The sequence below is a fragment of the Phyllobacterium chamaecytisi genome (genome assembly GCF_020164455.1).
GTDB classification, from domain to species: Bacteria; Pseudomonadota; Alphaproteobacteria; order Rhizobiales; family Rhizobiaceae; genus Phyllobacterium; species Phyllobacterium chamaecytisi.
This window is the reverse complement of record NZ_JAIQWW010000006.1, coordinates 285,166-326,169: the sequence shown is the minus strand read 5'-3', so window position 1 is coordinate 326,169 and position 41,004 is coordinate 285,166. Positions and strand designations below refer to the sequence as shown.

The 41,004-nt window shown below is 56.3% G+C and carries 34 protein-coding genes and 1 pseudogene (1 of these 35 only partly in view); 22 read left to right on the top strand and 13 right to left on the bottom strand.

Going from position 1 to position 41,004, the window contains the following annotated elements; translation table 11 throughout:
• Positions 1-255, bottom strand: a 255-nt coding sequence (locus LB462_RS12340) for a hypothetical protein (protein WP_224508226.1), incomplete at its 3' end; no start/stop codon positions are given.
• 447 nt (positions 256-702) lie between these two features.
• The gene (locus tag LB462_RS31165) at positions 703-825 is read right to left on the bottom strand and encodes a hypothetical protein (RefSeq protein WP_255626566.1); all 123 of its coding nucleotides are present in this window, start codon (positions 823-825) and stop codon (positions 703-705) included.
• Positions 826-1,063: 238 nt separating this feature from the next.
• Here LB462_RS31165 and LB462_RS12335 point away from each other — a divergent pair, with 238 nt between their 5' ends.
• Together LB462_RS12335 and LB462_RS12330 are read left to right on the top strand one after the other, a co-directional pair.
• Complete coding sequence (locus tag LB462_RS12335; protein ID WP_224508224.1) at positions 1,064-3,121, top strand: ATP-dependent helicase; 2,058 nt, start codon at positions 1,064-1,066, stop codon at positions 3,119-3,121.
• A gap of 46 nt (positions 3,122-3,167) precedes the next feature.
• Positions 3,168-3,599 (top strand): DUF1810 domain-containing protein, encoded by a 432-nt coding sequence (locus tag LB462_RS12330; protein ID WP_224508222.1) that lies wholly within the window; start codon positions 3,168-3,170, stop codon positions 3,597-3,599.
• Between the two features lie 43 nt (positions 3,600-3,642).
• Here the strand turns inward: LB462_RS12330 and LB462_RS31325 are convergent, their stop codons facing one another.
• Positions 3,643-5,190 (bottom strand): calcium-binding protein, encoded by a 1,548-nt coding sequence (locus LB462_RS31325; RefSeq protein ID WP_304610445.1) that lies wholly within the window; start codon positions 5,188-5,190, stop codon positions 3,643-3,645.
• A gap of 488 nt (positions 5,191-5,678) precedes the next feature.
• On the opposite strand from LB462_RS31325, the gene LB462_RS12315 reads away from it, so the two are divergent.
• Genes LB462_RS12315 through LB462_RS12305 form a run of 3 tightly spaced genes read left to right on the top strand, consistent with a single transcriptional unit; the run spans position 5,679 to position 8,780 of the window.
• A complete protein-coding gene (locus LB462_RS12315; protein WP_224508220.1) occupies positions 5,679-6,731 on the top strand; it encodes a type III polyketide synthase in 1,053 nt (350 codons plus the stop codon).
• A complete protein-coding gene (locus LB462_RS12310; protein ID WP_224508219.1) occupies positions 6,728-7,234 on the top strand; it encodes an isoprenylcysteine carboxyl methyltransferase family protein in 507 nt (168 codons plus the stop codon). The genes LB462_RS12315 and LB462_RS12310 overlap by 4 nt, the downstream gene beginning before the upstream one ends.
• Positions 7,218-8,780 carry a DHA2 family efflux MFS transporter permease subunit gene (locus tag LB462_RS12305; RefSeq protein ID WP_370637119.1) on the top strand — a complete coding sequence of 521 codons (1,563 nt, stop codon included), beginning with the start codon at positions 7,218-7,220 and terminating at the stop codon, positions 8,778-8,780. Before LB462_RS12310 ends, LB462_RS12305 begins: the two co-directional genes overlap by 17 nt.
• Positions 8,781-8,836: 56 nt before the next feature.
• Here LB462_RS12305 and LB462_RS12300 read toward each other — a convergent pair whose 3' ends face one another.
• The 4 genes from LB462_RS12300 to LB462_RS12285 are packed head-to-tail and all read right to left on the bottom strand — an operon-like array spanning position 8,837 to position 13,166.
• Positions 8,837-9,664 carry an ABC transporter permease gene (locus LB462_RS12300; RefSeq protein ID WP_224508217.1) on the bottom strand — a complete coding sequence of 276 codons (828 nt, stop codon included), beginning with the start codon at positions 9,662-9,664 and terminating at the stop codon, positions 8,837-8,839.
• Between the two features lie 2 nt (positions 9,665-9,666).
• A complete protein-coding gene (locus LB462_RS12295; protein WP_224508215.1) occupies positions 9,667-10,941 on the bottom strand; it encodes an ABC transporter permease in 1,275 nt (424 codons plus the stop codon).
• A 2-nt stretch (positions 10,942-10,943) separates the two neighbouring features.
• Positions 10,944-11,993 carry an ABC transporter substrate-binding protein gene (locus tag LB462_RS12290; protein WP_224508214.1) on the bottom strand — a complete coding sequence of 350 codons (1,050 nt, stop codon included), beginning with the start codon at positions 11,991-11,993 and terminating at the stop codon, positions 10,944-10,946.
• 36 nt (positions 11,994-12,029) lie between these two features.
• On the bottom strand, positions 12,030-13,166 hold the full coding sequence (locus tag LB462_RS12285; RefSeq protein WP_370637125.1) for an ABC transporter ATP-binding protein: 1,137 nt from the start codon (positions 13,164-13,166) through the stop codon (positions 12,030-12,032).
• Positions 13,167-13,467: 301 nt separating this feature from the next.
• Between LB462_RS12285 and LB462_RS12280 the strand changes: the two genes are divergently transcribed.
• From LB462_RS12280 to LB462_RS12270, 3 genes are all read left to right on the top strand, one after another.
• Positions 13,468-14,856: an aminotransferase-like domain-containing protein gene (locus tag LB462_RS12280; RefSeq protein ID WP_224508210.1), complete on the top strand. Its 1,389-nt coding sequence runs from the start codon at positions 13,468-13,470 to the stop codon at positions 14,854-14,856.
• A 9-nt stretch (positions 14,857-14,865) separates the two neighbouring features.
• Complete coding sequence (locus LB462_RS12275) at positions 14,866-16,113, top strand: NAD(P)/FAD-dependent oxidoreductase (protein WP_224508208.1); 1,248 nt, start codon at positions 14,866-14,868, stop codon at positions 16,111-16,113.
• Positions 16,114-16,209: 96 nt separating this feature from the next.
• Positions 16,210-16,602 carry a hypothetical protein gene (locus LB462_RS12270; protein WP_224508206.1) on the top strand — a complete coding sequence of 131 codons (393 nt, stop codon included), beginning with the start codon at positions 16,210-16,212 and terminating at the stop codon, positions 16,600-16,602.
• Positions 16,603-16,620: 18 nt separating this feature from the next.
• Here the strand turns inward: LB462_RS12270 and LB462_RS12265 are convergent, their stop codons facing one another.
• The 5 genes from LB462_RS12265 to bcsN all read right to left on the bottom strand — a co-directional run bounded on the left by LB462_RS12265 (position 16,621) and on the right by bcsN (position 25,627).
• Entirely contained in the window at positions 16,621-18,951 is a 2,331-nt protein-coding gene (locus tag LB462_RS12265) for a cellulose synthase (RefSeq protein ID WP_224508204.1), read from the bottom strand.
• A complete protein-coding gene (locus tag LB462_RS12260; protein WP_224508203.1) occupies positions 18,948-20,000 on the bottom strand; it encodes a family 8 glycosyl hydrolase in 1,053 nt (350 codons plus the stop codon). Before LB462_RS12260 ends, LB462_RS12265 begins: the two co-directional genes overlap by 4 nt.
• On the bottom strand, positions 19,997-22,333 hold the full coding sequence (locus LB462_RS12255) for a cellulose biosynthesis cyclic di-GMP-binding regulatory protein BcsB (RefSeq protein WP_224508201.1): 2,337 nt from the start codon (positions 22,331-22,333) through the stop codon (positions 19,997-19,999). Before LB462_RS12255 ends, LB462_RS12260 begins: the two co-directional genes overlap by 4 nt.
• Positions 22,333-24,510: a UDP-forming cellulose synthase catalytic subunit gene (bcsA, locus tag LB462_RS12250; RefSeq protein WP_224508199.1), complete on the bottom strand. Its 2,178-nt coding sequence runs from the start codon at positions 24,508-24,510 to the stop codon at positions 22,333-22,335. Before bcsA ends, LB462_RS12255 begins: the two co-directional genes overlap by 1 nt.
• 124 nt (positions 24,511-24,634) lie before the next feature.
• On the bottom strand, positions 24,635-25,627 hold the full coding sequence (bcsN, locus tag LB462_RS12245) for a cellulose biosynthesis protein BcsN (protein WP_224508197.1): 993 nt from the start codon (positions 25,625-25,627) through the stop codon (positions 24,635-24,637).
• Positions 25,628-26,068: 441 nt separating this feature from the next.
• Between bcsN and LB462_RS12240 the strand changes: the two genes are divergently transcribed.
• The 12 genes from LB462_RS12240 (at position 26,069) to dhaK (ending at position 36,411) form a co-directional block, all read left to right on the top strand.
• Positions 26,069-27,394, top strand: a complete 1,326-nt coding sequence (locus tag LB462_RS12240; protein WP_112525743.1) for an ABC transporter substrate-binding protein — start codon at positions 26,069-26,071, stop codon at positions 27,392-27,394.
• Positions 27,395-27,468: 74 nt separating this feature from the next.
• On the top strand, positions 27,469-28,458 hold the full coding sequence (locus LB462_RS12235) for a carbohydrate ABC transporter permease (RefSeq protein ID WP_255626565.1): 990 nt from the start codon (positions 27,469-27,471) through the stop codon (positions 28,456-28,458).
• Entirely contained in the window at positions 28,455-29,408 is a 954-nt protein-coding gene (locus LB462_RS12230; RefSeq protein WP_224508193.1) for a carbohydrate ABC transporter permease, read from the top strand. Before LB462_RS12235 ends, LB462_RS12230 begins: the two co-directional genes overlap by 4 nt.
• Positions 29,405-29,611, top strand: coding sequence for a hypothetical protein (locus LB462_RS12225; RefSeq protein ID WP_224508192.1), 207 nt, complete (start codon positions 29,405-29,407; stop codon positions 29,609-29,611). The genes LB462_RS12230 and LB462_RS12225 overlap by 4 nt, the downstream gene beginning before the upstream one ends.
• Positions 29,612-29,614: 3 nt before the next feature.
• Complete coding sequence (locus tag LB462_RS12220) at positions 29,615-30,712, top strand: ABC transporter ATP-binding protein (protein ID WP_224508190.1); 1,098 nt, start codon at positions 29,615-29,617, stop codon at positions 30,710-30,712.
• Positions 30,705-31,712, top strand: coding sequence for an ABC transporter ATP-binding protein (locus LB462_RS12215; protein ID WP_224508188.1), 1,008 nt, complete (start codon positions 30,705-30,707; stop codon positions 31,710-31,712). Before LB462_RS12220 ends, LB462_RS12215 begins: the two co-directional genes overlap by 8 nt.
• A 64-nt stretch (positions 31,713-31,776) precedes the next feature.
• Positions 31,777-33,456, top strand: a complete 1,680-nt coding sequence (locus LB462_RS12210; protein WP_224508186.1) for a dihydroxyacetone kinase subunit DhaK — start codon at positions 31,777-31,779, stop codon at positions 33,454-33,456.
• The gene (gene dhaL / locus LB462_RS12205) at positions 33,413-34,057 is read left to right on the top strand and encodes a dihydroxyacetone kinase subunit DhaL (protein WP_224508184.1); all 645 of its coding nucleotides are present in this window, start codon (positions 33,413-33,415) and stop codon (positions 34,055-34,057) included. Before LB462_RS12210 ends, dhaL begins: the two co-directional genes overlap by 44 nt.
• On the top strand, positions 34,054-34,455 hold the full coding sequence (gene dhaM, locus LB462_RS12200; RefSeq protein ID WP_224508182.1) for a dihydroxyacetone kinase phosphoryl donor subunit DhaM: 402 nt from the start codon (positions 34,054-34,056) through the stop codon (positions 34,453-34,455). The genes dhaL and dhaM overlap by 4 nt, the downstream gene beginning before the upstream one ends.
• Positions 34,452-34,796 (top strand): HPr family phosphocarrier protein, encoded by a 345-nt coding sequence (locus LB462_RS12195; RefSeq protein WP_224508180.1) that lies wholly within the window; start codon positions 34,452-34,454, stop codon positions 34,794-34,796. The genes dhaM and LB462_RS12195 overlap by 4 nt, the downstream gene beginning before the upstream one ends.
• 64 nt (positions 34,797-34,860) lie before the next feature.
• Positions 34,861-35,271 carry a hypothetical protein gene (locus LB462_RS12190; RefSeq protein WP_224508178.1) on the top strand — a complete coding sequence of 137 codons (411 nt, stop codon included), beginning with the start codon at positions 34,861-34,863 and terminating at the stop codon, positions 35,269-35,271.
• 135 nt (positions 35,272-35,406) lie between these two features.
• Positions 35,407-36,411: a dihydroxyacetone kinase subunit DhaK gene (gene dhaK, locus LB462_RS12185; protein ID WP_224508176.1), complete on the top strand. Its 1,005-nt coding sequence runs from the start codon at positions 35,407-35,409 to the stop codon at positions 36,409-36,411.
• Positions 36,412-36,602: 191 nt separating this feature from the next.
• Here dhaK and LB462_RS12180 read toward each other — a convergent pair.
• Positions 36,603-37,050 (bottom strand): annotated as a pseudogene (locus tag LB462_RS12180) (polysaccharide deacetylase family protein); the annotation flags it as partial.
• A 162-nt stretch (positions 37,051-37,212) separates the two neighbouring features.
• Here LB462_RS12180 and LB462_RS12175 point away from each other — a divergent pair.
• Together LB462_RS12175 and LB462_RS12170 are read left to right on the top strand one after the other, a co-directional pair.
• Positions 37,213-38,994: a B12-binding domain-containing radical SAM protein gene (locus tag LB462_RS12175; protein WP_224508174.1), complete on the top strand. Its 1,782-nt coding sequence runs from the start codon at positions 37,213-37,215 to the stop codon at positions 38,992-38,994.
• A gap of 93 nt (positions 38,995-39,087) precedes the next feature.
• A protein-coding gene (locus LB462_RS12170; protein WP_224508172.1) for a hypothetical protein crosses the window boundary here: on the top strand, positions 39,088-41,004 show its 5' portion. It continues 207 nt past the right edge of the window; 1,917 of the gene's 2,124 nt are visible here — the first part of the coding sequence; its start codon is at positions 39,088-39,090; its stop codon lies beyond the right edge, outside the window.

Sequence of the window (41,004 nt, the reverse complement as noted above, 5' to 3'; positions counted from 1 at the left end):
AATGGCGGCGGCAACAACGGCGGCGACAATAATGGCGGCGACAATAATGGCGGCGGCAACAATGGTCATGGCAACGGCGATCAGGACGCTCCCGGCAATTCGGGCGGCCACAACAACGGCGAGAACGGTGACCATTCCGGACAGGGTAATTCCGGTAGCGGGAACGGCAACCAAGGCGGAAATGGCGGTAACAACGGCGGTGGCAATAGTGGTGGCGGCAACAACGGTGGCGGCGGCAAAGGGGGTAACGGCCAACGATAGGCCAAACTATCAGAATATCTGAGGTTAAGAATTCAAAGCAGGCTTCAAATCTTCGAAGCCTGCTTTGACATGAACGAGCTAAGCTTTCCTCTTGGGATTGGATGTCACCGACTGAACAACCAACCTGCAAAAAGCACCGCGACGGTTACTACGACGAAAAGCACCACGTAGGGTCGCATCGGCGTAAGATACGGATCATACTCGGCTTTCGGCGGGTCTTGGTCGTCTGAATCCATTTCGGATCATATGCACTTTCATGGAAAAAAAGCCCGGCGGGCTGGGGGGGATGGGGCACCGGGCCTGCTGGGGTCAATCAGCCACGCCAGTCTGCACGGATATGGCAGTCGCTTCAATCAATCGCGGTTTGCTACTATTTCTTAGACAGTATCCAAAAGTATTGCGCCGAAGCTCTCGCGCACTCGTTTATTAATACAAGGTATTTTAGACAAAATTCGCGACGAATGCTGCCACTATCACGCCAGCAACAAATATGCCGAGGTACCAGCCGAGGGAATTGTGAACTGCCCAGACATCTTCGTCGTCTTCGTCGAAATCATCGACCATGGTAGCATCCTTTCGGTGGCCAGAACGATGTGGCTCGATCGCAGGGTATTGGAACTCCAAAATGAGCCTTTGCTGAAATGATCAGTAATAGCAGAACGCCTTGGTACGCCGATGGTTTCATCCCGCTGAAAGCCCGCTGTAACCGTGCACTCAAGCATGACCTTCCCAACCAATTTCCCTGATGTTACGTTCACTCTCTGTTCGCGGCTGATTCGCGAGGCTGCCTGTTGGGGACCATATGAGCGCTGCCTATCTGGAAAAACTGAATGCCGAGCAGCGACTGGCGGTGGAATATGGCGTAGGTCAGGTGGCCGGCCCGCTACTGGTGATTGCAGGTGCCGGTTCGGGCAAGACCAATACGCTTGCGCATCGCGTCGCACACCTGATCGTAAACGGAGCTGATCCACGCCGGATTTTGCTGATGACGTTTTCACGCCGGGCCGCCGCCGAGATGTCCCGCCGCGTCGAGCGCATATGCGGTCAGGTGCTGGGTGCGAAGTCCGGTATTATGGTCGACGCTCTGGAATGGGCGGGTACATTCCATGGCATTGGCGCCCGTCTCTTGCGCGAATATGCGGATCAGATCGGCCTCAGCCCGGATTTTACCATTCATGACCGCGAGGATTCTGCCGATCTGATGAATATCGTCCGGCATGAACTGGGCTTTTCCAAAAAGGAAAGCAGGTTTCCGACCAAAGGCACCTGTCTCGCTATTTATTCCCGCACCGTCAATTCGGAACAGCAGCTCGACGAAGTGCTGAAGGCCTCCTTTCCCTGGTGTGCAAGCTGGGATGCTCAACTGCGCCAGCTTTTCGCCGCCTATGTTCAAGCCAAGCAGCATCAGAACATTCTCGATTACGACGATTTATTGCTTTACTGGGCGCAAACCGCCAGTGTCTCAATGCTCGCCGACGATATGGGCGGCCGTTTTGACCATGTTTTGGTGGATGAATACCAGGACACCAACCGCCTGCAATCCTCGATCCTCCTGGCGCTGAAGCCAGGTGGATGGGGCCTCACCGTGGTTGGAGACGACGCACAGTCGATTTACTCGTTTCGCGCCGCGACAGTTCGTAACATCCTGGATTTCCCCAAGGCGTTCGACCCATCCGCGGATATCATAACGCTCGATAGAAACTACCGCTCCACGCAGACCATCCTTGCGGCTGCCAATGGCGTCATCGACCTTGCCTCGGAACGATACACCAAGAACCTCTGGACGGAACGGCAATCGGCTGAACGACCGCAACTTGTCAGTGTTCGCGATGAGACCGATCAGGCGCGTTATATCGTGGAACGCGTGTTGGAAAACCGCGAAACCGGAACCCTTTTGAAACAGCAGGCAGTGCTTTTTCGAACGTCGCATCACAGCGGGCCGCTGGAGGTAGAGCTGACACGCCGCAACATACCCTTCGTCAAATTCGGCGGGCTCAAATTCCTCGATAGCGCTCATATCAAGGATATGCTTGCCGCGTTGCGTTTTGCGCAGAACCCGCGCGACCGCGTGGCGGGTTTTCGGCTGATGCAGCTTTTGCCCGGTGTCGGACCGTCGTCCGCGCAACGTGTGCTGGACCAGATGGCGGAAAAAACCGATCCAATTGCAGCGCTCACCGACATACCCGTCCCGCCGCGCGCCGGCGAGGACTGGATGGGCTTTGTACAAATGCTGCAGCAGATCGGTGCAGGGAAAGCGGCGTGGCCGGCCGAGATCGAGCAGGCACGGCTCTGGTACGAACCGCATTTGGAACGCATCCACGAAGACGCGTCGATGCGGCAAGCTGATCTGTTGCAATTGCAACAGATTGCGGCGGGTTATCCATCGCGGGAGCGATTCCTCACTGAATTGACGCTTGATCCGCCGGACGCGACCAGCGACCAGTCCGGCGTGCCGCTGCTTGACGAGGATTATCTGATTCTCTCGACTATCCACTCGGCCAAGGGCCAAGAGTGGAAATCCGTCTATATGCTCAATGTTGTCGATGGCTGCATGCCCTCCGACCTCGGTGTCGGTTCTACGGCAGAACTCGAAGAGGAACGGCGATTGCTTTACGTCGCCATGACACGGGCCAAGGACAATCTCCACCTTGTTGTGCCGCAGCGATTCTTTACCCACGGCCAGAATGCCCAGGGCGACCGGCATGTTTATGCTTCTCGGACGCGATTCATCCCGGCTACGCTATTGCAATATTTCGAATGCATCGCATGGCCTCTGGCACGGTCTACCGCGGCCGGACAAACGGAGCCGCCAAAGATGCGCGTGGACATCGGAGCGCGTTTGCGAGGCATGTGGCAATAGCGGGCGCGCCGAAAAGCTCGACCAGGAGGTCGCGACACATAGTGTAATGACAGAAGCAACCGAATTTAACCTGGAAAGGTTTGTCCAAGCGCAGGAACCTCTCTTTGAGCGGGTGCTCGAGGAGTTGAGGTCAGGACAAAAACGCAGTCATTGGATGTGGTTCGTCTTTCCACAGCTGAAGAATCTTGGCCACTCCTCCATGGCACAGTTTTACGGCATAGCATCGCTTGAAGAAGCGCGAGCCTATCTGGGTCATCGGCTACTAGGCAACCGGTTGGTGATCTGCACTGAAACAGTGTTGACCCACGCCGATATGCCTCTCAAGCGAATACTGGGATCTCCCGATGATCTGAAGTTCTGTTCGTCGATGACCCTCTTTTCACTGGCATCGAGTGATCCCTTTGTTTTCAAACGTGCTTTGGATCAATTTTGCCTCGGTCGCATGGACAAACGGTCGCTGGCGATTCTAGGGTTTTAGCGGAACGGGGTCCAAGCTTGACTAGGCAAGCGCAGAATTGGCCTTACAGCGTGAAATCATGCGCCAACAATCCAGATTCGAAATGCCCGTCGACCTGCATGATCAGATCGGCGGTACCATCGCCATTGCTATCGGCCTCGACCATCCAATGATCGAGATCGGTGGGCGCATCCTGCTGGACCTGGAATATCCGCAGCTCGCCGGCAGAATTCGAGAATTCACTACCGCCGATAAGATGAAAGGCCTGGTCACCGGATGTAGCGGCATCGGCGTCGATGCCGCTGAGATCGATCCTGTCTCCTTCGGCGGAACTGAAATCAGTGATCGTGTCGCTGCCGATTTGCTCTGCCCGGAACGAGAAACTATCGTCGGCCTTGTTGAAAGTGAACGTATCGGCCCCGCCGCTGCCGGTCAGGGTATCGGAGCCGAGTCCGCCTTCGATGATATTGTCCGAGGCATTGCCGCCGATTGAATCGTCGAAACGGCTGCCGATGAAGTGCTCGATGTCTATGTAGTAGTCTGGGCCAATGTCGGATGGATCATGTGCCTGGGACATGTCCAGCGTGTCGAAGCCTTCGCCGCCCGATATGATGTTGTTGCCGCCATTGCTGACGATGATATCGTCCCCGGCACCGCCCATCAGTGTGTCCCGTTCTGTCCCCCCGATGAGCACGTCGTTGCCTGCGCCGCCCCAGATAAAGTCCTGCCCGGCACCACCATCGATCAGATCGTTGCCGTCGCCGCCAGAGATGAAATCCCCGTCGTCGCCTCCGGCGATGAAATCACCACCGGCACCGCCGCTGATGTGATCTACCCCCGCACCACCATTGATCCTGTCGATGCCGTCGCCGCCATTGATGCGATCTCCGCCGGCGCCTCCGCTGATCGTGTCGTCGCCCGCACCGGCATCGAGGCTGTCAATGCCATCGCCGCCAACGAGATTGTCGTTGCCGGCCGCGCCGCTGATCAGATCGTCGCCCGTGCCGCCGTCGATCCAGTCATCGCCATCACCGCCGAGGAGATGATCATTGCCTTCGCCTCCGCTTATCCGGTCATTGTCCAGCCCGCCTTCAAGCCAGTCATTACCGCTGCCAGCCCGCAGAATGTCGTCCCCGATCCCGCCAAGAAGCCCGTCATCGCCAGTTCCGCCATCGAGTGAGTCCGCGCCCAGGCCGCCGGCAAGGATGTCATTGCCGCCGCCGCCGACCAGGCCATCATCGCTGGCAAGGCCTGCGAGCACGTTGTCGCGCCCGTCACCGGTCAAAAGATCATCGAACTCCGATCCCACCACGCTGGAGAATCCGGCGGCGACCCGGTCTCCCCAGGCATCTCCGCCGGCGGCAATGTCGAGGTACCCGTCAGTGCCCACGGAGGTCAAATCGATCCGCACCGCCTCGGGTGAGGAGGCGTAGCCCACCGTGTCATATATATCGCCGACCAGCGTATCGCCGCCCCCATGGCCTTCGACATACCAGCGAAAGGGACTGTCTATGCGAATTTCCTCTGCCCGGTCGGTACCGATGGCAACGTTATAGATACCATTAATCTCTCCGACCCCAAGCAGATCAAACAAAAACCTGTCAATTGGCATTTGAGTCTCCATCTCTAAAAAGACGATAGTATCGATCAACTTTCCTCAACTTGAACTAACGTAACAGTTTCTACAAATAAAATTTTGTACGAAGGCTATATTATCGCATGATTGAAATTTTACTTCATTTTTGAAGTATTTTTGCAGAAAGTCAAATTCGCCTCGCGCGAGCGACGCTGCTATTCGGCTGACGATAAGAAATCTCGTTGTAGTATGATTTTCGGACGTTTGTTGAGTATATCATAGGACATTCCCACGGCACGGCAGCCGTCTTCACCAAACTGGGTAGGCATCCAATCGGTTTGCAGGTCCCGCCTTCTTCGGCGGCGACCCTTACTACTGCCCGTAATTATCGAGACCAGGCGGTATAATTATTCCCCGAATATTGATACCAGTTCAGGTGTTGTCGAAGAGATGTGTCTTGCAGGATCCTCGTGGTAGCACTTGTGCCACGTCGACAGCAGAGGCAATGTCACCAAGGAGTGTCGATGTCTCAATCCGTGAAACTGATATCAATCGGCACAGCAGTGCCCGCCCACATTATTCAGCAACGTGATGCCGCTGCTGCGGCACATAAGGCTTTTTCGGCCCGATTCCGAGACTTTGACCGTTTGGCGAAAGTCTTCGAGAGTTCAGGCATTCGCACGCGCTATGCTGTCCAGCCACTGGAATGGTATCTGGAACCTTTGGGGTGGCCGGAAAGAAATGCCGCCTATATCGAGGGAGCGTGCAGTTTGTTCGCCTCGGCGGCCAATGCCGCCCTGGAGAAGGCGGGTATCAGGGGAAAAGACGTCGATACGGTTGTGACAGTCTCGTCGACGGGTATCGCCACTCCGAGTCTGGAAGCCCGCGTGGCCCAGCAAATGGGATTTCGCGATGACATCGAACGAGTGCCCGTTTTTGGTCTGGGCTGTGCGGGCGGTGTATCCGGGTTCTCCATTGCCTCTCGACTTGCGAAGTCAAGACCTGGAACCGTCGTCCTGTTAGTCGCTGTTGAACTGTGCACACTGGCGTTCCGGTTGGATCAACTGACAAAAGCCAATATCGTTGCCAGCGCGCTTTTCGGGGACGGTGCGGCGGCATGCGTCCTGAAGGTTGCAGAAGAGGGAATAGCCGGCGTCGAGATGTCCGGCCAGCACACTTGGCCAAACACGCTGGACATAATGGGTTGGAGCGTTGACAGACAGGGTTTCGGCGTCATTTTCGATCGCGATATTCCACCGTTTGCAGAAGAGCGCATCGCCCCGGCTATTTCCGGAATCCTCGGACGCGCGAATCTTGAACTTGCGGATATCGATAGATTTGCCTGTCATCCCGGCGGAGCCAAAGTCGTGACTGCCCTGGAGACTGCGCTTTCCCTTGGTCAAGGCAGCCTGGACCATGAACGTGACGTGCTATCCAAATACGGAAATATGTCGGCCCCTACAGCACTGTTCGTTCTGGACCGCGTCGTCGAGCCGGGTTTGCCATCCCGCACATTGCTGACGGCGATGGGCCCGGGCTTCAGCGTCAGCTGTGTTTCGCTCAAGAGAGCCGCATGATCGCGGCTTCGATGCTCCTCGCTTTCGTCACCGTCGAGCGTCTTGGTGAACTCCTGCTCGCCAGACGTAACACCAAAGCCCTGCTGGCGAAGGGAGCATATGAAGCCGCGCCGGGTCATTATATTTTCATCGTGGCGTTGCACGCTGCCTGGCTTGTCGGCTTGTGGATTTTTGCCTGGGATAGGCCGATTGAACCAGGATGGCTTGCCGTTTTCATATTGCTTCAAGGCCTGCGGTTGTGGGTACTTGGGACGTTGGGCAAGCGCTGGACCACGCGTATCATCGTTTTCCCGGGAAGCCCTCTCGTGAGAACAGGCCCTTACCGTTTCCTTTCGCATCCGAATTATGTCGTCGTGATCGGAGAGATCGCCGTGCTGCCCTTGTGCTTTGGGCTGGTATTGTATGCTGTCGCATTCTCCGCGCTGAATGCCTTTGTTCTGGCGGTAAGGATTCGGGAAGAGAATTCCGCGCTTTCGGAGTTGCGCCATGATGCAAAGTCTTGATGCAGGCGAAGCGCGGTTGCCAAGTCTTTCGACCTGGCTGGGCTTCTTCGCAATGTGCATCGGGATGTTCATGGCCATTCTCGACGTCCAGATCGTCGCCACGTCGCTACCAACAATCCAGGGTGCTTTGGGCATCAACCCAGATCAAATGAGCTGGATTCAGACCGCCTATTTGATCGCCGAAATCGTTGCCATCCCACTGACTGGCTTCCTGACCCGCTTGCTTAGTATGCGTTGGCTTTTTGTATTTGGCACATTGCTGTTTACCGTTGCTTCCGTCGGATGTGCGCAAAGCGATAGTTTCAATGCTCTTGTGTGCTGGCGTGTCCTGCAGGGGTTCTCAGGCGGGACCTTGATCCCGTTGGTTTTCTCTGCGGTTTTCCTGTTGTTTCCGCAGCGGCACCAAAGCATCGCCACAACCGTGGCTGGTGTCGTCGCAGTCATGGCTCCGACGGTTGGACCAATCATCGGGGGCTGGATCACGGAGACATACTCATGGCACTGGCTCTTTTTAATCAATGTCGTCCCTGGCCTGGTCGCGGCGTCATTGGCAGCTTTACTGCTTCCGCGCGCGCCAATGGAACTCAAGTATTTCCGTTCGATTGATTTTCAATCGCTGGCAATGATGGCGATGGGTCTTGCCGCCTTGGAGATCGCATTGAAAGAAGCGCCGCAACGCGGCTGGCTAGGCCCCGTCGTTTTGTCACTTTCGGCTTTCAGTGTGGTTATGCTGGCTGCCTTTACCCGGCGAACATGGACGTCGCTCACGCCGATAGTCGATCTGCATAACTTCAAGGACCGAAATTTCACTATTGGCTGCATTCTGAGTTTTGTTCTGGGCTTCGGTCTGTTCGGATCAGTATATCTCATGCCCGTTTTCCTGGCTTTCGTCAGGGGCCACAACGCGCTGCAAATAGGCGAAATAATGCTTGTGACCGGCATTGCGCAGCTGATGATTGCGCCCTTTGCCGTCATGCTGGAACAACGGGTCGAAGCGAGACTGCTGTCAACCATAGGCTTTCTGTTGTTCGCAATTGGCCTCGGTTGCAGTGCGTTTCAAGTACCGCAAACCGATGCTTCCTCGATGTTCTGGCCTCAAGTCATCCGCGGTCTGGCAATAATGTTTTGTCTGCTCCCGCCGACGCGTCTTGCCCTGGGTAGTCTCCAAGATGACAGGGTTCCGGATGCCAGTGGCTTATTCAATCTGATGCGCAATCTTGGCGGTGCGATAGGTCTGGCGCTGATTGACACGGTCATTTATACGCGATCGACAACGCACGGCATCGCAATTGCCAACGGTTTGCTAGCGGGTGATCAGCGGACGGAAAGATTTATTGGAATGCCTGCCAACGAGGTTGTTGCGCATATGCCGGGTAAATTCGATGCGATTGCTCAGAGCATTTTCAGCCCAATGGTTGCAAGGGCGGCGATGGTGCAATCGATCAATGATGCATGGGCCATGATAGCGCTGATAACTTTGATACCTCTGCTGATCGTCATGTTTGCCTACCAGCTTCCACCGAAGGCCCCACCCGGAAATCATTGATGGCCACGTCGTCGGCTCACGTTTGGTGCTACGTCACGTTCACCTAGACACGGATTTCACGCGAATGTTTTTACCTTCCTGGCACCGCGTCTTGCCAGAAGATTGGCAACCACGAGCAATATGATCGAAAGCAGCATCATGAGCGTTGCGGCGGCGGTGATTGCCGGGCTCAGCCTTTCGCGTAGGCCGATGAACATTTCGAGCGGCATCGTTCGCTGATTGGCGCTGGCAAGAAACTGGGCAACGACGACCTCATCGAAGGACGTCACGAAGGCAAAAGCTGCTCCCGACAGGACGCCGGGCAGGATCAAGGGCAGCATGACCCGATAGAATGCGACGACAGGTTTCGCGCCGGCAATCGATGCGGCCCGCATGAGATTGCGATCAAATCCCGTCAGGCTGGCCCCAACGGTCACGACCACAAAGGGGCTGGCGAGGGCGGTGTGAGCGAGAACGATCCCCAAATAGGTGCTGGCCAAACCAACCCGTGCATAAAAGAGATAGGACCCTACAGCGGTGATGACCACCGGCACGATCAAGGGGGAAATCACCAGCGGCATGATGATGCGCCGCGCCGGGAATCTGTCGCTGGATAGCGCTATCGCCGTCAACGTTCCGAGCGCCGTGGCGAGGGCGGTGGTGCCGAAGGCGATGATCAGACTGTTCCCTATTGCCGTCTGCCAGCGGTCGGTGCCGAGAACCACCTCGTACCAGCGTGTGGAAAGCCCCTCCAGCGGAAACACGAAGAAAGCTCCGCTGTTGAACGAAAGCGGCACAGGGATGAGGATCGGCACCATCAGAAAGGCGATGACGAGGGCGCCCCAGAGCCATAACAATGTAACCCGTATTCGTTCGCCGATCGTGGGATAGGGAGATAACAGCATGATCACACCGGCTTCAAGCGATCGAGACCGAGCATGCGGGCAAACACCGCATAAAGTCCCATGGTGAAAACGAGAAGGATGAAACTTAGTGCCGCAGCCATTTCCCAATTCAGTTCGACATTGACGTAGTTGGCAATGAAATTGCTGATCAGCTGGTCGCCAGCGCCGCCGATAAGAGCTGGCGTAATGTAGTAGCCGAGGCAGAGAATGAACGTCAGCAAACAGCCCGCCATAATTCCCGGCACCACCTGCGGAAGATAGACGCGCAAGAACGATGTTAACGGCCTGCCGCCTAGGGAATAGGCTGCGCGCATCTGCGACGGCTGGATGGTGCGCATGACGCTGTAGATCGGCAGTAGCGTGAACGGTAACTGGATGTGGGTCATGGCAATGATGAGCCCAAGCCGGCTGTACATCAGGTCGAGTCTGGTGCCGGTCACGCCGAGCCAAAGGAGAACATCATTGACCAGTCCGAATTTTTGCAAAAGCACAGTCCACGCTGCGGTCCGCACAAGGATCGACGTCCAGAACGGCAGTAGAACGGCAACAATGAGTATCGCCCCAAGTGTTTTTGGCACGCTGGAAATCAGGTAGGCGAGAGGAAAGCCGAGTATGAGCGTAGCAAGCGTAACCGTTGCCGCCACGAGGAAGGTACGTGCGAAAACGCGCAGGAATATAGCCTGCTCGGGAGGGACGCGTTCGATGCTTCCGTCGGCGTTCCAGCGAAGGTCGACCGCGCTCAAGAGATAGAATGAAGTGAGGGCATGTCTTCCTCTCTCTATCGTTGCCCATGTGCCGGGGCTGGTCCAGAACGGCACCGATTTGATGACGGATACAGCATCAGTCGCCCCTTCCTTGTCGAGCGCGCGGGCGGTCTTGAGAATCTGGCTGCGGGCGCCGGGTAACCGTGCATTCAAACTTTTCGCAAATTCGGAAAGATTTCCATTTTGCTGACTGGCTTTGAGATCGGCGGCGAGTGCTTCAAGGGTTTTGTCATCAGGGATTCTGTTGCCGGTCCAGCTCCGCATCGCAGCGCCGGTAAGCGGTAAAGCATTGGCGATCGTTGGGTCGTAAACGGCCCGCGACAGGAGAATGGCGATCGGAATGCCAAAACTGAGGAGCAATAGGGCCAGGAGCGGCGTGGCAAGCGCGAACGAGCGCAAGCGTTCTCGCGCCTGGGATCTCCGGATCGCCGCCGCGACCGATCTGGTGTCGGCCGCGTTGGGAGCGGTAATGAACTGCCCCTGATCCATGTTTGTGGGCTGGGCCGTGGACATGGCTATTGCGCGAGCCAGGCGTTAAAGCGCTTGACCAGATCCTCGCCATAATCGCCCCAAAACTCGGTATCGGCGACGAGATAGGATTTCATGTGCTCCGGAGCGTTCGGCAATTTGGGCAGCGCATCGGCAGCCACAAACTCGGTTGCGTCGGTACGCACCGGACCATAGGTGATATGACTAGCGAGCTTGGCGTTGTTCTCGGGCTTGCTGATATAGGCGAGATACTTATAGGCAAGCTCCGGATTCTTCGCGCCTTTTGGAATACTGATCATGTCATATTCGAGGATCTGACCGTCCCAGACGATCTTGAACGGCTTTGAATCCGTGTCGATCGCATTCTGGATGCGGCCGTTCCATGCCGTCGTCATGACCACTTCTTTTGAGGCAAGCAATTGTGCCGGTTGCGCGCCGGCATCCCACCAGACGATATCGCTCTTGATCGTATCCAGCTTCTTGAATGCGCGATCAACGCCTTCCGGGGTGCCAAGGACCTCGTAAACCTGATCTGCCGGCACTCCGTCGGCCATGAGCGCCCATTCAAGGTTCTGCGCGGGGAATTTCCGCATTGCGCGCTTGCCGGGGAATTTCGTCGTGTCGAAGATGTCGAGCACCGATGTTGGCGCTTCCTTTAGAACATTCGGATCGTAGGCGAGGATGTCGCCATAGGCATCAAGGCCGACACCGCACTTGAGAGCCGAGCCTTCAATGAATTTGGATTGGTCGGCAATTTTTGAATAATCGAGGGGCTCGAGGATGCCTGCATCACAACCCTGTAGAACCGTAGCAGTCTCGACGGTAACAAGGTCGATCGGCACATTGCCGGTATCGACCATGGCTTTGACCTTGCCGAGATCGCCGAGATATTCCTGTTCGACAATCTTGATGCCGGTTTCCTTGCTGAATGGTTCGAACCAGGCTTTACGCTGCGCGTCCTGCCACGCGCCGCCGCTGGCCATGATGGATAACTCCTCGGCAATGGCGGAATGACTGAAAAGTGCGCAGGCGGCGACTGTCGCCAAGGCAACGGAATGGAAAGAATTGCGTTTCATGGGTCCCTCTCTTGTTCTTAGTTGTGGTCTTTGTACCTATTGCTGTGCCGGAAATGCGCGGCAATCCGTGTGCGACCAGCCGAGCCTAATTCGTTGAGCCTCTGTTGTTATAGTTTCGGGGCCAACCTTCACACCTAGCAGTTGGCCATTGTCGAGCCGTGCCAGGAGCCGCAAATGATCGCCGAGATAGATTCTTCCTTCGACAGTGGCCTCGAAATCGTTTTCCTCATCGGCAGCCGCAGCGATCCTAATGCACTCCGGGCGGATCGCGACTTGGCACGAGGTTCCTTGAGTTCCAATGTCGATGGCAGTCGCGCGGAGGAGTCCGCCACCCCTCAAGGCCACTAGGCAAACATCGCCTGAAACCTGTTCAACAACGCCTTCAAGCGTATTGTTCTCGCCGATAAAACTCGCGACGAAAGGGCTCTCCGGCTTTTTGTACAAATTGTCTGGCGTGCCGATCTGGGCGATGCCGCCGTTGTTGAATACAGCGACGCGATCCGACATGGTCAGCGCTTCGCTCTGATCGTGGGTGACGTAAACGATGGTCACTCCCAACATGGAATGAAGCTGCTTGATCTCAAGCTGCATGTGTTCGCGCAGTTTCTTGTCAAGCGCTCCAAGCGGCTCGTCCATAAGAACAAGGCTTGGTTCGAACACCAGCGCTCGAGCTAGTGCGACGCGCTGCTGCTGCCCACCCGAGAGCTGCCCAGGCCGACGGTCGCCGAACTTCCGCAGCTGGATCATATCCAGCGCCTTATGGACGCGGGTGGTTACGTCAGCTTTCGAAAATTTGCGTACGGAAAGCGGGAACCCGACGTTCTCCTCGACAGTCATGTGCGGAAACAGCGCGTAGTTTTGGAAGACCATGCCAATATTGCGTTCATAGGGCGGGCGACGATCGACAGATTGCCCGTCCAACATGATGCTGCCATTGGTTGGACGCTCGAAACCCGCCAGCATATTCAGCGTGGTCGTTTTGCCGGAGCCTGAAGGCCCGAGCAATGTAAGGAACTCGCCCTTTGCCACATGCATGTTGAGCCGTGTCACTGCAAACGTACGGCCGTCGTAGGACTTCTCGACGTCAACAAATTCGACAAATCGATCGGATTCGGCGTGAGAGACGCCTTTCGCAGCTAACGTTTCGAATTGTCTATTCGTATGCGTGACCATCATTCCGGGTCACCAGCTACAATATGCGGCGTGCCCGGATCGAGTTCCAGCTTCCACGCTGCTTCACGCAACCAAAGTTTTGGGCACATCTGCTCCTCCTCAGGGATCGTTGAACTTATATGATCATACAATCGGCCGTTAGTGGGATAATGAACCATACAATCGGTATGTCAAGTTCTAATTGTGTGGCATTTCCAACAAAAATTATGTTAATTGAAAAGTTATCCCACATAAATTCGATTGTTTGGCCATTTGTCGTGTGGTACAAGCCGGATGTAACGCGCAGAATGGCTCAATATTGATGATGCAAGATTTGCAGCTTTCCGGAGGCGAAGGCCCCGTTTACCGTCGCCTTGCGGACGCAATTGCCGACCGGATCGCGAGCGGTCTGCTCACTGCCGGCGAACGACTGCCGCCCCAACGCGAGATTGCCCAAAGCCTTGGAATCAATGTAACAACCGTAACGCGAGCTTTCTCCACGCTTCAGGAGCGCGGGCTCATTGATGCGCGGCCAGGCAGGGGCATGCTTGTCGCGGATCAGAAGAATGACGCTGGAGCTGGCTTCGTTTCTGCTCCAAGCGAAGAGGCAGGTATCGTCGACCTTTCGATCAACCGCCCCGCTACCAATGCCTATCTAGACGTTTTCACAGCGCTTCTGCCACGACTTGCCAAGAACCGCCACTATGATTCAATTCAGGACTACCATCCTGCCGAGGGGCCGCTCTGGGCACGAACGGCAGTGGCGGATTGGCTGAAGCCGGTTGCGGGTGACGGCGATCCGGGGAGGGTTGTACTGACAATCGGTGCCCAGCATGCCCTCGACTGCGTCCTTAGTGCCGTGACCCAGAAAAGCGACGTCATTCTAGCCGATGAAGTGACATACCAGGGCATCAATGCCCTCTGTCGCTCGCACGGTCTCGACCTGCGGGGCCTCGCGATGGACAAGGGTGGGCTCAGGCCCGACGCCTTCGACGCCGCCTGCGTACAATGGCGACCGAGAGCGGTTTTCTTGGTGCCCAGCCTGCATAATCCGACAACAATCACCCTCTCGGAAACGCGACGCAGAGAAATTGTTGAAATAGCGCGGCGACACAATGTGCTTATCATCGAAGATGATGTCTACCGTCCGCTGCTCAACGAGTCCCCGCCGTCGTTCGCTAGTCTCGAACCGGAACTAACCGTTTATATCGGCGGATTTTCCAAGTGCGTGGCGCCGGGATTGAGGTTTGGCTTTGCTATTGGGCCGCGATTCATGATGGGGCAGGTGGCGGCAGCGCTCCGGATCAACTGCTGGAGCGTTAATCCGATGGCGGCGCTGATCGCAACTATTCTTCTCGAAGAGGGCAGTGCGGTTGAGGTGATCGAGGCGCAGAAAGCGGAGCTCTCACAACGGCAACACATTCTCACCGAAGTGCTTGGAGATTTCGATCTTCAGACCGATGTGACCTCAACCCATGCTTGGTTACACTTGCCCGAACCTTGGCGCGGCGCCAGCTTTGCCCGCACGTGCCTGCAGCGAGGTGTCGGTGTTTTGCCTGGCGATGCTTTCGCAGTCGGACGCGAACCCGTGCAGCACGGCGTACGCATCAATATCGGTGCGGCGCGCTCCCGGGATGACCTCCGGCGTGCCCTGAAGATAATGCGCGAATTGCTGGAAGCAGGACATCTGCAGATTCCGGGCTTCGTCTAGGAGAATCTGGTGAGCGGTCCAAAGAGCGTTGAAATCGCAATCGTTGGCGCTGGCGTCATCGGCCTAACTATCGCACTGCGATTGGCGGCAGAGGGGCGCGAGGTCGTCATAATCGACCCGAACGAGCCTGGTTCGGGCGCGTCGTTCGGAAATGCCGGAACATTTGCAGACTACGCTTGCGTGCCAGTGGGCAATCCGGATGTTCTCAAAAATCTGCCGCGGCTATTGCTAGATGCCGACAGTCCGTTTTCATTGCGTTGGGCTGCACTCTTCCAGATTTCACCTTGGCTGGTGCGATTTGTGCGTCAATCCCTGCCTGCGGCTGCCCGCGCAAATGCTGTTGCTCTGGCAGACTTGCTGGTCGAAGCTCTGCCGGCTTGGGAAGAGATGACGGTGGAAGCCGGAGCCGAAAGACTCATGCGCAGGAACGGCTGTCTCTATGTGCAGCAAAACACGAGCAACCGCTCCCGCGGGTCGTGGGCTCATTCGATTCGGTGCGAGCTCGGGATGCGTCAGGAAACACTCAGCGCGGAGGAAGTGGCTGCGATGGAGCCAACGCTTCCGCGGTTCGAGGGCTCCGGCGTCTTTTTCCCCGACTCCATACATGTCACGGATCCGAGCGCGTTGATGCGTCAGCTTTCTGCAGCAGGAAACGCCAAAGGCGTGGACGTTCATAGATCGCGAGTGGTTAATCTCAAAATCAATGGCGATCGGACGCATCTTAGCGGGCCTGATCTCGATCTGACAGCCAAAACCGTAGTGATCGCGGCTGGCGCTTTTTCCAGGGAACTCGCTTTGCAGGCGGGGGATAGGATTCCGCTCGAAACCGAGCGCGGTTATCATCTCGAATATACAACGGAAAGTCCGCTGCTCCAGCGACCTGTTTGTCCCACCCATCTCGGATTTTACATGACGCCCATGGCCGGGCGGCTTCGGGTAGCCGGCACGGCGGAACTTGGAGGAACCTCGGCTGGCCCCAATCCTTCGCGGTTTGAACTTCTGGACCGCGGAGTCCGCCAGTATTTCCCCGAATTGGATCAGGCTTCAGCGAAGTGGCTGGGTTTCAGACCGTCTCTGCCGGATTCGCGGCCGGTCATTGGATGGAGCCGCAATAGCGATAATGTGGTGTACGCCTTTGGCCATGGCCATCTCGGACTCACCTTGGCCGCCATCACGAGCAGATTAGTCGCCGGGCTCATCAACGGCAACACTGACCCGGTGACGGCGCACTTCACGCCAGAACGATTTGGTAAATGAACGTTACAAAGTATCATCGACAGATGCTTGCCGTGCTGCGGCAACCAAAAGGTTGTAACAGAACTGTTAAGGGGGTTTTTCCAGAACGGCTTCTTCATGCGAATAAAAGTTTGTGCTCTGGGCTTTTACCTGCAGCTCGAGCTAGGAAGGAGAACACCAATCGAGTTAGAGTGGCACGCTTTGTTTTCGGCTAACCTCGCTGAAGGAATGATGATGAACAGACCAATAATGGCTCTTCTTTCTTTGGTCTTGGCGATCAGTTTGCATTCCTCGTTTGCATTTGCCGACAAAGACAATGCATCGCAGCTCGCAACGATCAACAAGATCATAAGAGGGGAGGGAAAGCCTGGTGAAACCGCTACAGCGAAAAACGGGGAAGTTATTTACACCGTTTTAGAAGGTGGCATCGTTGAAATCAGAAATTTGCGCTACAACACCGTACAACGGTTCAGTACAATAAAACCGAACGATAACAACAGGTCAAAATAACAAGGGTTCCGATCTCCCTCAGTACTCCTTGTTCCGTATTGCCCTGACCGTTGCCATACCCCGCAAGCCGTCCTTGCTGCCCGTAGCCGCCACGGCTTCAAACACCCGCTGCGCATCGGATAGGCGATTCAAATTCAGGTAAGCATAACCGCGCAGAACCATAAGGTCGTTGCGCTCCGGTGCTATGCGCGCCCGTTGGTCAAGTGCGAGCAAGGCTTCGTTGTAGCGGCCGGCGGTAAAAGAATCCGTGGCGCGGGATGCCAGCAATGCGGTGTCGAGTTCGATCTGACGGGACTGTTTCTGACGCGCTTTGGACGCCGCGACAGCCGCCTTGTCGGCAAGTCCAGCACGGAGATAAGCGAGGCTCTGACCGTAAGCGGCGTCGCTTTTGGCCGCTTCCGATCGGCTGAGCAAACCTCGTTCGAATGCTGCCACCGCTTCAAGTGGACGATTGATGTCCATCAGGCACCAGCCGCGCATCAACGCGGCGCCGGGCGAGAGCGTTTGCGGATCGATAGTTGTCGTGCAACCCCGAGATGCGCGCTGGCCGGTGTTGACCGTTGGCTGCTGAGGTGGACCTGTACGTCGCGGTTCTGGGGCCGATTGCACCGGTTCGATTTGATTTTGCGAATTTTGCGGCTGGGCCCCGGTCCGAGCGATGGTTTCGGCGACCCGGTCCGCAAGCGTAGGGGCAAGAGTTGTGCTGAGTGGATTGGCTGCGACGACTGAACTGTCTTGGGGAAGCGCTGTCGCCGGAGCTCCCGGGTTAGTCGTTGGTTGCGTCACCGGTTGGCTTTCCGTCGAGGTATCGGTGCCAAAGCGCTCCGGTGACGGAACCAGACCGCGTTGACGCGTGTTGCGCAATTCGCCAAGCCGCTCGATCCGGTCGGACTTGCCTGCCCAGCGCCGCTGGATATCGGCGACTCCCGTTGTATCGCCAAGCTGCTCGCGGGTTAGGACCAGACCATAGGATGATGGCTCGTCGTCGGGTTTCCATAGAAGTGCTGTTGAAAACCAGCCGGACGCCGTCTCGAACTGGTTGAGGAGGTAGGCATACCAGCCGAGCTGCTGTGCCGCATTGGCGTCCTTGGCTTTCATGACCTCCGGAACCATACGTTGCAGTATCGCCGGAGCAATTTCGACAGGCGGATCTTGTGCCAGAAGGTTTGCAACGGCCGCCATATAAACGGCTTTCGCACCGTCTGAACTGTCGCGCCATTCATAGATGGTTGCCTCGGCTTCTGCAGGCCGGGACTGCGCGATCATCGCAAGCGCGAGGCCCTGCGAAGACGAGGCCGCATTTTCACGGTCATGGGAAAGCCTGAACCATTTTTCGGCGGACACCGGGTCGTTGCGACGCAGGTAGTACCAACCAAGGATCAACGGGTCGGAAGGCTCAACAATGTCATTCGCCAGCTTCTCGACACGGTTCATATCGGCTGGCGATACCGCCAGTTTTGGGTCTGAGCCCGCATCGGCGACTGCCTTTCGTGCAAGGTCATTGCGAATGGAATCGAATTCCTTGCTGCCGTCCGTATTTGTCTTTTCTCTTGCAAGTAAGGCGTCGAGATCGGCCCGGCTCAATAGCGGCAGCGCCTTTTGAACTGTCGCCAGCCGCTCTTCGGGCTTGGTGCAGTTGTCGAGAATATAACCATAGGCGTCTTTCGCCCGCGCCACACGGTCAGTCTTGGCAAATGCTTCGGCAACCCGCCAGAGCACATCGACATCGCTGCAAGTCAAAAGACTGTTGTGGGACGAACCGATGCGGATGACGGTATCATACTGCTTGAGGTCTGATGCGTTGATCAATTGCTCGCGTGATTCTGCAAGTTCCACCAGCTGCAACATATCCCCCGGAGGCTTCCAGCCCGGCTCGGAGGTCTGTCGTTCCTGAATGGCTTTGCGCAGTTCCGGGAGTTTGCCAGCTGCGTAAAGCTTCCACATCGCATCGAGCGCCGTGTCTGCCTGCGGCATCACAGAGGTCGGATCGGCCGGCGGCGTCCAGCCAGGGTAAAGTGCGCGCAAACGAGCGATCTCCGCTTCGAGCCTGCGCTTGTCTCCTTGACGGGCGAAATAGCGAAGCGCCGTTTCATCCACCTTGGGCGCAGTCGCTGCACCGGGCGCTGGCGCAGCCGGCTTGGGGGCTTGCGTTTTCGGTGCCCGCCCGGACTGAGCTACGACATAGCTACCGTCGGCTTGCGCGTCTGGCGGCGGATCGCTGCTCTCAAGCATTGCCAAACGGACTGAGCCGTTCGTGGTTGCCAGAGCTGGAACATAGTCCAACTGAACCGCAACGAGTCCGGCGAAGGCGGCGATAATGGGAAGGACTAGCAGCGTCGACTTCTTCATAGGCATTCCGGATGTTGGGCGTAGACAAAGGATAGCGACAACAAATGGAGTGTCGATGGATAATAAAGTGTTGGCTGGAAGGACCTTACGCTTTCGGGAAGCTTCTTCTTGTCGAGTACACAATCGACCAGCGCAGGAATAATTGTGTAACCGGGATCGGTCAGGGTCTCTGTCGCAGCTCCGCTCGGAATATCGACAATCGCGACGTTTGTACCGTCAGGCGACATGCCATGACGCAGCGGTTCGAGCTGTGCGCGATCGGTGACACCGGCACGCATCATATAGAGCGGGATACGCAAGGCGTTGTAGCCGAATTCAGGCGGGAATCCCTTGGCGGGTTTCAAAACCGTTCTTGCGGAGATCCAGTCAGCAGGCAAAGAGCGTGGACCCCCGCGCGCGACATCGATCAATGACAAGCCATCCTTACCAAGCCTGTTCCAGTCGGTCGCTTGGTCGAGGGCTGCAAATTTCGGGAAGGCCTCGAAAATCCAGTAGGAGAGGTTGATAACCGGGCCATCCTCGCGCTCGGTCGCGGAAAAGCCGGTCACACCGGGAAGCAGCAGGAGTTGTTTCTGCGCCTCGATCACGTTGGTTTTGCCAATGGCCCGGATCATGGTTTTCGCAGTTGCCGTCAAATCTTTGCGGTCCCACCCCGATCCTGCAAGAATAAGCGCGTAAGCGATTAGAATGTCGCCGTCGGAGGCGTTGTTGCTGTCTGTCACATGCGGCTTGCTGTTTGGGTCCCATTTCCATACTGCAAGGCCATCGTCGCGGAGCAGAAACTCCGTGCGCGTGAACGACCAGATGAGGTCGAAATCTGCCTTGCTGTTGGCGAGGTACGCAAGGAACAAACCATAGCCCTGGCTTTCACTGTGGCTGATTTTACCATTGGCGTCGTCGATGACGCGGCCGCTCGCGTCGACGAAATGCGACTTGTAGGCCTGCCAGTCATCCGGCTTTATGTGAGCCTTTGCCGATGTTTGCGCCATGGAAGTGTTGCTCCAAACAAGAGCCACGAGAACTGCCAAGGCAAAACTGTACAGCCTCATACGCGCCTCCCCAAATTGGAAAGGAGACGCGACGTGGCGATACCAAGCAAAGTCGAAAAGACGATGAGCAGCAGCGAAAACGAAAGAATATTGCCGGAAAGCCAGTTGGCGATGATCAGGCGCATATTGGAAAAGGATAGGGGCTGTGTCGGCACGAAAGTAAATTCGCCGACAGGTACCTCCTGAATTTCGTCAGTGCCGCCTTTGTAGATGGAGATATGGCCGTCGAGTTTTGACCAGCGATCCTGCTGTGTCATGGCGCGAATACTGTCCAGAAGGCTATCGTCCGTAGGCGCGGTCACCAGGGTCCAGACGCCATCGCCCGCAGGATTAGCCTTCTGCGCGATCAATAGCGAAGCGGCAGGTTCCGGTGCATAGGGCTCGTCGCGGCCAGCATAAAAAGAGAATGAATTCAGCGAGATGTTGAAGGTGCGGTTGAGCCAATCATCGAATGACGAGATCTGTCCGCGCCAGCCACGTCCGGCGAGCCGCTCACGCCACTGATCGAATTCGACCTGTGTGGGACCGGTCTCGGCTGCCGGTTCGACACCTCGTACGTCGCTCCAGACTGTACGGATGTTCTCGGCAATGCCGGTTTGGGTCAGCACGGTCGACTCGATCTGGGGAATTGCGCCCATAAACAGGGCGTTTGAATTGACGGTCGAGTTCGCGGTAGCCCGCGGGTCGACCTCGAGCGGCCTTCCTGCCGCGACGGACATGCGTGCGAGCAGGGTGGCGGCGGCGGAGTAAGTCTTTTCTCCTCCGTTGTTAATAATCACCGGCAGCGGTTTGTCGGAGCGGCCATAGGGAAAGCTCGTGCCACTCAGGCCTGCCAGATTGGGCATAGTGCCGATCCTGGCGAAGTCAGGCATCACGAATTCTGACGTGTCGAACAAGGCGAAACGCGTAGGGGAGGTTGCGCCCGTTCCTGGTGCACACACCGTGTCAGAACGCGTGCTGAGTACGGCTTCCAATGTAATCAGATTGGCGCCGGGACGGAAATGCCGCATGGTGAAACCGATAGGAAAATGCCGGAGAATTTCGCCGCCTCTCGTGGTTATGGGAAGCGTTGCAGCGATATTGTCATTGACGTAGATATTGATCTGGCTGCCCGGGAGAACGTCCTCGGAGTAAGCGGCATCCAGCAGAATTGTCGCTTTGCCATAGTCATTGGCATAAAAGTCCGATGGCACGCCGATTGCAAATTCCGTGCGCAAACGCCGTCCGTTGAAGTTGCGTGTTGCGACACCGAGCTCACTGAACTTCGCCCGGGACGCAGAAGTGAACAAAGGGACATCGGGTGAGCGCCATGTCTGTGTTGAAAGGAACGAGCGGGGCACGCCGATTTCGCGCTTCAACGGATCGACTATGCTGGCGACAGCATTCGTTACGGTCTGCCAATCCGGCCCGCGGACGCGCAGCACAGAACCTCCCGTAGCCGGATCATCTACGAAAGCGGCGAGAGGTGCTCCAGGGGTGTTTGCGAGCAAGGCTTCCGGCAAGCCTTGCAGTTCATCATCGGTGCCAACCAAGATCGTGAGAGAGCCGGGCAATTGCTCTTTCGGCATTGCCGGAGAGATCGTAACAGCCAGATTGGGCATATTGGCAAGGACCGCCAGTGCTTCGGCGAGGTGCAACATTGGCGCTGTCGCCGCCATACGATTGATGGCGGGCACGACGAGATTAAAGGTCGTGCGCCCCGCCGCATCGACGCCGATGGCCCGTACATCATTGATCTTCCTGAATCTGCGGGCACCATCTCCTGTAAATGACAGAAAGGTCTTGGACGGATCAACTTCCGTCCACAATTCATAGGTCGACTGCACAGTGCAGTCCGTACGGTGACGTAGGCTGGTACTCATCTTGAAGACATTGAGACCTGCCTTCAATATTCCTGCCGGGACATCGACAGTCAGCGTCTTCCTGTTTTCCGAAGATTGCACAGGTTCGTTGACGATCCGGGCATTGTTGATTGCCAAGGTCAGTGTCGACCATTCCGGTGCGACGATAAGGCTGTTCTGGTAAGTCAGTGACAACGTTGCCGCAGACGCCGCCTGATCCTCGGTAATGAAGACGGCCCAGGTTTTCTCGCCGGTCTCTCCACTGAAGGACAAGCTGTCTTGCGGGATGATATAGCGGACTGCCGGGGTTTCTACCTTTGGAGCGGGCAATACGGGAACAAGATCGGGCGTTGCAGGCACAGTCGGCTGTTCCGGTAGTGGAGCTGGTTCCTCCGCCGGTTTTTCAGGTGACATGTCGAACGGCGAGACCTGAGCCTGCAAGGGCAGCGTGGCAAGCATGGTCAATAGGCAGGCGGTGAACAGCCGTTTCATCACGTGCGCTCCCATCCCGCCTTGTCCCTTCCGGTGATCTGCCGAGCAAGATAGGAGAAGCCACGGTAGGTCTGGAACATGGCTACGCCGAAGAACCAAATGGTTCCCTTGATAAGGCCTGGATTGCCGCGCCTGTCGAGCTGGAATTTCGTCCATTGCGAAGAGTTTGCAAAGATCAGATCCGCTATCAGCGTATGGTCGGTGGGATCGTCGGGCATGAACAGGCACCCAACCGCAGTCTCGCCAGCCTGCTTTCGGATGTTTCGTACCTGAATGGGAAGATCGCCCATTTCACCAGTCGCCGATGTCTTGAAGCGAACGTCCGACGCCATATCGATGGACAGCTGATCGGTGAGATTTCCCAAAAGCTGGACACGTATGCCATTGACCGAAACGTCATCTATCGTACCAGGGACCCATTTGTCGCCAAGTCGGAATTCGCAGCGCCTCGAAACCTTGACGCGGCGGGACGGCCGTTTATCTCCTCGTTCCGAGACCACGCCGAGAGCGCAACCAGCAAAGATCAGGTTGAGCAGGTTCCAGGCGCCAACAACCAACGTGACATCGGCCTTATATGGCTCCGTATAGATACGGTAGATGGTCACTCCGACACCGACGAGGAGTACGAAAAATATGACGAAGAAAGGTGCGGCCAGCTCCGATAGGCGGCTGCGGTCGATCCGTTCATCCTTCGCAGTCACCTTGAAAGTGGGTTTGCGTGGATTCAGCATCACCGAGATGACAGCGGGCAAAAGATGGATTGTTTGTACGTATTCGTAGAGTTCCGAAATCCAGGGCCAGCGGAATGCGCCATAGAGATAATTCTGCATCATCAGGTTCACGATCATGTAAATGAGCGTATAGGCAAGGAACTCGCCGCCAGATGCGGTGAAGATTTCGAGGCCGAAGAAAAGATAGAACAGGGGAGCAACGAGGAATATGGCGCGGGGAAAAGGGAACAGCCAGAACAACGTGGAGGATAGATAACACAGACGTTGCGGTACGGAGAGACCACCATTGAAAAGGGGAAAACGGAAGCGCAAAATCTGCATCATGCCTTGTGCCCAGCGGCTTCTCTGGCCGATGAAACTCGCGAACGTCGCAGGCTGTAGGCCAGCAATGAGTGGCTTGTCGAGATAAACGCTATTCCAGCCGCGTGAATGCAGTGCGATCGCCGTCTCGCAATCCTCGGTGATGCTGACGCCACTGAAACCGCCGGTCACGTTCAAAGCCTCACGGCGCAAGACCGCAGCTGATCCGCAGAAGAACGCGGCGTTCCATTTATCAAGGCCGCGTTGGATAATGCCATAGAACATTTCATTTTCGGACGGCATCTGTTCGAATGTCCGCAGATTGCGTTCGAGCGGATCGGGATTAAGAAAGAAATGCGGTGTCTGGACAAGAAACAGCTTCTCGTCCTCATTGAAATAGCCAACTGTTTCCAACAGGAAATCGCGTGCAGGCGCGTGGTCGGCGTCGAAGACCGCGATCAGTTCGCCGGTCGAATGGTCCAGACCATTGTTGAGATTGCCGGCTTTCGCATGTGCGTTCTTCTCGCGGGTGAGATAGCGAACGTCAAGCGCTTCGCAGAGAGCTTTGAGGTCGGTGAACCGCTTCTCCGCGCTATGGGCTTCAACGATTTTTTCGGCATTGCGCTTTTGTACGGTCCCACCATCATCAAGAATCCAGACGGTCATCCTGTCGGCAGGATAATCCATGGCCTTAGCCGCCGCCATGGTATTGGCCAGGAGTTCGATGTCCTCGTTATAGGTCGGAATAAAGACGTCGACGCTCGGCAGTTTACCCTTGACTGTTGGCCGGTCGGGCCGGTGCGGCAGAGGCATAGCCACCACGAACAGGCTGAGCGCCAGCATCATCACGCTATACATTTCCGCCAGATACAACAGAAAACCCGGGATGAAGTTTTCCAGCTGGTTGATCGGGGGAAGAGTACTGGTCGTGCGCCAGTAGACATAGCGCATGACGATAGCCGTCCCGAAGGCTAGCGCGATCAACCGCCAGATGCCGCCTGCATTCAGTGTCTTGAGCACCATCATGATGGCCAAGACCGTTGCACCCGCGATCAGCTGCGTCTGCAGGTTCACCGGTAAAGTGACAAGCAGGAGCACGCAGATCGACATGAACATCCATGTCATGATGATGCCTAGTCTACGCATGAATCACCACTTGGATATGATGATTGGCAGTTGAGGCGTTCATATCATTTCCCGATTGCGTGAGGTTGTAATCGCTTTGTGTATGCTTCCCCCTGATGATTGTAACGCTCCAAAAGTTTCTGGTTTACTGCTGGCCGGTTGCCGGAGGCGGTGGAACGTAAATATTGCTATTCGTATTTGCTGGCCGAGTGCCCGCTCTCGGCACTACCGGAGCGGTACCGATCGGCTGGCTGGTATTCATGCCCTGCATGCCGGGCGGAGGCGGAACGAGCGGCCCGATGGGTGCAGGCCTCACTCTCACAGGAACTGCAGGTGCAGCTTGGGTGTCGACCCTGCGCTGGATCTGCTGCCGCGGCTGCGCCCGCAGCGGCTGGGCGGGAGGCGGCATTAGCGCTTCGGCGGATGGTGCCTTCGGACCAGACGGATAGATGTCTTCACCGGATTTGCCGAGATTTTCGGCAGGGCCCGGGGCGTCGCCGTATGGATTCCAGCTGTAGTCATTAAATGCCGCGTTGACGCTGTACCCATACATGAACGCCAGCAATTGCTGTTCGGTCAGGTTTGAATCACACAGCCGCAATCGAACCTGAATGGATCCCCGGCCGGTCAGCCAGCGGCTCTGGCTTTCCCCCGGGCGGATGCGCTGCCATGCGTAAACGCATGTATCGCCTGAACGCGAGCGGCCCGACGCATAGCCAAATGGACCGTAGCGATTTTGCACGTAGTTCGGCGAACGATGCATGACTATTCCGGGAAGGGTGCCGCGCATTTCGCGCGAAATGTCGGTGACGCCCAACTGCGAGTCGCGCAATTTATCGCCTCCAGACAAATTGACCTTGACCGGCCCGAAGAACTGCACGCGTAACACATTCTGGCCGAGCGTCCGGGCGGAGGTGGCGAGCAGAATTTCCTGCTGGACAGCATTGTTATAAGGACGCTCAATGACGCTGACGATCGACGGACCGCCAGGCGGCGGCAGCGCAAAGGCTTGGCTGGTATCGACGGTACGGGTCGATACCAATATCTGCGGCGCGCCACCGGCGGCGCAGCCCGCTAGCAAAGAAATTAAGATCAGCCCTGCCGCCTTCATGTACATCAAAAAAGCGTAGGTCATCATACTGATTCGTTCAAAGGTTGTGGTCCAAATACCTTGGGAAAAGTCAGATTAACCGTTTTATTTCCGCGGATAACGTTGATCTTGGGATGATGGACTGTCAGCCGCATAGGCAACCCATAGAGTTCGCGCATGCTTTCCGTCGCAGTGCTGTCAACACCGTCTTTCATTTGGCGAAGCGGCTTAACAAGGAAGTCCCTATCTCATCCGCCCTTGCGAAAGAGGTCGATAAGCTCTGGTCGCTCTTGGGACAGGCTTCGGAAGTGCAGCCCAATCCAACACCAAGGTGTGCGGTGCAGCAACGATTTATGCTTGAAATGTTCAGTAAAGAGGGTATTACTTAACAAAATTACTCAACACGATGGGGATATCGTGTGAGAACAAGGGAACGAAGGATCTTTTCAAAGAGCGGCGCGGTGTCGCTTGTGTATCTGGGAGGAATGCATGAAAACGATAAAGCAGGCCCTGCTCGGGGCGACCTCGGCGTTTGTGTTGTTCGTTGCAGCGCCGAACCTTGCAAAAGCCGATGAGCTGACCTTGTGTTGGGCGGCCTGGGACCCCGCCAACGCATTGGTTGAGCTCTCGAAAGATTTTACTTCTCAAAGCGGAACGACAATGAAGTTCGAATTCGTGCCTTGGCCGAATTTCGCCGACCGCATCCTCAATGAACTTAACTCCGGCGGCAAGCTGTGCGATCTCCTCATCGGAGATAGCCAATGGCTAGGGGGCTCAGCTGAAAATGGATACTACGTGAAGCTCAATGATTTCTTCGACAAGGAAGGGATCAAGATGAGCGATTTCGCCGATGCAGCGGTCAACGCCTATGCGACATGGCCGAAAGGCACGCCGAACTATTGGGCGTTGCCAGCGATGGGCGATGCCAATGCCTGGTTCTACCGCAAGGACTGGTTTGCCCAGCCTGAAATCCAGGCTGAATTCAAAAAGAAGTACAATCGCGATCTGGCAGCCCCAACGACCTGGGACGAGTTGATACAGGTGGCCGAGTTCTTCAATGGCCGGGAAATCGACGGCAAGAAGGTCTACGGAGCCGCGATCTTCACCGAACGCGCTTCCGAAGGCATCACCATGGGCGCAACGTCGGCGCTTTATCCCTATGGCTTCAAGTATGAAAATACGCCGGGCAAATACGACATGGAGGGCGCGGTCAACTCGCCAGAAGCAGTCGCCGGTCTTGAAGCCTACAAGAAACTCTACAAATGCTGCACGCCGCCCGGATATACCGATGCCTATATGGGCGAAAGCCTCGATGCGTTCAAATCCGGACAAGTTGCGATGGCGATGAACTGGTTCGCCTTCTTTCCGGGTCTCTACAAAGACGAGAAGGTCGGCGGCGACAAGATCGGGTTCTTCGTCAATCCGAAAGAGAAGGTTGCGGCATCGACACTCGGCGGACAGGGAATTTCCGTCGTTGCCAATACTGACAATATGGATGGCGCTCTTGCCTATATCAAATGGTTTGCCCAGCCGGATGTTCAGAAAAAATGGTGGTCGCTTGGCGGATACGCCGTGCACAAGACAGTGCTGAACGATCCGACATTTACGGAGAGTCAGCCATTTGCCGCGGACTTCCTGGTGGCCATGAACCAGGTTCAGGATTTCTGGCAGGAACCGTCCTATGCTATCCTCCTGCAGGCAATGCAGAAACGCCTTCACGATTACGTCGTTGCAGACAAGGGCACGGCGAAAGAGGCGCTTGATGGGCTGGTCAAGGACTGGACCGAGGTCTTCAAGGACGACGGGAAGCTTTAAAGCTCCGGCGCTTCAGATGACCCCGTGCTGAAATGACTGCCCGGATCCGAAAACGTACCGGGCAGTTCTTTCGAATGCGACGCTTTAAAACCCAGGTGAAGTCCGTGACCGATACAAGTTCCACCATTTTGGGTGAGGCTGTTGCCCGTGCTACGCCGGCGCCCATCGCTTCCAGAATTCGCGGCCTGTCCGATCGCTCCATGGCATGGCTGTTCATTACGCCCGCCATCGCTCTGCTTTTGGCCGTCAATATTTTTCCGCTCATCTGGGCGATCTATCTTTCCTTCACGAATTTCCGGGCGAACCGGCCTAATGCCGCGCTGGAAAGCGTTGGCTTCAGCAATTATAGCCGGGTGCTGAATGATCCCAATATCTGGCAAGCCATGCAGACGACGGCGCATTTCGTCTTCTGGACGATCCTGCTGCAGACGCTGATTGGATTTTCCCTCGCTTATCTGATTGACCGGAAATTTCGCGGGCACGCTTTCTGGACGACAATCATCCTGGTTCCAATGATGTTGTCTCCAGCCGTCGTCGGCAATTTCTGGCGGTTTCTCTATCAACCGCAGATTGGCCTTTTCAATCACATCGTGTCTTTTCTAACCGGTATCCCGCCGTCCTCGTTCGAAATGCTGGGTTCGGTTCGGCTTTCGCCCTGGGCGATTATCATTGTCGATACGTGGATGTGGACACCTTACGTCATGCTGATCTGCCTGGCCGGATTGCGATCGATCCCTGACTATATCTACGAGGCTGCCGAGGTGGATCGCGCTTCGCTTTGGCGCCAGTTCTGGTCGATCACGCTGCCGATGGCGCTGCCTTTCATCATGCTCGCGGTACTCTTCCGTGGTATCGAAAACTTCAAGATGTTCGACATGGTGACCCTTCTCACCGGCGGTGGCCCGGGTTCGACAACGGAAGTCGCCTCCATCACGCTGAAGCGGGAGGCATTTGAAAGCTGGCGCACCGGACGTGCATCCGCCTTCGCCATCATTCTGTTTGTCGCGGTCTTCGGTCTCGCCAACATCTATGTGAAAGCCCTCAACAAGGTGAAACAGCGATGAGCTCTGTCAACGCCGCCCATTCGGTCGTCGAGCCGAGCCGTACCTCCAAACGCATCGCTGCGACCATCGTCATCGCCTATGCAGTGATCACGATGATCCCGCTGGTATGGATCGTTCTGACCAGCTTCAAATCCCCGCCGGATTCAATCAGCTACCCGCCGAAAATCGTATTTCAGCCGACGCTGGAGGGTTATTGCAACCTGTTTACAACGCGCACCCGGCAAACCCCCGAGTATATCACTTCGCTTGGGGCTCCGACGAGTACCTGCGATGAAATCACCCGAAGCCGCAACATGGTCATCGCCGGGCCTTCGAACTACTGGCCGCGTTTCCAGAACTCGCTGGTAATCGCCTTTGGCTCGACGTTCCTCGCCGTCTCGCTCGGAACGCTCGCGGCCTACGGATTCTCGCGTTTCAAGGTTCCTCTCGCGGAAGATCTTTTATTCTTCATTCTCTCGACGCGAATGATGCCGCCCATCGCCGTCGCCATCCCCATTTACCTGATGTATCGACAGCTTGGTCTATCTGACACCGCGCTGGGCATGATCCTGCTTTACACGGCCGTAAACGTCTCACTTGCCGTCTGGCTCCTGAAGGGGTTCATCGACGAAATTCCGCGCGAATACGAAGAGGCAGCCATGATCGACGGCTACACGCGCATGCAGGCCTTTTTCAAAGTCGTCCTGCCGCAGGCGACTACGGGCATCGCCGCAACGGCCATCTTCTGCCTCATCTTTGCCTGGAATGAATACGCCTTCGCGGTGCTCTTGACGTCGGGCGCAGCCCAGACTGCGCCGCCGTTTATTCCAACGATCATCGGTGAAGGCGGGCAGGACTGGCCGGCCGTTGCTGCGGGAACCACGATCTTCGTCGTGCCGATCCTGGTTTTCACGATCCTTCTGCGCAAGCAGCTGTTGCGCGGTATCACTTTTGGAGCTGTACGCAAATGACGGCGCAACCACCTGTCCCCTCGAAACAAAAACGGCCGTTCTTTCTCACGCGCGGTCCTATGGAGAACATTGCGACTGGTCTGATTGGCCTCGGATTCCTGATGCTGTTCCAGCCCTTCCTTCTGATCTTTTACACATGGTCGCTGGTCACACTGCTGGCGGGTACTTTCATGTTCATCATCGTTTCAAAGTTCCCGGAGTAGACGATGGCAGAGATCAGAATAGAAAATCTGCGCAAGGAATTCGGTGCTTTCAGCGCAGTGGAAGATTCGAGCTTCGTTGTCCGTGATGGCGAATTCCTGGCTCTGCTTGGCCCGTCAGGCTGCGGCAAGACAACGACGCTACGGATGATTGCCGGTCTTGAGCTGCCGACCAGCGGCAAGATCTTCCTTGGCGGTGAAGATGTCACGTTCAATCGAGCCCGGGAGCGGGATATTGCTTTTGTCTTCCAGCTCTTTGCGCTTTATCCGCACATGAATGTACGCAAGAACATAGCGTTTCCACTGCTTGCGCAAGGTGTTGCCAAAGCAGAAATCCGCGCGCGCGTCGAGGAGACGGCAAAGCTCTTGCAGATCGATCATATTCTCGACAGGTCGGTATCGGGACTGGCGGGCGGCGATCGTCAGCGCGTGGCGCTCGGTAGGGCAATCGTCCGGCGGCCAAAGTGCTTTCTTATGGATGAACCTCTCGGCACACTGGATGCTGAGTTTCGCGATCTGATGGTTCGGGAACTGCGGGAGCTGCATAACAGGATCCATGCCACCACTGTCTACGTGACCCATGACCAGCTGGAGGCGATGGCAATGGCAGACAAGATCGCTGTGATGAATCACGGTATCATCGAGCAATTCGGTACGCCTCAGGAAATCTATAGTCGTCCGGCGACCATGTATGTCGCTGATTTTATCGGCTCGCCGCCGATGAATTTTCTGCGGTTTACGGCTGGCTTGCAAAAGGGCGCGCGATCCGTTGTCGTCGATGGCGTAGATATTTCTGTGCCGGAAATCCATCTCGACCTTGAGGAAAGCGAACTCGCGCTCGGGGTGCGGCCCGAAGATATAAGTTTCAGCGATGTATCCCCTTTGCGCGGCGCTGTCTTTGGCAGCGAGTATCACGGGACCAACCAGATCGTCGCCGTGGAGATGGGTAAAGGACTGGTCAAGGCGCGTGTACCGGCCGACCAGAATTTCCGTATTGGCGAAACCGTGGGACTTGAACTCAACTACGACAGACTGTCTCTCTTCGACTGCAAATCGGGCAGGGCGGTTCCGTCGTCCCGCTATGCGGAGCATCATCATGGCTGAAGTCGTCCTGCAAGGCGTCAACAAGAATTTCGGCGAAACCCGTGCCGTCGCGGATGTGGATCTGGTTGTTGCCGACGGAGAATGCGTCGTCCTGCTTGGCCCCACCGGTGCCGGCAAGACCACTACGCTGCGTCTGATTGCCGGGCTGGAGCGCCCCGACAGAGGCCGCATCATTATTGGCGGATATGATGTGGCGAAAGAAGCGCCTGCGGGTCGCGATGTCGCGTTCGTTTTTCAGCAGTACTCGCTCTATCCGCACCTGTCGGTCTACGACAACCTGGCCTTTCCCCTGCGGTCGCCGGCACGCCGTCTCGGCAAGGATGAGATCGACAGGCGGGTGCGGGAGGTCGCGCGGATGGTGCGCATCGACCACAAGCTTGAAAACCGCTCGACCCGGCTTTCGGGCGGCGAAATGCAGCGGGTCGCCATAGGCCGGGCGCTTGTACGTCGCCCGGCGATCTATCTCATGGACGAGCCGCTTTCCTCGCTGGACGCCAAGTTGCGCGCCGATCTTCGGCTGGAACTCAAACGCATTCAGAAGGAGCTCGGATCAACGCTTCTCTATGTGACACACGATCAGATCGAAGCCATGACAATGGCCGATCGCATAGGCATTCTCACCGAGGGTCGATTGGTGCAGATTGGAACGCCGCGAGAAATCTACAGCAACCCGGCTAATGTTCATGTCGCTGCACGTCTTGGGCAGCCGCACATTAATCTTTTTCCGGTTAACCTTCTGCCGGACAGCAAGATCCCGGCAGGTACACGAACGATCGGGGCGCGGACCGAACATCTGGACATAACGCTAGGCGGCGATGTCAATGCGCACGTCGATTGGGTGGAGCACCTCGGAGACCAGAATCACCTGCATATACGGGTCGGCGACTGCAAGCTGATCACCTTGGCGAACCCGCGTCTGCCCGTAAAACCGGGAGATCCAATTGGCCTAGCGCTCAGAAATCCGCTCTATTTCGGTGCGGATGGAAACAGGGTGGTTTGAGGGATTACCGGATCCGAATGGTTTGTTCAACACGCGTAAAAGGCGAAAAGACTGGAAAATGCCGATGAAACACTTTTTCAACCGCAGGGAAAACATAGTCACCGAGGCGCTGGATGGTCTGTTGCTGACGAGTCGTCCCGGAATGCTAGCGCGGCTTGATAGCTATCCGGATATCAAGGTTATCCTGCGTGCGGACTGGGACAAGTCCAAGGTCGCCGTCATATCGGGTGGCGGTGCGGGTCATGAGCCTTCCCACGCCGGGTTTGTCGGAAGGGGCATGCTGACGGCCGCGGTATCGGGCGAGATTTTTGCCTCTCCCAGCGTTGATGCCGTGCTTACGGCGATCCGTGCCGTTACAGGGCCGAAAGGTTGCCTGCTGATCGTCAAGAATTACACCGGCGACCGGCTGAATTTTGGGCTTGCCGCTGAAAGAGCGCGCGCCGAAGGGTTCAGGGTGGAAATGGTCATCGTGGCCGACGATATCGCGCTTCCCGACCTCGCCCAGCCGCGAGGAGTTGCTGGTACACTGTTCATTCACAAGATCGCAGGCTTTCTCGCCGAACGCGGCGATAGCCTTGAAGATGTAGCTGCATCTGCTGCATCGGCGGCCAGCGAAATTGTGTCGCTGGGTGTCTCGCTGTCGACATGCTCGATTCCGGGCCAGGAGCAGCAACAACGCCTCGGCACTGACGAGGGAGAACTGGGTCTTGGCATTCATGGCGAGCCGGGGGTCGAACGTATCGCGCTGCAGGAGTCCGGGAAGATCGTTGCCATCATGGCGGAGCGGCTTGCGGCGTCTCTGCCGGGGACGGGCGAATATGCGTTGTTGATCAACAACCTTGGCGCTGTGCCGCCATTGGAAATGAGCCTCATTGCCCATGATGTCCTTGCGTCTTCGCTGGCGGATCGGGTGAAGCTGGTGATCGGCCCCTCGCCAATGATGACAGCGCTCAACATGAACGGCTTTTCGCTTTCGCTCATCCGACTCGACGCAGAACGCGAGACAGCGCTTGCCTCTCCCGTCGATCCTCATGCGTGGGCTCAGCCGGTTCTACGGCATGGCCTGGGCATTCTTCCCGCGCCCAAGGTCCCTATTGGAGAGGCCATCGCCGCGGCGAGCCGCGATCCATTGGCGGAAGGGTTGGTGACCGCCATATGCCAGCATCTGATCTCGCTTGAAACCGAGCTCAATCGTCTGGATGCCCGCACTGGAGACGGCGATACGGGATCGACAGTTGCTGCCGGGGCACGAGGCGTGCTTGGCAAGATCAAATCATTGCCGCTCGCTGACAACGCGGAAACGTTAGCAGCGATCGGTGGGATTTTGGCAACCAGTATGGGCGGATCAAGTGGCGTTCTGCTCTCGATCTTTTTTACAGCAGCAGCCAAGGCAATGACGGAGAAGAACAATCTGCCGGCCGCGCTGCTTGAGGGCCTTGACCGCATGACTTTTTACGGCGGAGCCAGACCAGGTGACAGAACCATGGTGGACGCGCTCGATCCGGCATTGCGAGCCTTGGCGGCAAGTGGACCGTCTCACGCTGCCAGGGCGGCAGCTGCGGGTGCCAATGCCACCATGGCGATGACCAAAGCAAATGCGGGCCGGGCATCGTATGTGGGTGCAGGGCATCTCGCCGGTGTCGCTGATCCGGGAGCCATCGCTGTCGCTGCTGCTTTCGAGACTGTTGCAAAGGTGATCGATGGTAAAGTCGCACGAGGGGAGACTTCCGTCGTTGCAGACTGATCGGGAACTTGTGCTGGGACTGATCGAAGCCTGCCACGAGGCCATCGTGATCCATGCTGATGACCTGTGCGAGCTCGATCGGGCCATCGGCGACGGGGATCACGGGACCAACATGCGGCGTGGTTGCGAGGCGGTGTATCTCGATCGGGAACGGTTAGGCAGCCTGCCGCTGCCGCAAGCGATCGAGACGATTGGGATGACGCTTGTCATGAGCGTCGGCGGCGCTTCAGGGCCGCTTTACGGGACCTTGCTGATCGAAATCGGACGGCGGCTTGGCACCCGGGACGAGGCGGATTTCGCCACCATCCTCGGAGAGGCGATCGATGCAGTGGCGCGGCGCGGGCGCGCTCTTGCAGGTGACAAAACGTTGCTCGACGTGCTTTACCCCGTTCAAACAGAAATGGCGAGGCAATCAGCCCTGATCAATATAGCCAAAAGGGCGGAGGTATCTGCTCGACTAACCGCTGAAATGAAGGCGATGCGGGGACGTGCTTCGTTCCTCGGAGATCGTTCCATTGGCCACGTCGATCCGGGGGCATCGAGCTGCGCCCTTCTGACGACTGCCATTTGCCGCTATCTGAGGGAGTACCGTCCGGCATGAAAGGCAACACTGCAAATGTGGGTATTGTGATCGTATCGCACTCGCCACTCGTTGCGAAAGGCACTGCCGATATGGTGCGCCAGATGGTCGGCGATACCGTGCCGCTTTCATGGTGCGGAGGCAATTCCGAGGGTGGTCTCGGTACCAATGCGACGGGTATTCTTGCGGCCATAGAGGCAGCATGGTCCGATCATGGAGTTGCGGTATTTGTTGATCTCGGCGGTGCGGAGACCAACAGCGAAATGGCGATCGAAATGCTGGGCGAATCGCGCTCCGGGATGGTCGCCATCTGCAATGCACCTATTGTCGAGGGTGCGGTCATTGCCGCTGCGGAAGCGTCCGGTGGGGCGTCGCTCGCAAAGGTGGTGGCTACAGCCGAGGAACTCTCGCCCTCATGAGCGACAAGCAGGATGCGAGATTACGGGAGACGGATCGCGTGACGGCGCAGCGACAGACGGAAATCGAAGTCGTGCACGGAACCGGGTTGCATGCCCGGCCTTCCGTGATTTTCACCCGTCTTGCCAAATCCTTTCCCTGCACGATCGAGATAGAGGTGAACGGAAACAGCATCTGGCTGAATGGCAAAAGCATCGTAAAGGTTATGGGAGCTAAAATCCGGAAGGGTTCCGTTCTGAAGATTCGGGCCGACGGAACTGGTGCGGCAGAAGCAATCGCGGCGTTGAAGGAACTGGTCGAACACAATTTCGACGAGGGAAAAGTCGATGGCCGAAATGTTTAGATTGCGAGGCCATCCAAGGCTCGAGTTCAACGACGCTGACGGCACGCCGGCGGCGGAGAATTAGATGACGCGGGAGGTTATGGAAGATCCCATTGTGGCCTACAAGTCCATCCTGGCCCAGATTATCGACAATCGCCCGTCAGGAACCCGTCAGCGTCTGGCCGCGGCGCTCGGTAAACACCGGAGTTTCGTCACCCAGATTACAAGTCCGACTTATTCCACGCCATTGCCGGCGCGGCATCTGGCGACAATTTTCAGGGTTTGTCACTTTAGTCCGACTGAACAGGAACAGTTTGTGGCAGCCTATCATGCCGCGCATCCGGGAAAATTGCCGGACTTTGGCACTACCGAAGGGTTGAGATCACTGTCCCTGATGGTTCCGGATCTTGGAGACGATAAGAAAAATCGACTGGTGGATGAAGCAATCACAGACTTTGTCCAGAAGATCGCAACACTTTTGGGGAATTCAGATTAGGATCAGAGGGCCTATTGATATGATGGAAATGGGCGCCAGAAACGGCCTCACGGACTTAACTCGTTATCCTCAGGATGGCTTGATGGTAAGGTCAAGAGCCGTGCTTGAATAAGTCGATGCCAGTGGAGGGGCACGATGAAAAAATTCATGAATAAGGCTGCCTCTATGGTTGCCGAAAGCCTTGAAGGCTTCGTTTCGGCCCACGACCGTCTGGTCGTGTTCGGTTCCGACCGGAAGTTTGTGAGGCGGCGCCATCTTACGCCAGGAAAAGTTGCGATCATATCGGGTGGGGGAGCCGGTCATGAGCCTATGCATGTCGGCTTTGTGGGACTGGGCATGCTGGATGCCGCCTGCACCGGACATATCTTTACCTCTCCGACGCCCGACCAGATTGTCGCTGCCATCGAAGAAACAGACACCGGAGTGGGATGCTTGCTGATCGTCAAGAACTATGACGGGGATTTGATGAATTTCGAAATGGCTGCGGAGGCGGTGACGGGGCGACACCGGATCGAGACGGTTATTGTAAGCGACGACATTGCGGTGCCAGGCCCGCCGCGAAGCTCCGGCAGGAGGGGGGTTGCCGGTACAATCGTCGTCGAGAAGATTCTTGGAGCCGCCGCCGAGGCTAGAATGGATCTGGCCGGATTGAAGGCGCTTGGTGACCGGTTGAACACGCGGATACGTACAATGGGCGTGGCTCTCGGTGGCGTCACCGTTCCCGACACGGCACGTTCCACTTTTGTGCTGAACCCGGACGAGATGGAGGTTGGGGTCGGGATACACGGCGAACCCGGGCTTTCCCGGCAGAAACTGGCCGATGCCGACACTATTGCCAGCATGATCTGCAATACCATCCTCGCGGATATAGATCTGCAAAACACGGACCGTGCGCTGGTCGTGGTAAACGGCTTCGGGGGTACTCCGACGCCAGAACTTTACCTTATTTACAACATTGTCCGTCGCCTGTTCGAAGCTAAAGGCATCAGTGTTGCGAGATCATTGGTAGGCACCTACGTGACCTCGCTCGATATGGCTGGTCTTTCCGTCACGTTGTCGTTGCTTGACGAGGAAGGGTTGCGTTTTTGGGATAGTCCCGTTTCGACAGCTGCGCTGCAATGGAGCTCTCCGGAAATCTGAATATTGCACCGGCTTTGCGACCTCTGACAGCTAGCTTTTGCACTAAGCGAAAGGTGTCCGGGTATCCATTTCGGGCAGCCGCGATACGACGCTGTTCGAAGTAGACGAGGCGGCTGCACGCATGACGATATCGTCATCGGAGTTTTCCCGTCGTCGTGTGCCACCGCGCCTTCTCTTCCCTATCGTCACTTTCAAGTACCCAGATTACTTTGCTCGAAACGACCGGTGATTTCGCCGCCAGTCGCGATCCAGACGTCGCCTTTCGCTTGAACATGGCGCAGAAAATCCCTGAGAATATGTCAACGCATTGGCCGTCCTGAGACTTGCGGATGCAGGACAAGTGTGGTCACGCCGCCCCAAGCATGCGTTGCTTCAAATTCGTCGATCCATAGCGGAGGAATCGCTTCGCGCCCGAAAAGTGCGCGTGGGCTGGTCCGGCTCGACATTCCGAAACTCCAGTCGTCGAAGGCAAAATTGACAGGGATTTCAACGATGCCTGGCTTGCCGTCCGCGAGTTGGTGGCGATAGGGCAGTATGTCGTCGCGGAACGAACTTGAATAGCGAATGCCGGCCTCCGCCAGATTGGGCAAGAAGCTCGGGGAAATTTTCACCTGACGGTGCCCGGTAGCCGATTGGCCTCCCCCTCTAGACCGCAACAATTCCCGCCAGTTCGAATGATTGTCTTCCACAAGACATTTATCGGAAAGTGCGATAGGATGAAATCAGTTATGCGTTATCAGCACCAACTGTTGTGATGTGCAGGGGTGCCTGCGGAACTTCCGCCAACCCCGAAAGACTGATTTGTCACATGTTTCAGAGGCTAGAAATCGACGCTTCCAGCTGATTCTAATCAAACCGTCGCACTATGACGACAACGGATATGTGATCCGTTGGTGGCGCGCTATGATTCCCTCGAATTCGCTCGCTGCTCTATACGGCATTGCCCTTGACTGCGCAGATCGTGAGGTACTCGGTGCGGATATTGCTATCGACATCACGGTCATCGACGAGACCAACACACGCGTCAATATTCCGATGCTCTTGGATCAGTTTCGGCGGAACGAAAATTTTGGAATGGTCGCTCTGATTGGCGTTCAGTCCAATCAATATCCGCGCGCGCTCGACATTGCCCGCCCCTTCCGCGATGCATCACTGCCCGTCGCCATGGGAGGCTTTCATGTGTCGGGTTGCTTGGCCATGCTTGATGGAAGCGCTGTCGGGCTCGACGCATGTCGCAAAATGGGCATTGCCATGTTTGCCGGCGAGGCCGAGGGCCGGCTGGAGACCGTGCTGCGCGATGCTGCGGCGGGCCAACTCCAATCGCTTTACAACTTCATGAATGACTTGCCGAGCATTGACGGTGCCCCCGTACCGTTCCTGCCCAAACGTTACATTGAGCACACGCTCGGCCTCAGCGCGAGCTTCGATGCTGGACGTGGTTGTCCCTATCAATGTTCATTCTGCACAATCATCAATGTGCAGGGACGCAAATCGCGCTTTCGCTCGGCTGATGATGTCGAGAAACTGGTGCGCCTGAACTGGGCGCATGGCATCCACAAGTTCTTCATTACCGATGATAATTTTGCGCGAAACAAAGAGTGGGAAGCGATCTTCGATCGGCTGATAACTTTGAAAGAGAAGGAAGCAATCCCGCTTGGTTTGATGATCCAGGTCGATACGCTCTGCCACAGGATTGAAAACTTCATAGAGAAGGCGAAGCGCGCTGGTGTCACCCGCGTTTTCATCGGGCTGGAGAACGTCAACCCGGACAATCTCATCGCGGCAAAAAAGGCCCAGAACAAGATCACCGAATACCGCAAGATGCTGCTGGCGTGGAAGGAGCAGGGCATCATGACGCTGGCTGGCTACATCCTCGGCTTTCCAGCGGACACGCCCGAAACGATCAGACGTGATATTGCGATCATTCAAGAAGAGCTTCCGATCGATGTCATTGAGTTCTTCTGCCTTACACCACTGCCCGGATCGGAGGATCATCAGGCCCTGTGGAAACGTGGCGTCGAGATGGATGCCGATCTCAACATTTACGATGTAGAGCATGTCTGCACCGCCCACGCCAAGATGACCAAGCGTGAATGGGAGGCCATTTATCGGGAGGCGTGGTCGCTCTATTACACACCGAAACACATGAAGACCCTGCTGCGTCGCGCGATTGCAACTGGCGTTCCAGTCGGCAGTCTTGTCAAGGTGCTCGTCGCGTTCGCGACGATGGTCCCTCTCGAGCACGTGCATCCATTGCAGAGTGGTATCCTGCGTTTGAAACGTCGGTCAGAACGACGACCCGAATTGCCGCAGGAAAATCCCCTGATCTTTTGGCCTCACTTTGTTTGTGGAACGCTTGCCAAGCACGTCATCCTTGCCGCTACGATTGTCCGGCTGGTCTCGACGGGATTCTTGATTTCGCAAAGCCCGGGCTCAAGGAAATACATGGATCGGGCATTGATGCCCGTCGCTACTGATGATGAAGAGAAACTTGACCTCTTCACCAGGACGACAGGTGGTAGCGCGGCGGTGAAGCACGTGAAAAAGATTGCGCGGCTGACACACCCAGGTCGAGCCATCTGACGCGCACATGGATCAAAGTAGTGGACTACCGGCTCCGGCAATAAATGTTATCATCTATTTGACACTGCAATCATCTGGCGTTGGGATCATGCCATGGGAACGGGCGCACGCGTCATCATTGCAATTGCATTATTTGCAGCCATGGGTGTCGGGTGGCTGGCACTTCAGGATTTAAGTTTCGAGCGTGACCGCACCCTATCGGAATGGAGATCACTGTCAGAGGCCGAAGACCTTCTGAGGCAGAAGCCCATTCCAGAAGCGTGGCCAGCGGGCTTGTTTATTTCGGAGCGGGGATTGAACACCGCAATGGAGAGCCTGAAGGATGCACAAATTGCCTACGACCCTGAATTCAAGGCAGATGAGGACACCGTCGTACATCTGCGGAATGTTACCGTCGACTTTCAAGCTGGTTTCGCCTGGGCATTCCTTCGCCTCGACGCCTATTCGAAGAAAAGGGATCTGACTGTCAAGTTTGATGGCCAAGCCTCCCTCGTTTTCAAAGGCATAGAAGAAGAGGCAAATGGGGAAGCGCAAGCCGTGTTCTCGTTCTCTCTATTGAGACTCGATCCCGAATTCGGATGGGGATGGTCTATTATCAAGTCGAGGAGCTATGCTAGCGACCTCATTGAAACGGGTCTCATGCCGAAGTTCACCGAAGCTTTCACCTTGAAGCTCCCGTTCAAAAACAGCTTCGCTTACGATTTGAAGCAGGATGTGACAGAGACAGTTCCAGTTCGCGATCCAAAAGATGAAAACTGGATCAAGGTTCAGATCGCCGTACCGCCAAACGAACTTGCGCAAAAAATTCACGCCGCCAATGCTGTCGTCCTCGATGGCGGGATATGGCTGCTGACTGATTTCAACGAAAAACCAGTGGCAACCAGTATAGGTATGCCTCCTCCCGAAATTCAGGATGACATCGTCAGAATGCGAAAAGATCTGGAGAGAATCCGGATACCCAAATTGAACGACGCCGATATTGCTCTTTGGGTAAACGGGACGGTGGCTCACCTGGTTCAAGAAAAATTCAACCAACTCCCTGCTGTAAACAGGACTGCAACCGTCAAGTCGGTGCAATTCAAGGGCCGGCTCGCCGATCAAAAATGGAGTGCGGATGTTCTAGGTGTAGGCGGGGTTTTCGCCGAGCTTGCTGATCCAGGAGCGGTAGCGGCAACAATGGTGGTCAATGCAGTCGGCATATCTTGGACCAAAGGGCGACGCTTGAAGGTTTCGCTTGATGCGCAGGTCGACGCCAAGGCATCCGTAGATCTGCATGTCGACCCCTTGATAGGAAGAGGTGTCGGTACGACGGTCGACCTGCTCGGAAACACAGCTATAGCGTCCGGGTTCGATGCAGGCTTCGAAATAGGGGAGGTGGGTGGCAACACGGTCGTGATGCTAAAGCCCGACATCGGTTGCCGCGACATCAAGCTGGCGCTCAAGACAGACAGAAAAGCGGAGTTCGAGGAAGCTTGGGTATCAGTTCCGCCGGTAGGCGCAAACATTACTGTTCCGGTTGGCCTGCAGACCGCCCCGGATGTGCTGCTCTTGAGTGATTTGCCTTTTCAGAGACAGGGCCGTGGCCCGGATGGCAAACCGCTCAAGGTCAAAGGCGGGGAAGACCACTTGCTGTTCACACCGCCGTGGGCCGAGTCCCAGTATGCACTTGTGCCAAAACGGGTTGAAGGTGATGATGGAGGACTCTGGATAGCAGCCAATTTGACCATCAAATTGCTTGGCTCCGAGTCGACAGGCTACGATCGCGCTGCTGCAGAAAAGAAACTGGCTGCCGCGGCAACCGGAGGACGGGTCAGGACCAACTGCCCCGGCGAACCCGGCTTCGCGCTGACGATCGGCGATCTTGATTTTGGCGGCAACAAAGAGCTTGTGAAGTTCTTCCAGGAACGAGGACTGCCTTTGCCGCAGATACTAGGTGGATTGCCCGGCATTCCTGGCACGGGCCCGACGATACCATCCCCAATATCGCCCGTTCCAGGCCTCACGGTTCCG

What these genes read in the sequence shown, in the direction of transcription:
- LB462_RS31165 (WP_255626566.1), bottom strand. Translation starts at nt 825, where the DNA reads ATGGTCGATGATTTCGACGAAGACGACGAAGATGTCTGGGCAGTTCAC.
- LB462_RS12335 (WP_224508224.1), top strand. Translation starts at nt 1,064, where the DNA reads ATGAGCGCTGCCTATCTGGAAAAACTGAATGCCGAGCAGCGACTGGCG.
- LB462_RS12330 (WP_224508222.1), top strand. Translation starts at nt 3,168, where the DNA reads ATGACAGAAGCAACCGAATTTAACCTGGAAAGGTTTGTCCAAGCGCAG.
- LB462_RS31325 (WP_304610445.1), bottom strand. Translation starts at nt 5,190, where the DNA reads ATGCCAATTGACAGGTTTTTGTTTGATCTGCTTGGGGTCGGAGAGATT.
- LB462_RS12315 (WP_224508220.1), top strand. Translation starts at nt 5,679, where the DNA reads ATGTCTCAATCCGTGAAACTGATATCAATCGGCACAGCAGTGCCCGCC.
- LB462_RS12310 (WP_224508219.1), top strand. Translation starts at nt 6,728, where the DNA reads ATGATCGCGGCTTCGATGCTCCTCGCTTTCGTCACCGTCGAGCGTCTT.
- LB462_RS12305 (WP_370637119.1), top strand. Translation starts at nt 7,218, where the DNA reads ATGATGCAAAGTCTTGATGCAGGCGAAGCGCGGTTGCCAAGTCTTTCG.
- LB462_RS12300 (WP_224508217.1), bottom strand. Translation starts at nt 9,664, where the DNA reads ATGCTGTTATCTCCCTATCCCACGATCGGCGAACGAATACGGGTTACA.
- LB462_RS12295 (WP_224508215.1), bottom strand. Translation starts at nt 10,941, where the DNA reads ATGTCCACGGCCCAGCCCACAAACATGGATCAGGGGCAGTTCATTACC.
- LB462_RS12290 (WP_224508214.1), bottom strand. Translation starts at nt 11,993, where the DNA reads ATGAAACGCAATTCTTTCCATTCCGTTGCCTTGGCGACAGTCGCCGCC.
- LB462_RS12285 (WP_370637125.1), bottom strand. Translation starts at nt 13,166, where the DNA reads ATGGTCACGCATACGAATAGACAATTCGAAACGTTAGCTGCGAAAGGC.
- LB462_RS12280 (WP_224508210.1), top strand. Translation starts at nt 13,468, where the DNA reads ATGATGCAAGATTTGCAGCTTTCCGGAGGCGAAGGCCCCGTTTACCGT.
- LB462_RS12270 (WP_224508206.1), top strand. Translation starts at nt 16,210, where the DNA reads ATGCGAATAAAAGTTTGTGCTCTGGGCTTTTACCTGCAGCTCGAGCTA.
- LB462_RS12265 (WP_224508204.1), bottom strand. Translation starts at nt 18,951, where the DNA reads ATGAAGAAGTCGACGCTGCTAGTCCTTCCCATTATCGCCGCCTTCGCC.
- LB462_RS12260 (WP_224508203.1), bottom strand. Translation starts at nt 20,000, where the DNA reads ATGAGGCTGTACAGTTTTGCCTTGGCAGTTCTCGTGGCTCTTGTTTGG.
- LB462_RS12255 (WP_224508201.1), bottom strand. Translation starts at nt 22,333, where the DNA reads ATGAAACGGCTGTTCACCGCCTGCCTATTGACCATGCTTGCCACGCTG.
- bcsA (WP_224508199.1), bottom strand. Translation starts at nt 24,510, where the DNA reads ATGCGTAGACTAGGCATCATCATGACATGGATGTTCATGTCGATCTGC.
- bcsN (WP_224508197.1), bottom strand. Translation starts at nt 25,627, where the DNA reads ATGATGACCTACGCTTTTTTGATGTACATGAAGGCGGCAGGGCTGATC.
- LB462_RS12240 (WP_112525743.1), top strand. Translation starts at nt 26,069, where the DNA reads ATGAAAACGATAAAGCAGGCCCTGCTCGGGGCGACCTCGGCGTTTGTG.
- LB462_RS12235 (WP_255626565.1), top strand. Translation starts at nt 27,469, where the DNA reads ATGCGACGCTTTAAAACCCAGGTGAAGTCCGTGACCGATACAAGTTCC.
- LB462_RS12230 (WP_224508193.1), top strand. Translation starts at nt 28,455, where the DNA reads ATGAGCTCTGTCAACGCCGCCCATTCGGTCGTCGAGCCGAGCCGTACC.
- LB462_RS12225 (WP_224508192.1), top strand. Translation starts at nt 29,405, where the DNA reads ATGACGGCGCAACCACCTGTCCCCTCGAAACAAAAACGGCCGTTCTTT.
- LB462_RS12220 (WP_224508190.1), top strand. Translation starts at nt 29,615, where the DNA reads ATGGCAGAGATCAGAATAGAAAATCTGCGCAAGGAATTCGGTGCTTTC.
- LB462_RS12215 (WP_224508188.1), top strand. Translation starts at nt 30,705, where the DNA reads ATGGCTGAAGTCGTCCTGCAAGGCGTCAACAAGAATTTCGGCGAAACC.
- LB462_RS12210 (WP_224508186.1), top strand. Translation starts at nt 31,777, where the DNA reads ATGAAACACTTTTTCAACCGCAGGGAAAACATAGTCACCGAGGCGCTG.
- dhaL (WP_224508184.1), top strand. Translation starts at nt 33,413, where the DNA reads ATGGTAAAGTCGCACGAGGGGAGACTTCCGTCGTTGCAGACTGATCGG.
- dhaM (WP_224508182.1), top strand. Translation starts at nt 34,054, where the DNA reads ATGAAAGGCAACACTGCAAATGTGGGTATTGTGATCGTATCGCACTCG.
- LB462_RS12195 (WP_224508180.1), top strand. Translation starts at nt 34,452, where the DNA reads ATGAGCGACAAGCAGGATGCGAGATTACGGGAGACGGATCGCGTGACG.
- LB462_RS12190 (WP_224508178.1), top strand. Translation starts at nt 34,861, where the DNA reads ATGACGCGGGAGGTTATGGAAGATCCCATTGTGGCCTACAAGTCCATC.
- dhaK (WP_224508176.1), top strand. Translation starts at nt 35,407, where the DNA reads ATGAAAAAATTCATGAATAAGGCTGCCTCTATGGTTGCCGAAAGCCTT.